This is a genomic window from Micromonospora sp. BQ32, from assembly GCF_059358895.1.
Genome location: NZ_JCADBI010000020.1, coordinates 1 through 55758, shown reverse-complemented (window position 1 = coordinate 55758; position 55758 = coordinate 1). Strand labels below are relative to the sequence as shown.

The 55758-nt window shown below is 68.6% G+C and carries 57 protein-coding genes and 5 pseudogenes (1 of these 62 only partly in view); 28 read left to right on the top strand and 34 right to left on the bottom strand.

Features of this window, described 5'->3' with window-relative positions; translation table 11 throughout:
- A protein-coding gene (locus tag AC5L30_RS28735; protein ID WP_494871046.1) for an MMPL family transporter crosses the window boundary here: on the top strand, positions 1 to 469 show its final stretch. The gene continues 1757 nt to the left of window position 1, outside the view; the window shows 469 of its 2226 coding nt (coding positions 1758-2226); its start codon lies off the left edge, out of view; its stop codon occupies positions 467 to 469.
- A 469-nt stretch (positions 470 to 938) separates the two neighbouring features.
- On the opposite strand, the gene AC5L30_RS28730 is transcribed toward AC5L30_RS28735, so the two are convergent.
- Together AC5L30_RS28730 and AC5L30_RS28725 are read right to left on the bottom strand one after the other, a co-directional pair.
- On the bottom strand, positions 939 to 1475 hold the full coding sequence (locus tag AC5L30_RS28730) for a hypothetical protein (protein WP_494871045.1): 537 nt from the start codon (positions 1473 to 1475) through the stop codon (positions 939 to 941).
- Between the two features lie 467 nt (positions 1476 to 1942).
- Entirely contained in the window at positions 1943 to 2656 is a 714-nt protein-coding gene (locus AC5L30_RS28725) for a hypothetical protein (protein ID WP_494871044.1), read from the bottom strand.
- 36 nt (positions 2657 to 2692) lie between these two features.
- Between AC5L30_RS28725 and AC5L30_RS28720 the strand changes: the two genes are divergently transcribed.
- Positions 2693 to 3013 (top strand): hypothetical protein, encoded by a 321-nt coding sequence (locus AC5L30_RS28720; RefSeq protein WP_494871043.1) that lies wholly within the window; start codon positions 2693 to 2695, stop codon positions 3011 to 3013.
- 307 nt (positions 3014 to 3320) lie between these two features.
- The gene (locus AC5L30_RS28715) at positions 3321 to 3494 is read left to right on the top strand and encodes a hypothetical protein (RefSeq protein WP_167457586.1); all 174 of its coding nucleotides are present in this window, start codon (positions 3321 to 3323) and stop codon (positions 3492 to 3494) included.
- A 769-nt stretch (positions 3495 to 4263) separates the two neighbouring features.
- On the opposite strand, the gene AC5L30_RS28710 is transcribed toward AC5L30_RS28715, so the two are convergent.
- A complete protein-coding gene (locus AC5L30_RS28710; RefSeq protein ID WP_494871042.1) occupies positions 4264 to 4758 on the bottom strand; it encodes an SMI1/KNR4 family protein in 495 nt (164 codons plus the stop codon).
- Between the two features lie 306 nt (positions 4759 to 5064).
- Between AC5L30_RS28710 and AC5L30_RS28705 the strand changes: the two genes are divergently transcribed.
- Positions 5065 to 5595 (top strand): hypothetical protein, encoded by a 531-nt coding sequence (locus tag AC5L30_RS28705; RefSeq protein WP_494871041.1) that lies wholly within the window; start codon positions 5065 to 5067, stop codon positions 5593 to 5595.
- A gap of 365 nt (positions 5596 to 5960) precedes the next feature.
- Here the strand turns inward: AC5L30_RS28705 and AC5L30_RS28700 are convergent, their stop codons facing one another.
- Positions 5961 to 6476 carry a hypothetical protein gene (locus AC5L30_RS28700; RefSeq protein WP_494871040.1) on the bottom strand — a complete coding sequence of 172 codons (516 nt, stop codon included), beginning with the start codon at positions 6474 to 6476 and terminating at the stop codon, positions 5961 to 5963.
- A 287-nt stretch (positions 6477 to 6763) separates the two neighbouring features.
- On the opposite strand from AC5L30_RS28700, the gene AC5L30_RS28695 reads away from it, so the two are divergent.
- Positions 6764 to 7225: a hypothetical protein gene (locus tag AC5L30_RS28695; RefSeq protein WP_494871039.1), complete on the top strand. Its 462-nt coding sequence runs from the start codon at positions 6764 to 6766 to the stop codon at positions 7223 to 7225.
- A gap of 298 nt (positions 7226 to 7523) precedes the next feature.
- Here the strand turns inward: AC5L30_RS28695 and AC5L30_RS28690 are convergent.
- A pseudogene (locus tag AC5L30_RS28690) lies at positions 7524 to 7814 on the bottom strand (tyrosine-type recombinase/integrase); the annotation flags it as partial.
- Positions 7724 to 7915 (bottom strand): annotated as a pseudogene (locus tag AC5L30_RS28685) (replication initiator); the annotation flags it as partial. The pseudogenes AC5L30_RS28685 and AC5L30_RS28690, both read right to left, overlap by 91 nt.
- Positions 7916 to 8110: 195 nt before the next feature.
- Here AC5L30_RS28685 and AC5L30_RS28680 point away from each other — a divergent pair.
- A complete protein-coding gene (locus AC5L30_RS28680; RefSeq protein ID WP_494871037.1) occupies positions 8111 to 8728 on the top strand; it encodes a TMEM175 family protein in 618 nt (205 codons plus the stop codon).
- Positions 8729 to 8823: 95 nt separating this feature from the next.
- Here the strand turns inward: AC5L30_RS28680 and AC5L30_RS28675 are convergent, their stop codons facing one another.
- From AC5L30_RS28675 to AC5L30_RS28665, 3 genes and pseudogenes are all read right to left on the bottom strand, one after another.
- Positions 8824 to 9138: an endonuclease VII domain-containing protein gene (locus AC5L30_RS28675; protein ID WP_494871122.1), complete on the bottom strand. Its 315-nt coding sequence runs from the start codon at positions 9136 to 9138 to the stop codon at positions 8824 to 8826.
- Between the two features lie 1728 nt (positions 9139 to 10866).
- A pseudogene (locus AC5L30_RS28670) lies at positions 10867 to 11004 on the bottom strand (GntR family transcriptional regulator); the annotation flags it as partial.
- A gap of 176 nt (positions 11005 to 11180) precedes the next feature.
- Positions 11181 to 11360, bottom strand: a pseudogene (locus tag AC5L30_RS28665) (HD domain-containing protein); the annotation flags it as partial.
- 164 nt (positions 11361 to 11524) lie between these two features.
- On the opposite strand from AC5L30_RS28665, the gene AC5L30_RS28660 reads away from it, so the two are divergent.
- The 3 genes from AC5L30_RS28660 to AC5L30_RS28650 all read left to right on the top strand — a co-directional run bounded on the left by AC5L30_RS28660 (position 11525) and on the right by AC5L30_RS28650 (position 14128).
- Positions 11525 to 11698, top strand: a complete 174-nt coding sequence (locus tag AC5L30_RS28660; protein WP_167362340.1) for a hypothetical protein — start codon at positions 11525 to 11527, stop codon at positions 11696 to 11698.
- Positions 11699 to 12017: 319 nt separating this feature from the next.
- The gene (locus tag AC5L30_RS28655) at positions 12018 to 12356 is read left to right on the top strand and encodes a hypothetical protein (RefSeq protein ID WP_494871035.1); all 339 of its coding nucleotides are present in this window, start codon (positions 12018 to 12020) and stop codon (positions 12354 to 12356) included.
- A 782-nt stretch (positions 12357 to 13138) separates the two neighbouring features.
- On the top strand, positions 13139 to 14128 hold the full coding sequence (locus AC5L30_RS28650; protein WP_494871034.1) for a carboxypeptidase-like regulatory domain-containing protein: 990 nt from the start codon (positions 13139 to 13141) through the stop codon (positions 14126 to 14128).
- Between the two features lie 15 nt (positions 14129 to 14143).
- Here the strand turns inward: AC5L30_RS28650 and AC5L30_RS28645 are convergent, their stop codons facing one another.
- On the bottom strand, positions 14144 to 15130 hold the full coding sequence (locus AC5L30_RS28645; RefSeq protein WP_494871032.1) for an NAD(P)-dependent alcohol dehydrogenase: 987 nt from the start codon (positions 15128 to 15130) through the stop codon (positions 14144 to 14146).
- Between AC5L30_RS28645 and AC5L30_RS28640 the strand changes: the two genes are divergently transcribed.
- Entirely contained in the window at positions 15129 to 15293 is a 165-nt protein-coding gene (locus AC5L30_RS28640) for a hypothetical protein (protein WP_494871031.1), read from the top strand. The two genes, AC5L30_RS28645 and AC5L30_RS28640, sit on opposite strands and share 2 nt — an antisense overlap.
- A gap of 26 nt (positions 15294 to 15319) precedes the next feature.
- On the opposite strand, the gene AC5L30_RS28635 is transcribed toward AC5L30_RS28640, so the two are convergent.
- Together AC5L30_RS28635 and AC5L30_RS28630 are read right to left on the bottom strand one after the other, a co-directional pair.
- Positions 15320 to 15544, bottom strand: coding sequence for a helix-turn-helix transcriptional regulator (locus AC5L30_RS28635; protein ID WP_494871029.1), 225 nt, complete (start codon positions 15542 to 15544; stop codon positions 15320 to 15322).
- Positions 15545 to 15546: 2 nt separating this feature from the next.
- Positions 15547 to 15966, bottom strand: coding sequence for a hypothetical protein (locus tag AC5L30_RS28630; protein WP_494871027.1), 420 nt, complete (start codon positions 15964 to 15966; stop codon positions 15547 to 15549).
- 101 nt (positions 15967 to 16067) lie between these two features.
- Here AC5L30_RS28630 and AC5L30_RS28625 point away from each other — a divergent pair, with 101 nt between their 5' ends.
- Positions 16068 to 16823: a hypothetical protein gene (locus AC5L30_RS28625; RefSeq protein ID WP_494871025.1), complete on the top strand. Its 756-nt coding sequence runs from the start codon at positions 16068 to 16070 to the stop codon at positions 16821 to 16823.
- Between the two features lie 127 nt (positions 16824 to 16950).
- Here AC5L30_RS28625 and AC5L30_RS28620 read toward each other — a convergent pair whose 3' ends face one another.
- Positions 16951 to 17778 carry an SAM-dependent methyltransferase gene (locus tag AC5L30_RS28620; protein WP_494871024.1) on the bottom strand — a complete coding sequence of 276 codons (828 nt, stop codon included), beginning with the start codon at positions 17776 to 17778 and terminating at the stop codon, positions 16951 to 16953.
- Between the two features lie 183 nt (positions 17779 to 17961).
- Between AC5L30_RS28620 and AC5L30_RS28615 the strand changes: the two genes are divergently transcribed.
- Complete coding sequence (locus AC5L30_RS28615) at positions 17962 to 19146, top strand: cellulose binding domain-containing protein (protein WP_494871023.1); 1185 nt, start codon at positions 17962 to 17964, stop codon at positions 19144 to 19146.
- Positions 19147 to 19214: 68 nt separating this feature from the next.
- Complete coding sequence (locus AC5L30_RS28610) at positions 19215 to 20294, top strand: glycoside hydrolase family 53 protein (protein ID WP_494871120.1); 1080 nt, start codon at positions 19215 to 19217, stop codon at positions 20292 to 20294.
- 162 nt (positions 20295 to 20456) lie between these two features.
- Here AC5L30_RS28610 and AC5L30_RS28605 read toward each other — a convergent pair whose 3' ends face one another.
- The 3 genes from AC5L30_RS28605 to AC5L30_RS28595 form a co-directional block, all read right to left on the bottom strand.
- On the bottom strand, positions 20457 to 20843 hold the full coding sequence (locus AC5L30_RS28605) for a hypothetical protein (RefSeq protein WP_494871021.1): 387 nt from the start codon (positions 20841 to 20843) through the stop codon (positions 20457 to 20459).
- Between the two features lie 497 nt (positions 20844 to 21340).
- Positions 21341 to 22636 carry a GAF domain-containing protein gene (locus tag AC5L30_RS28600; protein WP_494871020.1) on the bottom strand — a complete coding sequence of 432 codons (1296 nt, stop codon included), beginning with the start codon at positions 22634 to 22636 and terminating at the stop codon, positions 21341 to 21343.
- A 217-nt stretch (positions 22637 to 22853) separates the two neighbouring features.
- Entirely contained in the window at positions 22854 to 23315 is a 462-nt protein-coding gene (locus AC5L30_RS28595; RefSeq protein ID WP_494871019.1) for a MerR family transcriptional regulator, read from the bottom strand.
- A 37-nt stretch (positions 23316 to 23352) separates the two neighbouring features.
- Here AC5L30_RS28595 and AC5L30_RS28590 point away from each other — a divergent pair, with 37 nt between their 5' ends.
- Positions 23353 to 24276 (top strand): oxidoreductase, encoded by a 924-nt coding sequence (locus AC5L30_RS28590; protein WP_494871018.1) that lies wholly within the window; start codon positions 23353 to 23355, stop codon positions 24274 to 24276.
- A 115-nt stretch (positions 24277 to 24391) separates the two neighbouring features.
- On the opposite strand, the gene AC5L30_RS28585 is transcribed toward AC5L30_RS28590, so the two are convergent.
- From AC5L30_RS28585 to AC5L30_RS28575, 3 genes are read right to left on the bottom strand one after another with little or no spacing between them, the layout of a single operon-like run.
- Complete coding sequence (locus tag AC5L30_RS28585; protein ID WP_494871016.1) at positions 24392 to 25255, bottom strand: TIGR03620 family F420-dependent LLM class oxidoreductase; 864 nt, start codon at positions 25253 to 25255, stop codon at positions 24392 to 24394.
- Positions 25256 to 25291: 36 nt separating this feature from the next.
- Complete coding sequence (locus AC5L30_RS28580; RefSeq protein WP_494871014.1) at positions 25292 to 25939, bottom strand: response regulator; 648 nt, start codon at positions 25937 to 25939, stop codon at positions 25292 to 25294.
- Positions 25936 to 27105 carry a sensor histidine kinase gene (locus AC5L30_RS28575; protein ID WP_494871012.1) on the bottom strand — a complete coding sequence of 390 codons (1170 nt, stop codon included), beginning with the start codon at positions 27103 to 27105 and terminating at the stop codon, positions 25936 to 25938. The genes AC5L30_RS28580 and AC5L30_RS28575 overlap by 4 nt, the downstream gene beginning before the upstream one ends.
- Positions 27106 to 27180: 75 nt before the next feature.
- Here AC5L30_RS28575 and AC5L30_RS28570 point away from each other — a divergent pair, with 75 nt between their 5' ends.
- Entirely contained in the window at positions 27181 to 27774 is a 594-nt protein-coding gene (locus tag AC5L30_RS28570; RefSeq protein ID WP_494871010.1) for a CDP-alcohol phosphatidyltransferase family protein, read from the top strand.
- Positions 27771 to 28241, top strand: a complete 471-nt coding sequence (locus AC5L30_RS28565) for a hypothetical protein (RefSeq protein ID WP_494871008.1) — start codon at positions 27771 to 27773, stop codon at positions 28239 to 28241. Before AC5L30_RS28570 ends, AC5L30_RS28565 begins: the two co-directional genes overlap by 4 nt.
- 14 nt (positions 28242 to 28255) lie before the next feature.
- On the opposite strand, the gene AC5L30_RS28560 is transcribed toward AC5L30_RS28565, so the two are convergent.
- Together AC5L30_RS28560 and AC5L30_RS28555 are read right to left on the bottom strand one after the other, a co-directional pair.
- On the bottom strand, positions 28256 to 28918 hold the full coding sequence (locus AC5L30_RS28560; protein ID WP_494871006.1) for a response regulator: 663 nt from the start codon (positions 28916 to 28918) through the stop codon (positions 28256 to 28258).
- Entirely contained in the window at positions 28906 to 30066 is a 1161-nt protein-coding gene (locus AC5L30_RS28555) for a sensor histidine kinase (protein WP_494871004.1), read from the bottom strand. Before AC5L30_RS28555 ends, AC5L30_RS28560 begins: the two co-directional genes overlap by 13 nt.
- 131 nt (positions 30067 to 30197) lie before the next feature.
- Between AC5L30_RS28555 and AC5L30_RS28550 the strand changes: the two genes are divergently transcribed.
- Positions 30198 to 30599, top strand: a complete 402-nt coding sequence (locus AC5L30_RS28550) for a DUF6069 family protein (RefSeq protein ID WP_494871002.1) — start codon at positions 30198 to 30200, stop codon at positions 30597 to 30599.
- A gap of 179 nt (positions 30600 to 30778) precedes the next feature.
- Here the strand turns inward: AC5L30_RS28550 and AC5L30_RS28545 are convergent, their stop codons facing one another.
- The 5 genes from AC5L30_RS28545 to AC5L30_RS28525 all read right to left on the bottom strand — a co-directional run bounded on the left by AC5L30_RS28545 (position 30779) and on the right by AC5L30_RS28525 (position 34650).
- The gene (locus AC5L30_RS28545; RefSeq protein ID WP_494871000.1) at positions 30779 to 32029 is read right to left on the bottom strand and encodes an MFS transporter; all 1251 of its coding nucleotides are present in this window, start codon (positions 32027 to 32029) and stop codon (positions 30779 to 30781) included.
- 164 nt (positions 32030 to 32193) lie between these two features.
- Positions 32194 to 33063 (bottom strand): fructosamine kinase family protein, encoded by an 870-nt coding sequence (locus AC5L30_RS28540; RefSeq protein WP_494870998.1) that lies wholly within the window; start codon positions 33061 to 33063, stop codon positions 32194 to 32196.
- Between the two features lie 124 nt (positions 33064 to 33187).
- Positions 33188 to 33406, bottom strand: coding sequence for a hypothetical protein (locus tag AC5L30_RS28535; protein ID WP_494870996.1), 219 nt, complete (start codon positions 33404 to 33406; stop codon positions 33188 to 33190).
- Between the two features lie 12 nt (positions 33407 to 33418).
- Positions 33419 to 34042 (bottom strand): hypothetical protein, encoded by a 624-nt coding sequence (locus AC5L30_RS28530; RefSeq protein ID WP_494870994.1) that lies wholly within the window; start codon positions 34040 to 34042, stop codon positions 33419 to 33421.
- Positions 34043 to 34059: 17 nt separating this feature from the next.
- On the bottom strand, positions 34060 to 34650 hold the full coding sequence (locus AC5L30_RS28525) for a DinB family protein (protein WP_494870992.1): 591 nt from the start codon (positions 34648 to 34650) through the stop codon (positions 34060 to 34062).
- Between the two features lie 96 nt (positions 34651 to 34746).
- On the opposite strand from AC5L30_RS28525, the gene AC5L30_RS28520 reads away from it, so the two are divergent.
- The 3 genes from AC5L30_RS28520 (at position 34747) to AC5L30_RS28510 (ending at position 36277) form a co-directional block, all read left to right on the top strand.
- The gene (locus tag AC5L30_RS28520) at positions 34747 to 35244 is read left to right on the top strand and encodes a YcxB family protein (RefSeq protein WP_494870990.1); all 498 of its coding nucleotides are present in this window, start codon (positions 34747 to 34749) and stop codon (positions 35242 to 35244) included.
- Between the two features lie 133 nt (positions 35245 to 35377).
- A complete protein-coding gene (locus AC5L30_RS28515) occupies positions 35378 to 35749 on the top strand; it encodes a cupin domain-containing protein (RefSeq protein ID WP_494870989.1) in 372 nt (123 codons plus the stop codon).
- Between the two features lie 108 nt (positions 35750 to 35857).
- Positions 35858 to 36277 (top strand): VOC family protein, encoded by a 420-nt coding sequence (locus AC5L30_RS28510; RefSeq protein WP_494870988.1) that lies wholly within the window; start codon positions 35858 to 35860, stop codon positions 36275 to 36277.
- A gap of 67 nt (positions 36278 to 36344) precedes the next feature.
- On the opposite strand, the gene AC5L30_RS28505 is transcribed toward AC5L30_RS28510, so the two are convergent.
- Entirely contained in the window at positions 36345 to 37799 is a 1455-nt protein-coding gene (locus AC5L30_RS28505) for an alkaline phosphatase PhoX (protein ID WP_494870987.1), read from the bottom strand.
- Positions 37800 to 37979: 180 nt separating this feature from the next.
- Between AC5L30_RS28505 and AC5L30_RS28500 the strand changes: the two are divergent.
- From AC5L30_RS28500 to AC5L30_RS28490, 3 genes and pseudogenes are all read left to right on the top strand, one after another.
- Positions 37980 to 38776 (top strand): annotated as a pseudogene (locus AC5L30_RS28500) (ABC transporter ATP-binding protein).
- Positions 38773 to 39534, top strand: a complete 762-nt coding sequence (locus AC5L30_RS28495) for an ABC transporter permease (protein ID WP_494870985.1) — start codon at positions 38773 to 38775, stop codon at positions 39532 to 39534. The pseudogene AC5L30_RS28500 and the gene AC5L30_RS28495 overlap by 4 nt, the downstream one beginning before the upstream one ends.
- Before the next feature lie 45 nt (positions 39535 to 39579).
- Entirely contained in the window at positions 39580 to 40368 is a 789-nt protein-coding gene (locus AC5L30_RS28490) for a MerR family transcriptional regulator (protein ID WP_494870984.1), read from the top strand.
- A 36-nt stretch (positions 40369 to 40404) separates the two neighbouring features.
- Here AC5L30_RS28490 and AC5L30_RS28485 read toward each other — a convergent pair whose 3' ends face one another.
- Together AC5L30_RS28485 and AC5L30_RS28480 are read right to left on the bottom strand one after the other, a co-directional pair.
- On the bottom strand, positions 40405 to 40803 hold the full coding sequence (locus AC5L30_RS28485; protein ID WP_494870983.1) for a VanZ family protein: 399 nt from the start codon (positions 40801 to 40803) through the stop codon (positions 40405 to 40407).
- A 230-nt stretch (positions 40804 to 41033) separates the two neighbouring features.
- Complete coding sequence (locus AC5L30_RS28480) at positions 41034 to 42509, bottom strand: arabinofuranosidase catalytic domain-containing protein (protein WP_494870981.1); 1476 nt, start codon at positions 42507 to 42509, stop codon at positions 41034 to 41036.
- 205 nt (positions 42510 to 42714) lie between these two features.
- Between AC5L30_RS28480 and AC5L30_RS28475 the strand changes: the two genes are divergently transcribed.
- Positions 42715 to 43728, top strand: coding sequence for a LacI family DNA-binding transcriptional regulator (locus tag AC5L30_RS28475; protein WP_238658243.1), 1014 nt, complete (start codon positions 42715 to 42717; stop codon positions 43726 to 43728).
- Between the two features lie 10 nt (positions 43729 to 43738).
- Here AC5L30_RS28475 and AC5L30_RS28470 read toward each other — a convergent pair whose 3' ends face one another.
- From AC5L30_RS28470 to AC5L30_RS28455, 4 genes are read right to left on the bottom strand one after another with little or no spacing between them, the layout of a single operon-like run.
- Positions 43739 to 45451, bottom strand: coding sequence for an amylo-alpha-1,6-glucosidase (locus AC5L30_RS28470; RefSeq protein ID WP_494870979.1), 1713 nt, complete (start codon positions 45449 to 45451; stop codon positions 43739 to 43741).
- 56 nt (positions 45452 to 45507) lie between these two features.
- Positions 45508 to 46332 carry a carbohydrate ABC transporter permease gene (locus AC5L30_RS28465; RefSeq protein WP_494870977.1) on the bottom strand — a complete coding sequence of 275 codons (825 nt, stop codon included), beginning with the start codon at positions 46330 to 46332 and terminating at the stop codon, positions 45508 to 45510.
- On the bottom strand, positions 46329 to 47297 hold the full coding sequence (locus tag AC5L30_RS28460; protein WP_494870975.1) for a carbohydrate ABC transporter permease: 969 nt from the start codon (positions 47295 to 47297) through the stop codon (positions 46329 to 46331). Before AC5L30_RS28460 ends, AC5L30_RS28465 begins: the two co-directional genes overlap by 4 nt.
- Positions 47298 to 47315: 18 nt before the next feature.
- On the bottom strand, positions 47316 to 48551 hold the full coding sequence (locus tag AC5L30_RS28455; protein WP_494870973.1) for a sugar ABC transporter substrate-binding protein: 1236 nt from the start codon (positions 48549 to 48551) through the stop codon (positions 47316 to 47318).
- 338 nt (positions 48552 to 48889) lie between these two features.
- On the opposite strand from AC5L30_RS28455, the gene AC5L30_RS28450 reads away from it, so the two are divergent.
- Both AC5L30_RS28450 and AC5L30_RS28445 read left to right on the top strand, forming a co-directional pair.
- Positions 48890 to 50686, top strand: a complete 1797-nt coding sequence (locus AC5L30_RS28450; RefSeq protein WP_494870972.1) for an RICIN domain-containing protein — start codon at positions 48890 to 48892, stop codon at positions 50684 to 50686.
- Between the two features lie 185 nt (positions 50687 to 50871).
- On the top strand, positions 50872 to 52446 hold the full coding sequence (locus AC5L30_RS28445) for an arabinofuranosidase catalytic domain-containing protein (RefSeq protein ID WP_494870970.1): 1575 nt from the start codon (positions 50872 to 50874) through the stop codon (positions 52444 to 52446).
- 79 nt (positions 52447 to 52525) lie between these two features.
- On the opposite strand, the gene AC5L30_RS28440 is transcribed toward AC5L30_RS28445, so the two are convergent.
- Positions 52526 to 53875 carry an extracellular catalytic domain type 1 short-chain-length polyhydroxyalkanoate depolymerase gene (locus AC5L30_RS28440; protein ID WP_494870968.1) on the bottom strand — a complete coding sequence of 450 codons (1350 nt, stop codon included), beginning with the start codon at positions 53873 to 53875 and terminating at the stop codon, positions 52526 to 52528.
- A 248-nt stretch (positions 53876 to 54123) separates the two neighbouring features.
- Here AC5L30_RS28440 and AC5L30_RS28435 point away from each other — a divergent pair, with 248 nt between their 5' ends.
- Both AC5L30_RS28435 and AC5L30_RS28430 read left to right on the top strand, forming a co-directional pair.
- Positions 54124 to 55095, top strand: a complete 972-nt coding sequence (locus tag AC5L30_RS28435; RefSeq protein WP_494870966.1) for a PaaX family transcriptional regulator — start codon at positions 54124 to 54126, stop codon at positions 55093 to 55095.
- A gap of 469 nt (positions 55096 to 55564) precedes the next feature.
- Positions 55565 to 55758: endo-1,4-beta-xylanase (locus AC5L30_RS28430; protein ID WP_494871118.1), on the top strand; the 194-nt coding region annotated here is incomplete at its 3' end.

The following is a 55758-nucleotide window of genomic DNA, read 5'->3' as shown; positions in this document are numbered from 1 at the left end:
GCTCGGCTTCACGCCGATCGGCACTCTCGACCCCGCCTTCCCGATCCTGATGTTCTGCGTCGCCTACGGACTATCCATGGACTACGAGGTGTTCATGCTCTCCCGGATCAAGGAACGGTACGAGGCCACCGGCGACAACACCCGAGCGGTGCTGGAGGGGTTGCAGCGTAGTGCTCCCCTGATCACCTCTGCCGCCGTCATCCTGGCCGTGTCGTTCTCCCTCTACGCCACCGGCAGGGTCATGTACCTCCAAATGATCGGCATCGGCATCGCGATCGCGATCCTGATCGACGCGACCATCATCCGCGCCATCCTGGTGCCGGCATTCATGCGCCTCGCCGGGCGAGCCAACTGGTGGGCCCCCGCCCCGCTGCGACGACTCCAACGCCGGCTCGACCCGCACGCCCCTATCCCACCAGCCACTGTCGTGGATCACCGGTCGGAACGGACCTCCGCGACCACCGGGTGACTCCGGTTCTTGTCCGGATGCAACCGACCGACCGCTGAGAAACCACAACGGCCACTGGCCGGGGCTCCGACGTTCGGCGCCCCGGCCAGCAGAAGATCGGTCGGTCAGCGGCGCCAGAAGATGCCGCTGGAACCGATGGTCCGGGGGTCTATTCTTCTACAGCCAGGTCTGGCGGGGCACCTATGGCAGCTGGTGCGGATGTGGGCCCTGATCACCCTCTCCGTCTAGCTGACCCGGGCTTGTAGGCGAGGCCGGCGCTGGCTTGCTGAGCCGGTGCCGGCCTCCACGCCAACATTTGGAGATGCCGCGTATGACCACTCCTGAGACAGGTGGCGTCCGGGCCCAGCTATGGCGGATCACCATCCCTGTGATCGCCTCCGCCAGCGAGGTCGATGCCCTGACTGACCGTCTGGTCGAGACGCTCTGTCCGGACACCGCCCACGAGGGCCCCTGCCCAACTCCGTGGGCGCTACACGTCACCGACGGCAATTCGCTGAGCAAGGCCGAGCAGCGCCGTGTCGGACAGCTCGCCGCATTGCTGACCGGTGACGGCGACCAACACGGGATGCAGCACGCTAGGAACCCCACGTTCAATCAGGTACCGCTTGCCCTCGCGCCCGGCGGGCCGGAACTGCGGGCGGTCCTCCTGCAGATTCAGCAGGTCGGCCAAGGGTGCCAGGAACGACGCCAGCTGATCCGGTACACCGAGCCCCGCCAGAAACAGGTGGAGCGACCCAGGATCTGCCACGACGAGTTCGTTACGGAACCGCGACCGCTCCCAGCTGACCGAGCCGTGGCCATGCAAACCAGCGCTGGCGAGCACCGCGCCCGCCACATCGCGGAGCACGATCGTCGGCCCGCCGTGACAACGACAGACGTCACCGATGAAGCGACCCGTCGTGGCCAACACGCGCGCCGCGTCAACCGACCCGGCATCTGGGAGCTCGGCCAGAATTTCACGACCGGCAAGAGGACCGCTGTCCTCACCACCTTCGACAATCTGCACGGCGTGTGCCCGAGACCAGACATCGTCGAGCCACTCGATCAGGGGACATACTGCGCCACGCAACGGTCATCGCAGCCGCGCTCACGCCGACCACCCACACTCAGGACACAACGCACTTTCATGCCGCTGGTCGAGGGTTCCGGGTGAGCTTGCTGGAGTCCGCCGCAGTTCCGTCATCTGAGACACCGATCCCACTCGCGACGCCGTGGCCAGCGCATCCTCTGTGGTGACCCCTTCGGCGAACCCGAAGAGGTCAGCCATGGGTGCTCCCGGTCGACAGTTGGGCGGCGTCCGCTCATGCCCGATGTCAGTGCATTCGATCTTCGCGTGCTAGACGCGGCCATGATTAACGCCAGGACCCGGCGGCCCGTCATCCGAGTCGAACCAGTACAAGACCGACAAGAGGACGACCGGCGACAGGCTGGCGGGAGACCGTGCACGCTTCCCGCCAGCCTCCCCTCCGGGCGCTACTTGTCGTTGAGGGTGAACGCTCGAAGCCCAAGGCATGGTGCCAGCGCTCCGGCTAGCCAGGTAACACGGTGATCATCGGCGGCCAGCCCAGCGCGAGCGACCGTGCACCAGTCGTCGCGATCGAGCAGGGAGAGATAGCCGCCCAGAACGCGCTCTCGTCCGCCCTTGGGCCAAGCTATTCGTTCCGACGCTGAACGTCGCAAGTGCTCAGCCAATTGCGCGGCGATGACGAAACGCTCTACCGATGGCTCTAGACGGCCGGCATGTTCGCAGTGGGCCTCTAGGACGGCGGAGGCGGGCGGATAGTGCTCGAGCGTGATGCCCGTGCCGCTGCTGTCGGCCATGATGGTCAGCAGCAGGCCGGTGTGATCGACCAACTCGCTGTCAGGATTCGCAGCGGTGATCGCCTCATGCAGGTGCGCCGCAGTGGCGACCCTTCCGGCGAAGTATCGGTTGAGGTAGTCGCCATCGCAGGCACGCCGCAGCATCCACGGCCGCGCCGCGGTGCTGCCGACCGTGCACAAGGACTCCACGACATAGACCCTTCCCCAGCCCGTCACCCGCTCGGCCAGCCACAGCAATGCGTCCGAGCCGCCACACCACAACCGCCGTTCCAGCGCGCGGGCGGCCAGCGGGCCGAAGCGGTTCGACAACAAGCCGATCGTCTTGATCAACTCGATGTCGTCGTCATCCCATACGGTGGTCAGCAACGCCAGACCAACAGTCGCAGCGCAGCGATCGGTCGCGTGCTGGACAAGCCAGCGACCGGTCGCTCGGACACGTTCGGCGTCCACGCGACAGGCAGCAGCCGCGATGTGTTCATTGGGATGGATCGGAACATAGAGGTCATGGAACGCTTCGGCAAGATCGCCTGGAACGGCGGACGGATCAGCGAAATGCGTATCCAAAACGGCGGCGACATCAGCACCGCTGCGGCGCCGATCCTCCGGCTCTCGAGGACGGGACTTCCGACCTCGGTGCTGTTCCTCATCCGGATATGGCTCACCGTCACGGAGAAGAGGCTCGTCGGGATCCTCGCGATGCATTCGCAACGCATGATCAAATAACGACAGCTGAGGTCCGAGCAGCCCAGGCTCGGGTGTCACGCTCACCGGCGGACAGAGGACTCGATTCTTTCGATCATGTCCGGATCATGCCAGGCACTTCAGCCGACGAGCAACCCCGCGCCGGATTGGTTGACCTCCGGGGCACGTGGCCATCGGGGCGAGTGGGCTCTGGCCGACGCCGATGAGCACCGCCCGAGGTGACAGGCAGCCGACGGATCAGTGCCGGCAGTCGCCTAAGGCGAGGGGAAGGCCGTCCGGCTCGCGGGCCCGACGAGCGGCAGTCCGGAAGACGACGGATACTCGCCTGATGACTGGACCGGATCTCGACCCCGAACAGTATCCGCCTATCGACCCGCGTGAACCGGTGCCCGACGACGCGGGCGTCCTTCTGCCTGGCGCGCCGGACGAACTGCCCGAAGCCCCGGCTGAGCCGATGCCGGACGATGGTGGCAACGCCGGCGGCGTGCGCGAGCCGGCATAGATCCGTCCGCGATCGAGCGCGACACCAGCCCGACCGCCGATGCCGGCGCTCAAGACGTGGGGGCGCCGCCCAGCGGATCCGCATACGCCGCCGGCTACTGCGAGCCCGGTTTGGGGAGCAGGTTGGGAGCAACGGGGTGCCCTGAACAGCATTGAACTGCGCCCAACGGCATGGAACGTTCCTCAACTGCACCCACCCCTGCCTGCGGCTCCACGTTTACCCAGGTCAGAGCGGGTGCGGCGTCCTGTTTCCCGCGGAGTGCTCTACGGTTCTGCACAGCGGTCGACAAGATTTTATGTGGCCTGGCAGGGGAGTGTGCGCAGGTCAAGGCGGTAAGGAGCTGTTGGTGGGCCTGGCCTTGCAACAGGGAGCAGATTGGGTGCAGGTTGGCGAAGTGGTTTCCGCGCCCGAAGTGCTCACCGACGCCGGAGAGAGACGATGGCTGTGACCTGTAGTGATGCAGTGCAGCGGTGCGGCGTGACCTCCCAGTAGAGGTCGAAGTGGTCAGGCGTTGGGCTCCCGGGATGGCTGGCGCCGGTCGGCGTCTGGGTTCGCCTGAGGCCACGTCTGCAGGCGTGTTGCAGATTGATGTGGAGCGTTGCGGGTGAGCTTGCTGGAGTCCTCCGCAGTTCCGTCATCCGAGACACCGATCCCATGGGGAGCGCCTTGACCAGGCCCTTCAGGCTCAGGACCTCTTCGGCGACCGAAGGCGTCAGTGACGGGTCAGACTCTGCACTCAGGATCGCTGGGGTAGGTGCCGACCGGGCGATCAATCGTCCCCATCAAAGTCGGTTTCGTCGACGAGGCCGACCAGGAACGTCTCGAAGTCGGGGGCGAGGACGGTGATCTGGTAATTCCATTCCTGGTCGACGTGCACGACCGTCGGTGTGCTTGAGGATCGGTAGTCGAGGGCGATCATGTCGTGGCCCGCTGAGGGGCAGTCGGCGATGTAGATGCCGATGTCCGGGTAGCCCCACTCCGCTATCCAGAACGCGTTCCCGAGCTCGCCGCACAGGCTGAAGGGAGCGGTCCGTCCGATCGCCGCCAGTGTGTACGCCGCTACGTGGCTTGGGGACCAGGAGGTTCGGCTGGGCGAGGGGTGGGCGTTACGAGCCAACAGTCCGCCGTTGTGTCGCCGGGCTAGGTCGACGTACGCGGCGGGTAGTTTGCGCCCGAGTTGCGCTTCCACCTCCCGTAGAACCTCGTCGGTGAGCGGGCTCTCCAGAGGACCGGAGGTGTCGAAGATGATCGTGGGATCGAGCACGCGCTGACGGTAGTCGCTCAACGTCAGTTGCAGGAACAACCCGAGCTCCGCTGTCGGAACGTTGTTCTTCGTGGCGCTTCCGATTGTCTGCCCCGGGGTTGGCTGGCGTCCGCTGAGGGCTGCGTCCACCGATCGCCAGCCCGGTCGGTGTGCTCGGCCCCGACCTGCCGAGGCCGGAACCTGCCTGGAACCATCAGAGCCGTGGCGACCTTCCGCCTGCTGCGGCCAGCCGAGAGCACGTCGCGCTTTCTGCAGTAGCCGATGACAGCGCGCAAGCGGCCGATGGGTGCCGATAGGGTCCTCGGCGTGGACGCGAACGAGATCACGCCGCATCTGTTTCCCAATCGCTTCGCGGATGCGGTCGGACCCAATGCGGGCGGTCCGGCCCGCGACCACTGCCGCTGCGTCGGCCACTCGGTCGCGACCCGGCCGAACAGCGTCGTCTTCCACGGGGACCGTCAGGACACCGAGGCGGCGGGCTGGCGGCATCTGCTGGCGCTGATCGACGAGGCCGCAGCGGATGGGCGGACGGTGTTCAAGCCGTTCGTGGAGCTGACTGCTCCTGAGCGGCGGCAAATCGTCACGCTACCGGCGACGATCGCGAAGCTGACCGCCGTCAAACGTCTGGTGCTCTACGGCACGAATCTGGTTCGCATCCCGCCCAAGATTGGGTCAATGACCAGCCTCGAGGTCTTCGATCCGTACACCTCCCACCGGCTGCATTGGTACCCGTATGAGCTGACCAGGTGCACGAAGCTAGCCGACAGCACGGTGAGACGCGCGTCCTCTATGGCAACTTCAAGTTCCGTCCGCCGTTTCCGCGGCTGCGGGCAGTGACCCGTGCGGTAGAGGCGGACTTCGCCGCGCTCGACCCAGACGTGTGGGGCTGCGACGCGGTGCGAACCTGCAGCGTCTGCGATGGGCCGGTTGACGGTGAGCTTCGCCAAGTCCCGATCTCTGGCCTGGTCGCCGCCGACGTCTTGCCGTTGCTGGTAAACGCATGCTCCGCGGCCTGCGCGGCGGCACTGCCGCAGCCGTACCCCGGCTACCTCCCGACGCCGCACACCGGCGGCCCGGACACTGTCCAGCCGGCCGCCAGGCGATGAGGCTGCCACCACGAGACCACCCGCAACTGTCGATTACCGTGCACTCGAGCAATGCGCGGGTCACCGGAGCCGGATGCGGCTGGGGCGTTTGGGTGATTAGTCTGCGCGGTCCAGCGTGACGGCGCTGCGCAAGGGGGTGCTCGCCCAAAGTGCTTGCAATATCGGGTGGTGCTGCACCTCCCACTCCGCTTCACCAATCGCATGGTCTCGCTCCGGACCGGGTGGACTGAAGTCGAACCCGGTGTTCTGGACGTTGAGCCGGTCTAGGTCGGCGAGCGCGGGTGCGTCTGGGAAGACCAACTCCAGGCTCACCTGCCAGATCTCTGGTTGGTACCAGTCGGTCTCGGTCCAGGTTCCCCGCACATCGACGGCGAACTGCCGGGTGAAGCTCAGGCTGGGAAGCCGGTCGTGCCAGCTGTACCGGCCCCACTGAACAATGAAGCCATCGGCGTCGCTGTCCGGCCCTGGCTCCAAGCCGTCGACCGGCCGGGCAAGAAAGTCGCGGAACGCTTTCCACGCCGCCTCGACGTTGTCCACCCGGTCCGGAGTCAGGTTCTGACGGCGTAGCAGCCCGACCAGCGCTTCCGGCGACTCGCGCCACGCGATACCCACGGTCCAGCCCCTTCCCACCCGGAACCCATCCACCCGCCCGATCAGCTGGACATGCACGCGCGCGTTCAGGCCGCCGAATCTGTGCTGGCCGCGTCGATCACAAGATCCGCGAGGTTCACGTCGAACACGATAACTGTGCGTTTGGCCGCGGTCGCCCTTGGGGCCCTGGGACATCGTCACCTGCCCCGCACCACGGCAGCGCCGCCATTGCACCGCTGGACCTGCATCCTGACGTACCCCCGGATGTGGGGCCTCCGCTGTCGTAGCCCTGTGGTGAAGTGCGTGCCATGGGTGTGCTGTACGACTACCTCCGGGCCAAGGACGACGCTGCGGCTGTCGGGTTGATGAAGGATTTCGAGGGCGGGCCGTTCGCTGTCAGCCCCAGCGGCGTAGCTGTGGATGCGGTTGATCTGAAGGGCATCGAGCCGACCGTGTCCCTCGGCAAGCTGGTGAGCTTCGTTCGAGAGGTCGACTGGGATGTGAGCCTGGTCGACCTTGAGTTGTTGTGGAGCGGGGACGAGCAGGACGGACCGTGGCTGATGTCGCTGGACCGGGCCGCGCGGGACATCCTCGCCTCTATCAGCAACGCCCAGGTGCTGGAGTTGTCGGGGCAATGGGGGCGGATCGAGGAGCTGGCGTGTGGGCCACTGTCTGACGACGAGATGCTGCCTGTGATCGAGAAGATTGCCGCCCTTGCTCAGCGCGCGCGAGACGCGGGCGATGATCTGTATTGCTGGTGCTGCCCGTGACTTACAAGGGGGGCACCCGGATAGGGGGAGCAGACTGGGAGCAGCAGGGTGCCCTGAACGGCCTTGAACTGCGTCCAACGGTGCCGAACGGCGCACAACTGCACCCGCCCCTACCTGCGGCTCTACGTTTCCGCAGGTCAGAGTCGGTGCGGCGTCCTGTTTCACACCGAAGAGGTCGCTGGTTCGATACCAGCATCGCCCACTCTCAGTTCCGCAAGTCAGAGGCCGCTTCCCGGATTCGGGAGGTGGCCTTTCTGCTTGCGTGGAGTAGCCGCGATCGATGTGTCTGTGTGGCGTGGCCGGGAGAATCGCCAAGGCGCTTGAGCGCATCTCTGGTCGCCTTGTTGGATACCTGCGTGTAGATCTCCATCGTCACGGAGAGACGGGCGTGCCTCAGCACCTGCATGGCGACTCTCGGGTGGACGTCGAGGTCGGCGAGCAGCGTGGCGCAGGTGCGGCGGGCGTCGTGGACGGTGATCGGCGTGACGTTGGTCTTCTCGCACCTCGCCTGCCACGACCGCTGGAAGTTGCGTGGCTCGATGGGTGTGCCGTAGCGGGTGGTGAACACGAGTCCGGTCTCGTGCCACAGCCGGTGACGACCTGGACGTATGGGATGCGGCGTCGGCGGCAGAGGGCGGCGAGGTGACGGTCGATGGCCTGTTTGGTACGCCGCCACAGTTCGCCGGAGAAGTAGGCCGTGTGAGCAGGTGCCGAGCCTGTTCCCGCTGGTGAGCCGATCACGGGCCGCAGTTCCGCTTCAACGTCTGACACGCAGTGCGGAGGATGCTGGGCTCAGCCCGGGGTGGGTTGCGACGGCCGAGCCCGGCGGTAGCTGACCGGGCCAAAGCCCCCTGGCAGGTCGCGGTGTTGCGGTAGAACTGTGGAGTGAGCCGAACTCGGCTGGAGGTATTCAGCGATGCCGTTTTCGCGGTCGCGATCACGCTACTCGCGTTGAACCTGGCGGTGGCCGGCCCGGGTCATGGCCCGCTCCTGCATCAAGTCGCCGACCACTGGCCTGCATTTGTCGCCTACCTGATCAGCTTCGCCACGATCGGGCTCATCTGGATCAACCATCACGCCCTCGTCAAGAACGTCGCCGTCGTCGACCGGACCCTGGCCCTCCTCAACCTCGTCCTGCTGCTGTTCGTCGTCCTCATCCCGGTAGATACGGCGACGGTGGCCAAGTACCTCGCACTGGGCGGGCAGGACGCCCGGGTAGCGGTGCTTCTGTATGCGGCTGCCTTCATGGGGATGGGGCTCAGCTTCGCCGGGATCTTCGAATGGACCTTGCGTTCCGGGCGGCTCAAGCAGCCGTTGCCGCGGCGGGCCCGTTGGAAGGCGCGGCTGCGGTTCGGGGCAGCGTCGGTCCTGTACCTGGCCGCGATCGCCGTCGCGTTCGTCAGCCCGCCGGTGGCACTGGCCATCATCGGCGCTGTCCCCGTCTACTACATCTTCGAACGCCTCGAGGTGGTCGGCTCTCCTGTAGGCGACCGGCAGCAATGAGCCGCTGCCGAGCGAGGATCCAGCCCGGATTCCGCGTCTGTCGTGGTGGCTTGGCCGTCGAGGAGAGAGATACCCGGCGGCCGACCGGAAGCCGGTCATCTCGTCGCGTCCCGCTCGTAGCGACGTAGATAGCTGGTAGCCCTCGCAAGGATCTGGATGCTGTCGCGAAACTGGCCGATGCCGAGGTTGCAACGCCAGCACAGTAGGCCGCGGATGCACTCTCCGCAGGTCTTGTCACGACTTGGGCAGCACCGATGGTCGTGGTCGACGTAGAGCGGCTTGCCGTCACCGGCGCGCCCCTCGCAGACGGCGCACTGGCCCTGCTGGGCCACGAACATCTGCTTGTACAACTCGGGGGATATGCCGTACTTCCGCAGCCTGTTTCGGTGAGACCAACACTCCCGGCACATGCGATTTAGGCCATCGGGGCAACTGCGATTGGCGGAGAAGGACTCCTCTGGTTTCCAGGTGTCGCAGACAGCGCAGAACTTCCGGCCTTCTGGATCCCGTTCGAGAGTGGCTAGGGCTTCACGATGCTGGCGGAGCTGGCCGAACTCACCCCTCAGGCGCTGATGATGCCGGTGACCGGCGCACAGCCCCGCTGACACCGAAGCATTCGTGCAGCCTTCAATTCGACACGGACGCCGGGCTGCTCGCTGACAGCGCACATCGCAGTAGATGCGGTTCGCCGGGATTTGAGCCTGGCAGTGCCGGCACGGGTGCTTGGCCTTGCGGCGGCGCGCACGCTTCGTCTCCTCGTCGACTCGCTCTCCGGCCCAGAAGGGGTCCCCCCAGCGTCGGTAGCGCGCGTAGTGCATCCCGCAGAGCCCGAAGGACTCTTCAGGGGAATCACAGTCGTCCAGTCGGCATGGCTCTGCCGGAGGACCAACTCGCCGACCTGGGCGTCCCACGTGCAGCGGATCGCCGTGGCGTCGCTGACGCTCGTAGTGCGTGCGACACAGGCTGCGCGCCAACTGCTTCCTCGTGCATCCGTCAAGCGCGCAGACGCGCTCGGTCACGTCGGCTCCCATCAGTCAACTGCCCCAAGGTGCCCTGTACTGCCGGCTTCCCGCGACCGATCGTAGGGTTGCGGTCCGACGGGGTTCGGCTCTCCGGCCGCACACTGGCACGTTGCCCTACCGGTTTCCTTGACGCTTCCGGAGCTAGGGGAGGCGCTTGAGAGCCACGGGCATGGCTGCCGATACCGACGGCGTTCCGCCGAGGGCAGAGCGTGAGGTACGGGGCGCATGCAGCGCAGGAGCAGGGTCCCGTCGAGCAGCCAAGCCAGCGAGTACGAGCGGACGGTTGCGGACGGAGACACCCTGCTCGGCACGAGGACCAGGCGTGAACCAGCGCCGGGGGACTGACTTGTAATGCGTAGATCGTGATGACAGCGGCCGAGCAACGACCACGGGCAGAAGCCGGGACGCTGGGGCGGGTTGGCGCGAGCACGGTCACCGCTCCCGCTGTGCCTCTAATACTCTGCGGAAGCGCCGGAGGCGAAAGAGCTTCGCGCTGGCGGTGATGAAATCCTCGGCAGCCGTCTTCGCTCTTTCGTAGCGGGCATCCAGTTCGTCGGCGTCAATATTTCCCCGCCTCCAGTATGCTCCGAGAGCCTTGCCGGACGAGTTCAGCTCGTCTAGAGCCTGGAGTACATGCTGGTCACCGCACAAGATGCGTAGGCGTGCTGCGGCTAGCCGGGACGCTCCGAGATCCCAGCCCTCCACGCGTCCGGAAAGTCCTAGTTCTCGTTCCTCCCACAGCCGATGCCGAAAGTCCTCGGACATTGACACGAGCTGAGAACACTGCTCGAGAAGGATTTCGGTCAAGCGAGCGTTGCTTTCGCTTCGCTTAGTTATGTATTGCCCGAAGATCGCAATCCCAGCACCAGCAACGGCCGCGAACAGAGTGACCCACGCATCCACGTCCTCAGTCTCGCCGAGGGCGTCAACTTCTTGCCCGACGCAGCAGAAAGGCAGCGAACTCGCTGATACGGCGAAGCAACGAATGGAACAGGACCGCCAGCGACCTGCACCAAGGCGCACGACCGCGACAGACGGCAACGGTTGTCAGGCCGTCACGGTGTTCACACCGAAGCGTTTGCTGGTGGCACTGCCCTGATCCAGGCCGCTATGCAACTACTCGGCGACGAAGACGCCTACGCCTGGCAGCGCCTCGGTCATGCCCTCGATCCGTAGCACCTGCATGGCACGGTCGATGACCGGCTCTGTAACGCAGTAGTGCTCGATCAACTCTCGCCGGCTGGGCACTGAGGCATACCGCCGTTGACGGTGGCTGCGACTGCGGCTGCGCGACGACCAACCTGTCCGTTGACCGATCGCTAGCGACGCCTGCCCCGGTCATCTCAGCGGCGCCTGTCTCGGCGGATATCAGCGATGGCGACATCTACGCCGTGTCGTCCTTGATCAATACAACGCCAAGCGTTGGACGCCTACTCCTGCGGCGGGGGAGTGAGCCAGGCCAGGGGTTGTCCGCTGAGGGCGGCGTCGGCAAGGCGGTGGGCGCTGGCGGTCTTCAAAGCGGCTCGTGAGCTGTCGATCCAGCGCTGCACGTTGTCGACGCCTTGGTGGCGGTACTCGACGGCTTGGACGAGGCATTCCAGGGAGTCAGTGATGCGGGACAGAACACCACCATGGCGACGAGTGACCTACGACCAGTATCTGACGCTCCGGTCTCCCTGGCTCTCTATCTAGGTGCCCAGCTGGCGCGGGCCTCCGAGGACCTGACCTGGGTGCCGGCGGGGGTGCTGCACAGACGCTTCCTCGGCTGGCTCCGGTGAGCATCCTGCGGCCGGGCGACGAGAAGTTCCACTACAGCGACGGTTCGCACAAGTGGATCCCACCGGACCCGGACTACGACCAGGAGGTCTGGGACGAACAGGTCCGCCAACACAAGCATGGACATCTGAGAAACGAGCGCCCGAAGGTCCGGATCCAGCGCCTCGTGTGACGCCAGCAGTACAGCAGCGAAGTACAGCAACCGTGCCAGCCGGACCGAGCCGAGAGGCGCGCCAGTAGGCCGTCTGACCTCCCATCAAGCCCGACCCAACCTGATCGCCGAGAGTTCACACCGAAGAGGTCGCTGGTTCGATACCAGCGCCCACTCTCAGCTCCGCAAGTCAGAGGCCGCTTCCCGGGCTCGGGAGGTGGCCTTTCTGCTGTCGTACAGCATCCGCGGTCGAGGTGTCTGTGTGGCGTGGCCAGGAGGATCGCCAAGACGCTTGAGGGCGTCTCATGTGGATGTTGCGAGAGTCGGTGATGATCGGCAGGTGATTGACAAGGAGTTCAGCACGCGCGGGGGCGTTGCCTACGTTGACTCTGATGTGCGGTCGTGGGGACTGGGGTACAGAAGCAACAAGTACGCCACGTGGCCGTTCGCTCGGCTCCGCGTGGGAACGAGCTACCTCACAGTTTCGTCCCTGTTCGGGGAGTTCCGTGTCACGCGCGCGAACCTGGTATCGATCTCCCGATTCGGTCGTGTCCCTGTGCTGGCCGACGGCGTCAGGCTTGTGCGAAAGGGCCACAACGGGGCGGTCATCTTCTGGGCGCTTCGTGCTGGCAAAGTGGTTGACGAGTTGCAACGTCGAGGCTGGCCAGTGGCGGACTAACGTGAGTCGGAGCCACGTGCTGAGTGACCAACTGGGTGACGATGGAGGTAACCACGACCGGACGCCCGCAGACGCTGGTGGATCCGAGCCGCAGCTTCCGGCCTGCTTGCACAGCTCAACGACGGCCGATCATTCCTTCGGGACGAAGCGGTCGGCCCTCCTGTCGACTTTGGGGGATTTGCGCTACCACTTCCCGCCCCACCACACCGCTAGCATCGCCACGGCCCCTACATAGACGACGCATCCAAGCCCAGCGCAGCCGTTGGCCAGGTCAGGGTGCCATCCGTGGTGCAGATCTGCCTGATTCCCAAGCTGAGGTTCGGCACCTCCAAACTGATGGTCCAAGCCGGCTGCCTCGTCGGTCCGGCCCCGACCTGCTGGCGTCAGCCGGGCCATGCCCGGATCAGGGGGACCGGTACTGCCACAGATTCTTCCTGGCCATCCCAAGCCAGCCAGAGCCCGGTCGGAGCCGGACTTCCCATGCTTCCCGTGATCAGAAACGAGACTGAGCCGCTTGGAGGGATGAGCTCTTCCGTCTTTTTGCCCACACTGGAATGACCCTGCCGGTCAGCCCGCAGAACCCGGTCCTGGGCGTGGTTGGACTTCCGGCCAGACGTCGGAGGTGGGGCGTGCAACCCATCCCCGACAGGGCATAGTGGCCTGCGGCACCATCGACCGGTGATGCCTGCTCTTGGTGAGGGTGGTTGGAAGTGACGACGCGCTTACGTGTCCGATGGACCCGAGCGGCCGCATTGATCGCGCTGACCGGGGGGACTCTCGCGGTGCCGGCGGCACCAGCGACGGCCGCCCCGCAGACCGTTCGCATCCTGAGCGTGTCGTCGGAGAACGTGAAGCCCGGCGAGACGGTACGGCTGCGGTTCAGCGTCACCAACAACGGAAGCCGGGCCGAAACGGCCATCGTGGTGGTCGGCGGCGGCTTGCGATGCACCTCCGGATGCCGGGTAGAGCCAAACCTCGGACCAGGCCGGAGCCAGACCTTCGACACGAAGCTCGTCGCCCCCGAGGCTCGCCCGGGTGAGATCACCGGCCTCAACATCTCGGTCGGCGTGCGGCTTGCCGGGCAGAACACCTATGACCACAAGATGGTCTACGTCCACGGCTCGGGTGCATCGCCGTCCGGCGGGGACAAGCCGGCGGCCGGGGTGAGCGGGGTCTCCGGCCGGGTCCGCGACGCCGGCGGAAAGGCGATCGGCGGCGTGGAGCTGACCATCCGGGACAGCGCCGGGCACGAATATCGGACGACCAGCAGCCGTAGTGGCCAGTTCTCGATCACGTCGAGCGCCGGCAAGACGATCGTCGAGGGGCCCATCACGGTCCGCGCGGCCATGGACGGCTACCGCACCGCTCGCACGACCGTACGGGGCACCGCCGGTGACGTGGCGACCGTCGGGCTGACCCTCTCCGCGGTGGCAGCGCCCACCAAGGCGTCGCCGTCGTCTGCCGCTGAGGCAAGCCCTCTCGCCGCGGCGGTCGACGGCACCCCCGAGGCTGCGCCGCCCACCCTCAGGGCCGTCAGTGACGAGGGGAGCAGTTCGTCGCTGTTCCTTCTGGGCGGCCTGCTGGTCGCCGCGGGCTTGGGCGCGCTCGCACTGGTGGTGATGCGCCGGAGGAACGCACCGGACGCGGTGGCGGAGGCGGGGGTTCCCTCGACGCCCCAGCTGTTGGCGCCGCCCGGTGGGAGCATGGCCGACGCTCCGACCGCGGTACTGCGCATTGGGCCGGTGGGCGGCGGGTTGCCCCCGCAGGGGTAACCAGGTCTCGGTGGGTCAGAGGGTGATGGCGACCTTGCCGGCGGGTTGGCCGGTTTTGAGGTAGTCGATGGCGTCGGAGGTTTGGGCGAGGGGGTAGGTGCGGTCGAGGACCGGGGTGAGGGCACCGGAGTCGATGAGTGAGGCCAGGGTGTGCAGGTCGGCGGCGGGTTCGGTGGACATGAGGCCGGTCAGACGCTGGCCGACGAAGGGTGACAGCAGCATCGCCCGGATTTGGCGATCGGCGCCTTGGAGCAGGCGTCCGCCTCCGGGCCCGCCGACGATGACGAGCGTGCCGCGGGGGCCGAGGGCGCGGCGGAGCTGGGTTAGGGGACGGTTGCCGGCGGTGTCGAGGATGAGGTCGTACCGGTCGGTGCCCGTGGTGAAGTCCGCGCGGGTGTGGTCGATGACGTGGTCGGCGCCGAGGGAGCGGACCAGGTCGGTCTTCGCGGTGCGGCACACGCCGGTGACTTCGGCGTCGTATGCCTTGGCGAGCTGGATGGCGAAGGTGCCCACACCGCCGCCAGCGCCGGTGACGAGGACCTTCTGCCCGGCGGTGAGCTGGCCGACGTCCCGCAGTCCGTGGAGGGCGGCGCAGGCGGAGATGGGCACGGTGGCGGCCTGGGCGAAGGTGAGGGTGGTCGGTTTGGGGGCGAGTTTGTCTTGGTGGGCGCGGGCGTACTCGGCGTACGCACCGTCGCAGGTGCCGTAGACCTCGTCACCGGGACGGAACCGAGTGACGTTGGCGCCGATGGCCGCGACGCGGCCGGCGACGTCCATGCCCGGGACGGGGTTCTTGGGCCGGCGCAGCCCGAAACCGGCGGCGCGCACCAGGTAGGGCAGACCGGTGATGACGTGCCACACACCCTGGTCGACGCCGGCGGCCTCGACGCGGACGAGAACGTCCTCGGCGCCGATGGTCGGGACGGCCATGTCGCGCAGCTGGAGTTGGGCCGGCGTGCAGTAGGTGTCGCGGGCGATCGCGATCATCGTTGTCTTCGTCATGGTCGTCTCGATCCTGGTCGCGGTGGTCATACACATGGGCGGGTTGCGCGACGGCGGCGGGACAATCGCGCTGCGAGGGCTTGACGCCTGGTGCGTCGGATATCTACGCGTCGACGACGTTCGTGTAGGCGGCGTCGATCACGTGCAGCGCCTGGAACTGTGAGCCAGGTTGAGGGCGGTCGTGGCTGGTTAGTCTTCGGAGTCTGGGTATTGGAAGACGTTGCCGAGCGGCACGTTGAAGACGCGGGCAATCTGGAAGGCCATCTCCAGCGACGGCGAGTAGCGGCCCTGCTCGATGGCGATGATGGTCTGCCGGGTTACCCCGATGCGGTCGGCCAACTCTGCCTGCGTCATCTCGCCGTTCGCGAACCGCAGTGCTCGGATCGAGTTCGTGACCTTCGTGGGTTTGACCATGGTCAGAAGCCCCGGCGGTACAGGACGATTTTCGCGGTTGACGAGGCGAGCGCGGCCAGGACGAACGCCAGGTACAGCGCGTTGGCGATCCAGAAGTGGGCGGCCTCCGCCATGGCCAGGGCGAGCGGGACGGTCGCGGCGATGCTCATCACGTAGAACCCGACGTGCTCACCCATCCGGCGGATCTGCCGGTCGCGCTCGTCGGTCCTGCCGGCTTCCTTCGGCGAGGCGATGGCGGCGGCGATGTTGGCGACGATGCCCAGGCCGATCCCGGCACCGATGGCAATGAGCATCGGTCGCACGTAGGCGATCCGCGCGACGTCCGCGCCCGCCACCTTGGACAGGACGGTGGTGAAGTAGACCGCGGCGACGCCGAAGCCGACCACGACGTAGATCCACGAACGTTTTTCTTCGGAGGACATCTCCCACCTCCATGTATAGAAACTTTGACATTCTCAAAGTAAAGCAGCGCGGACATCATGTCAATTATCTTTTACTCGACTGCCCTGGCTAGCGAAGGGCGTTGACCGAGATCAACTTGCTGGCTACGGTGAGCCCGCCATGCCGTTCTGATGATGCGGGGGCTGGAATGTTGGTCGGATCAACCTTGGGTACGCGTACCCGTCTCACTCGCCGTGGTGTTGCCGCACTGGCCGCGTCGCTGGCGCTGGCCGCCGGTGCGATGCTCGTGGCGTCGCCTGCGTCGGCGGCCGTCCGGGGACCGTCCGCGACGAAGGCGCCTCTTCAACCGACAATCAGCTTCCCGGCCGGGGACAGCGTCGCCGAAGGTGGCCAGATCGCCATCAGGTTCGACGCGAACGGCGACATCCGGGTGGCCAAGTTCCGGTACAGCGTCGGCGACACGAACCTGAGCAGCGAGGTCCACGCGGCTTCGGACGGTACGGCCACCGTGACGATCGACGCGGGCAGTGTGACGGGTCAGCGTCCGGTGTACGTGGTCGCGGTCGACCGCCGCGGCCGGCTCAGCCCGATGGCGCAGGGAAGCTTCACCGTGTCCGCCACCTGGAACCTGGAGGGTCAGGCGCTCGACATGACCACCTGGCTGCCGTTGGAGGGGGCGACAATTCGACTGGAGCCAGCTGGGGTCGAGGTCGTGACTGGCCCCGATGGTGCCTTCCGGTTCGCTGTCGACCCGGGCCTGTACAACCTCATCGGCACCTACGCTGGCCCGCCCAGCCTCTACGGCAGGCAGCAGGTGGAGCTTGACCACCAGACGGTGCACGTCGACCTGTACCTGTTCCCGGACTCCGGGAGCTGATGACCAGCCTTGCGATGATGGATTGGGATGGCCCTGGCGCTGAGCGCCAGGGCCATCTTCCTACCGCTAGGCATGAGATGGCGGCCGAAGCGGACGGCCGCCGACGGGCCTCACCGGAAGGCGGAGCCTACGGTTTGCGGGCGAGGAGCCCGACGAAGGTGTGATAGGTGTCGGTCTGCACCGTAGCCGGTGCGTCCGGCTCAGGACGCCACTCGGCCAGCGGCACCAGCCCCGGCTCCAGCACTTCCAGCCCATCGGCGAACGAGAGGATCTCCTCGTCGGTACGCCAGCGGCCGGTACCCAACGACTCGTTGAAGACCCGCTCGACCTCGCGGGCCTTGCGGGAGCCCTCCGGGTCTCGCTCGCCCGGGTCGCGGAAGTGCGAGATCGCCACGTAGCTGCCGGAGGGCAGCGCATCGATCAACGCCGCCGCCACCGCCCGCGGATCCTCGTCGTCGCCGAGGTGGTGCAGGATCGCGAAGAGCAGCAACCCGATCGGCCGGTCGAAGTCGAGGAACCGACGTACGTCCGGATGGTTGAGGATCTCCTGCGGCTCCCGGATGTCCGCCTGGATCACCGTCGCGGTGCCCTCCGAGGCGAGCAGGGCCCGCCCGTGCGTCAGGACGATCGGGTCATTGTCCACGTAGATCACCTGAGCCTTCGGGTTCTGCTCGGTGGCGACCTCGTGCACGTTGCCCTGGGTGGGCAGCCCCGATCCGATGTCGAGGAACTGGTCGACGCCCGCCTCGCTGACGAGGAAGCGAATCACTCGACGCAGAAAGGCCCGGTTGGCCTGGCCGGCTGCCGGCCCGTCCGGTGTGATCCGCAGGGCGTGCTCGGCGACCTTCCGGTCGACCTCGAAGTTGTCCTTGCCGCCCAGGAAGAAGTCATAGACCCGGGCCACGCTGGGAACGTTGGGGTCGATGCCGGGGGGTGCCGCCTTGTCGCGGGTCACAGGCGTCTCCTATCGATGGGGATTGGCGCAGGCTGAGGGCTGCGGCGGTGCCGGCGTTTCGGCGAGTGTAACGATCGGGAGAGTGGAATTTTGCCCCACTGGTATCGCTCCCAGCGAATCGCTCGACCGGCCGAGGCGTGAGATAGGTTGGCGATCATCGATGCGTTGCTCCATCGTCGACGCATGACAGGCGTTTCCTCGTCCCCGCTGTTCCGCCCCCTGCGGTCGGGTCTGCTGGCCGCCGTCGTGCTCTCCGCGGCGTTGCTCGGCACCGCTCTGAACGCCGCGCCGACAGCCGACGCCGGCACCGCTGCGCCCGCCGCGCATCCGGGGGTGGCCCCGGCACCCCGTGCGGCCGCGGTTCCCCTCGCAACGCCGACTCAGAGCGCGTCGCCGACGGCAACCAGTACGCCGAGCACCTCGCCCGTCCCGCCGAGTGCGCCCACGAACCTGACCGCCAGCGAGGTCCGGACCGGGTCGATCACTCTCACCTGGACGGCCGGCACGTCCGGCTGCTGCGCCATCACCGGCTACGACATCACGTACTACCAGGAGTTTGGCGATGTCGTGCTCAGCGCCAGCGCCGGCGCGGTCACCACCACCACGATCACCGCCCACGTTGGGCCGGGCATGCAGTTCTCGTTCCGAATGATCGCCCGGGACAGCCTCGGGCAACGCTCAAACTGGTCGGACATGCTGACCGTGGTGACACCGGTGACGGACACCGGCCCGGACACCACCCCGCCGAGCGCGCCGCAGAACCTGACCGTCGGCGAGGTGACCGCCTCGACCGGCACGCTGTCCTGGTCGCCGTCGACGGACAACGTCGGCGTGTTCGGGTACAACGTCTACCGGTTCGACGGCTGGTTCACCTCGCAACTGATCGCCACCGTGCCGGGTACGACGTACACGACGTCGCTACCTGCGTCGACGCCACTGCGGAACCTGTACTACGTGCGGGCCCGGGACGCGGTGGGCAACGTGTCGATCGCGTCCAACACGGTCACTCTGCCCACGTCGACGTCCACTCCGACGCCCCCGCCGCCGCCGACCTGCCAGGTGACCTATCGGAACCAGTCCGAGTGGCGGGGCGGTTTCGTGGCCACGGCGACGGTCCACAACACCGGGGCGGCACCGGTCGACGGCTGGGTCGTCACCTTCAGCTTCCCAGGGGACCAGCAGGTCACCTCGGGGTGGAACGCCACGATCGGCCAGACCGGCGCCACCGTGACCGCTCGTAACGTCGACTGGAACCGCGTCCTCGCGCCAGACGGCTCTGCGACCTTCGGCGTCCAGGGGCGGTGGAGTGTCAGCGACGCGCCGCCGACCGGCTTCTCCCTGAACGGCGCTCCCTGCACGGTGGGCTGAAGGAGAGCCTCGTGAGCACACATTCGGTGACCACCCACCGCCGCCGCAGGGCTCTGATCGGGGCTGTCATGGCCGGCATCCTCGTCGTCACCACGCTCGGTGGCGCGCCCGCGCCCGTCGCCGCCGCGAACACACTCACCATGCGGGGCGCCGACGTCTCCTCGTTGCAGCGCAGCCTGGATCTGGGCGCCAAGTACTACGACGCCGGCGGGGTCGCCCGCGACCCACTGGACATCCTGAAGTCCGTCGGCGTCAACTACGTCCGACTGCGCGTCTGGAACAACCCGATCAGCGGCTACAACAACAAGAGCGCGGTGTTGACCCAGGCGAGGGCGGCCAGGGCGAAGGGCCTCAAGGTGCTCATCGACTTTCACTACTCCGACACCTGGGCCGACCCTGGCAAGCAGTACAAGCCGGCCGCCTGGGTCGGCCACAGTCTGAGCCAACTGCGTAGCGACGTGTACACCTTCACCTACGACGTGTGCTCCAGCCTCCGGGGGCAGGGCACCCCACCGGACAGCGTGCAGATCGGCAACGAGATCAACGTCGGAATGCTGTGGAACGAGGGCAAGGTCGTCAACAACGACTTCGCCCCGCTGGCCGGCCTGCTGAAGCAGGGCTACAACGCGACCAAGGCGTGCGGCAGCGGCATCCCGGTGATGATCCATACCGCCAACGCCGACAGCAACGCCAACGCCCGATGGTTCTACGACGGCATCCGCGCCCAGGGTGTGCAGTGGGACATCACCGCCCAGTCGTACTACTGCATGTGGCACGGCACCCTGGCGAACCTCTACAACAACATCGTCGACCTGCGCGGGCGCTACGGCAAGCCGGTGGTGATCGTGGAGACCGCGTACCCCTTCACCCGGAACAACGCGGACAGCGAGCCGAACGCCATCGGCGACGCGACCTGTGACGGCATCAGCGCGACCTGGGCCGGGCAGGCCCAGGAGTTCGACTGGGTCCAGAACACCGCCCGTAACGCGGGCGCCATCGGCGTCTTCTACTGGGAACCGACCTGGTACGCCGTCCGCGGCAACGGCTGGGACCCGGCCAACATCAACGGCACCGGAAACCAGTGGGACAACATGGCCGTCTTCGACTGGTCCGGGCGGGTGAACCCGGGCGTGCGGTGGGCGCCCTGACGCCCTCTGCGTGCTACAGCAGCTGACCGCAACAACGCTCAGCAAGCGGCTGGCTTCCCGACGAGGGGGTGTCCGCCCGTGCTGTTACTTTGCCGGCCGTGAATGATCAGCAGACGTGGATCGACCGAATCATCGAGGTGACCGGATGATGGCGGGCGAGGATCAGCAGGTGCGCGGCTGCCAACTCACCTTCGTCACGAACATGGGCACATACAGGTCCCCGCCGCCGGGGCGAGCGCAGATCGCGCCGGAAAGCTGCGTCCCGAGGTAGTTGTAGGACCAGGTGATCTCGGCGTTGCGGGAGGTGCGGTTGTAGAAATTGAAGGCCGGGACGTTGCCGGACCAGTCGGTAGTGGTCACCAGAGACGGAGTCGCGGTCGGACCCTCTGCCGGGTGATCCCAGTTGGGCCAGATGCAGAACGTGCCCTGCGGACAGTTCCCGGGTAGCCAGGCTTCGTTTGATGCTTGGGAGCTTGCCGCCGAGGCGGCGGGCGCGGTGGCCAGCACGCCGGCGATGGACGCGGCGAGGGCGAGGGATTTCAACAGCACGGTTCACCTACTTAAATAGACATCCATGAATGGACATCAAAAGGCTACCGGTGGAAATTTGAAGGGTCAAGCACTTGGTGTGATCTACTGAGTCGTGCTCGTGGCCTCGATGGCTGTGGGTGAGAATCGACAGGTGGAAGATCTCCTGAGATTCCTTCACCACCGGTACGAGGTCCGGCTGCCACGCGTACACCGACGTGTTTCACCGCTTTCGCTGGTCTCGCGTACGCGCGCCGAGTGCTCGTGCCGCCAGCCAAGCGGCGAATCGGTCGTCTTCGGGTGCGGGAACGTCTCTCGAAGCGGCGAGGGTCCACCGGTCAGGCAGCGGCGTGAGCAGCCACTGGCCTTGGTCGTCATACGCAGCGGTGACCGCATCACGCCAGTTGGCGGGAGTGGGACGGCTGAGGTTCAGCGCGGCCGCGACGGCATCGACGTCCCGGTCACGTATGGCGAGCCACTCAAGCTGCACCCGAAGCCGAGCGCGGCATCGGGAGCGATCAGCGGTTGAGGTAGGCGGTCAGGCCGCCGAGTTCCTCGCTGGCGATGAACACCGACCGCACGTTGAGGATGGCCTCCTCGACGTGGTCAGGGCAGCCCCACGCCGCGTCGCCCCATGAATCGGCGATCTTGACCTCGGCTGGCGCGGTGCACCCGGCGGCGCCGCCGAGCTGGCAGTACTCGGGGTGCGGCGTGGCGGCCTGCGCGGCCGCGGCGGCACGCATCTGGGTGGCGAGTTCCGCGGCGGCGGCGGCGCGCTGCTCAGCCTCGGCGCGCAGTTCCCGCTCCACGTCCAGCACCTTGGCCAGCTCGTCATTGGCCGACTTGGCGCGTGCCTCGGCGGCGAGTTTCGCCTCCTCGATGTGGTGGCGTTCGATGGCCAGGGCTGCGGTGCCGGCGAAGAGGCGGGTGAGGGCGAGGTCGGTGTCCTGAGGGACGCGCGGGGTGCGGTGATACATCGCGAAGGTGCCCAACAGGCCGCCGTCGCGAGCCAGGATCGGCGTGGACCAGCAGGCCGCCAATCCAGCTTGGCCGGCCAGGTCCCGGAAGTCGTCCCAGAACGGATCGGTGGCGATGTCGGTGACGATGACTGGTTCCCGCCGGTGGGCGGCGGTGCCGCACGAGCCGACACCTTCGCCGGTCGCGATGCCGTCGATGGCCTGGTTGTAGAAGTGGGGCAGGCTCGGCGCGGCGCCGTGGCGCAGGTGCCGGGCGTCGGGATCGGCGAGCAGGACGGAGACGAGCACCTCCTGCGGTGCGAGGTTCTCGATACAGCGGGCCATCCCGTCGAGCACCTCGGCCAGGGGTGCCTGACGGGCGATCTGCTCCAGCAGGGCACGGTGTTCGGCCATCAGCCGTTGGGCATGCTTGACCTGCGTGGTCTCCACGCCGAGCACACGGATCCCGGTCACGGTGCCGTCGGCGTCCCGACGCGGCTCGTAGGTGAAGTCGAAGAATGCCTCCCGCGCCTGCGGGCCGCTGCCTAGCACCACCCGGACGTCACGGCCGGTATGGGGCTCACCCGTGCGGAAGACCTGGTCCAGGAGCGCGATGAATCCCTGACCGGCCAGTTCGGGCATCAGCTCGGCGATCGCTACCCCGACCCTGGCTCGCCCTTCGCCGATGGTGGCGAAGAACGCCGGGTTCGCCGTCTCCACCAGGTGCGATGGCCCCGCCAGAGACGCGAAGACGGCGATGGACTGCCCGAACAACGCCCGCAGGTCCTCCTCCGCTGCTTGCTCGGCCGCCGCCGAACCCGCAGCAGCAGTAGACCGTTGGCCTGGTACTGCGGTCATGGTGTGGGTTCGCCTCTCGTCTGCGGATACGGGCAACGACCGACGGTGCCACCCGTCGGTGCGGGTGGCCGCGGTGCGGCGGGAGTTGGTTGAGGCCACCGCCGATGCAGCGTACCCATGCGTCCGACATTCAGGTCCTACCCACCAACCAGGCACCGCAACCCGACGCCCGAACGGTTATGAGCGCCAGTGATCCCAGTCCGGCCGGCGGTGTTCGTCAGCCCAGCTGATGGGTGTGCTCTGTCGGGGCGGGCTGCGGTTGCTGTTGCCAGGGATCACCGGAGGCACCGGCGGCCAGGTGCTTTTCGTAGCTGGCCACTTTGACGTTGATGAGTTCGAGGCAGTCGTGCAGCTGCGTGAGCTGATCGGTGATGTGGCGCTGGTGTTCGCGGAGCAACGTGAGCCGCTCGGCCTCGTTGCCGCTGCCCTCGCGAACGAGCTGGGCCAGGCGGCTGATCGTGGTGAGTGGCATCCCAGAGGCACGAAACTTCACGCAGTTCGCCAGCCACTCGATGTCCCAGGCGCTGTAGACGCGCCTGCCGGACCCGTCGCGCCGCACCTCGCTGGCTAACAAGCCCTCACGCTCGTAGAGCCGTAGGGTGTGCACGCTCAACCCGGTGCGCTGCGCCACCTGCCCGATGCTCAGGCCGCCGTCCGCCATGGCGTCGACGGTAGTCATTGACCTAGACCTCGGTCTAGCACCTAGCGTCCGCGGCATGACCAGCGACACGACCCACACCAGGTTCGGTGCCCACAGTACGGCCGGAGACGTCCTCGCCGGGATCGACCTCACCGGAAAGACCGCCCTCGTCACGGGCGGTTACTCCGGCCTCGGTCTCGCCACGACCCGCGCGCTCACCCGAGCTGGGGCTCGGGTGGTCGTCCCAGCTTTCCGGCCGGACGCAGCCCAGCAGGCACTCGCCGAAGTACCCGGGGTCGAGGTCGACCAGCTCGATCTCGCCGACCTTGCCTCCGTCCGCGCCTTCGCCGTACGGTTCCTCCGCAGCCATCCCACCCTCGACATCCTGATCGCGAGCGCCGGCATCATGGCCTGCCCGGAAACCCGAGTTGGACCCGGCTGGGAAGGGCACTTCGCGACCAACCACCTCGGCCACTACGCGCTGGCGAACCTGCTGTGGCCCGCGCTCACCGCCCCCGACACGGCTCGTGTCGTCTCGGTGGCCTCCGGTCGCAACCCGGCGTGGCGTATCCGATGGGACGACGTGCAGTTCGAGCGCGGGTACGACAAGTGGGAGGCATACACCCAGTCGAAGCTCGCGAACATCCTGTTCGCCCGCCACCTCGACCTGCTCGGCAGGCCGCACCGCGTCCGCGCCTTCTCCGTCAACCCCGGCTGGATCCTCACTCCCCTGCAACGGCACCTCGCAGTCGAGGAGATGGTCGCCGCCGGCTGGATCGACGCCGACGGCACTCCCGCGCCGGGCCTGTTCAAGACCGTCGAGCAAGGCTCAGCGACCCAGGTCTGGGCCGCCACGTCACCCCACCTCGACGCGAACGGCGGCGACTACTGCGTGGACTGCCACATCACCGACGACAGCCCGCTGGACAGCAGCGAGGCAGCCCGCCTCTGGGCGCTGTCGGCGGACCTGACCGGCCTCGATCTCATCGGGCGAGCCTGAGCGGTGTCGCGGCCACCAATCTCAACCCTGAAGCGCCGCAGTCAGCAGTTCGCCCCCGCCTGAGCCAGACGCGGCCCCGCCGCACCGTGAATCGCGGTGCTGCGGGTTTCGGACGTCAGATCAGGGCTGCGGCGAGGGCGCGGAACGCGTCGGCGGGGAACGTCGTGTCGTCGCCGCCGTTGAGTACCTGGATCGCCACCTCGTCCGCGCCGGCCTGGTAGTGCCTCTCCAACCCGGCCACCACCTTCTCGACGCTGCCCCACGGGATCAGGGCGTCGACGAGGCGGTCACTGCCGCCGCCGGCGAAGTCCTCGTCGGTCCAGCCGAATCGCCGCAGGTTGTTGGTGTAGTTCGGCAGTGCGAGGTACCCGCTCGTGTACTGGCGGGCGGTGGCGCGCGCGGTGGTGGCATCTGCGTCGAGGACCACCGCGACCTCGGGGGCGAGCAGCCGGTCGGGTCCGATTGCCGCCCGGGCTTCGGCGGTGTGCTCGGCAGGGACGAAGTACGGGTGGGCCCCGGTTGAGCGGTCGCGGGAGAGTTCGAGCATCCGCGGGCCCAGTGCCGCCAGGATGCGTCGCTCGGGCGGAAGCCCGGCCGCGTCGAGGCCGTCGAGGTACTGCACCATCCGTGAGTACGGCTTGCGATAGTCGGTGCCGCTGCTTTCCACCACCACCGCGTGGCTGGCGCCGAGACCGAGCAGGAACCGGCCGGGATGGGTCTGCTCCGCGTCCTGGGCGAACGCCGCAGCCTCGGGTGGCGACGAGTGCCAGATGCTCAGGATTCCGGTCGCGACCCCGATGCGCGTGGTCCCGTCCAGGATCTCCCGGAAGCGGGGGGCGACGTTCTCACCGAAACCACCGGAGAACCAGATTCGTGAGTAGCCGAGGTCCTCCAACTCTGTCGCGGCGTCGATGGCCGCGCCCTGACTCTCGCTAGCGAGGAAGAACGGTTGCCATACGCTGACGAGTCGTTGTGCCATACCGGAACCCTACGACCCTCGGCGCCGATTCTTCACTCATGGCGCGAGACCGGCCTGGATCGCCAGGATGGCGGCTCGTACGCGATCGCGGCTGCCGGTCTTGGCGAGCACGTTGGTCACGTGGGTCTTGACGGTGCTCATGGACAGGTAGAGGCGTTCGGCGATCTCGTTGTTGTTGAGCCCGGCGCCGATCAGGGCGAGCACGTCGGTCTCCCGGGCGGTCAGCTGGTAGGCCGCCAACTCCACGCGGCTGGCCGGCCCGGTCGTCCGCACCCGGTCGAGGACGGCGCCGGTGACCTCGGCGGAGAGGACCGCCTCGCCGGCCGCGACGGTGCGCACCGCGGCGATCAGGTCACGGGCGCTGGACCGCTTGAGCAGAAACCCTCGTGCGCCGGCGGCGATGGCGTCCAGGACGTAGGCGTCGTCGTCGAAGGTGGTGACGACGATGACGGCCGGGGCGTGCGGGATGGTGGCCAGTTCGCGGGTGGCTTGCAGGCCGTCCAGTGTCGGCATGCGGATGTCGACGAGGGCGACGTCGATGCGGGGGTCTCGACGTACGGCGTCGAGGAACTGCCGGCCGTCGGCTGCCTCGGCCGCGACCTGGATGTCGGGTTGGGACCGCAGGATCAGGCTGAAGCCGTCCCGGACCAGCTCCTGGTCGTCGGCGATCGCTACGCGGATCACTTGTCCGCCACCGGCAGGTTGGCCTGCACCACGGTGCCGCCGCCGGGGCGCTGGCTCAGCTCCCAGCTGCCACCGCGCGCGGAGACGCGCTCCCCGATGCCGAGCAGGCCCGAGCCGCTCGTGGGTGCCCGGGGCGGCCCGACGCCGTCGTCGCTGATCCGTAGGCGAACGTGGTCGCCGACGCGGACCAGTTCGACCCAGGCCGCCGTGGCTTTCGCGTGGCGGGCGATGTTGGTGAGGGCCTCCTGGGCGATGCGGTAGGCGGTCAACACACCGATCTCGTCCAGGCCCGGCTCGGGGTCCAGCTGGACCCGGACGGTCACACCCTGCTGGCGCAGCGGCTGGGCGAGCAGCTCGTCGATGTCGGACAGGCGCGGCGGCGCGCTCACCGCGATCGACGCGTTCGGGTCGCGCAGGTGCACGACGAGCGTGTCCAGCTCGCTCAGCGCGGTGCGGCCGCTGCCCGCGATCGCCCGCAGCGCCGCCCCCGGGTCGGCACTGAGCTGGCCCGCCTCGGCCTGCACCACCATCGCGGTGACGTGGTGGCCGACCACGTCATGCAGCTCACGGGCCAGGTTGGTGCGCTGTTCGAGCCAGGCGGCCTGGCCGCGCAGGTCGGCTGTCTCCCGGGTGAGGGCGTAACCGCGTGACCACGAGCGCAACAGGGTCGCCAGGAGGTAGCCGGCCGTCACGAAGAAGAACGGCTGCTCGTAGAGCCCTCGCCCGTTGAGCAGCGCGGTGGCGAGGGCACCGGCCGCGCCGATCAAGCCACCCGCCCACCCCAGCCACGGGTGTCGGGCCGGGTCCTCGCAGACCGAGAGGAACACCAGGCCGGCGGCCGCGAGGCCCAACTGCACCGACTCCCCGGTGCTGACGATCGCCACGAACCCCGCGCAGGCGGCGAAGACCAGGGTTCGGTAACGGGGGCGTAGCGCCGTGGCCCCGAGGCCGACCGGCAGCACCAGCCACGCCCAGCCCGCCGGCACGGACACGCCGTCCTCGACGGTGGTGACCACGGCGGCGATGATCAGGCCAACCGCGCCGTACGCGAGCCGGCGCACTCGCTCGGGGTCGCGCCACCGTTCGCGGATTCCAGTCATCACCCGCACAGTCTCCGCGACCAGCCGGAAGACCGGCCAGTACCCGGGTACCGGATCGGTCGGCACCCCGGTACCGCCCTCCCGACCAGATCGGCACCGCGGCACGTTCCGTGAGAACGCGCACCGGACGACCCTGCAGGGGTGACTCTCGTCGACTCCCGCGCCGCCATCACCGTCGGCCCGCTTCGCACGGTTCCCAACTACATCACCGCCATTCGCACGGTCGCCGCTGTCACCGTCGGTGTCGTCGCCCTCGTCTCCGGGTCGGTGGCATTGATGGCGGTATCGTATGGTATCTACTGGATCGGCGACGTGCTCGACGGCTGGGCCGCCCGCCGGCTCGGACAGGAGACCCGAGCCGGGGCCGTCTTCGACATCGTGAGCGACCGCGCGTGCACCGCCGTACTCTGCGTGGGTCTGGTCTCCCTGATGCCGGACATCGCGGTCGTGGCCCTGGTCTTCCTGCTCTCGTTCCTGGTGCTGGACACCATGCTGTCGCTGGCGTTCCTGTGCTGGCCGGTGCTCAGCCCCAACTACTTCCACCTGGTCGACCGGCGGGTGTGGGCGTTGAACTGGTCGCCCCTGGCCAAGGTGGCCAACACCGCCGGGGTCATCGGCGCCATCGCCCTCGGGCAGTACCCGCTCGCGCTGGGCGTCGCCGTCGCCGTCGTCGCGGTCAAGCTGTGGTCGGTCGCAGCGGTGGTCCGGCTGCTCGAACGGGACGGCCGGGCGTGAGCAGCCTCGCCGAGGCCGTAGTGGCGCTCGGCTACGGTCTCGCCTCGGCGCTCGTCCCGGTCGTCAACGCCGAGGCGTACGCCGTGGTTGCCGGGCAGCGTGGCGGCCACGTTCTCGTCGCCGTGGTCGCCCTGGCGCTCGGGCAGACCGCCGGCAAGCTGCTGCTGTTCGAGTCGGCGCGTCGCGGATCGGGGCGGCTGGCCCGCAAGATCGCGCAACGGAGAAGGCCAGCTCGCGCGGCGGCCCGGGCGGCACGGTGGACCGAACCGATCCGACGCTGGCTCGCCCGCCGCCGCACCGCCCTACCGACCGTGCTGACTTCTGCCGCGGTCGGGGTGCCACCGCTGGCCGTCGTCAGCCTCGCCGCCGGCACCGCGGGCCTTCGACGCTGGGAGTTCGCCGTCGCGTGCCTTTCCGGGCGAGTGATCCGTTTCGCCCTCCTCATCCTGCCGGCGGCGCTGGCCTGACCGCTGGCTCCCGGTCAGAGGAGTCGGCCGTCGTGGGCCAGCAGGGCGATCTGGGTGCGGTTGTCCAGGTCCAGTTTGGTCAGGATGTGCGACACGTGGGCCTTCACCGTCGTCACGCTCATCAGCAGCTCGCTGGCGATCTCGGCGTTGGCGCGCCCCCGCGCGATGGCCAGCACGACGTCACGTTCCCGGGGCGTGAGCAGGGCCAACCGCTCGTGCGCCTGCTCGTAGGACTCGGCCCCCGACGCGACCCGCTGCATGAGGCGGCGCGTCACTCCCGGAGACAGCATCGGGTTGCCGGCCGCCACCGCGCGGACCGCCTGGCTGAGCTGCTCGGGCGGAGTGTCCTTGAGCAGGAAGCCGCTCGCGCCGGCGCGGAGGGCTCGCAGCACGTGCTCGTCGGTGTCGAACGTGGTCAGCACGATGATCTCGGGTGGCCGGTGGCGGCGGCGCAGGCGCTCGGTGGCGGTGATGCCGTTGACGCCGGGCATCCTGATGTCCATCAGCACCACGTCGGGCAGGTGCCGGTCCACCGCCGTGATCGCCGTGGCGCCGTCGGCGGCCTCGCCCACGACGACGATCCCGTCGGTGCCGTCGAGCATCAGCGTGAGCATTCCCCGGACCAGGGGATCGTCGTCGACGATGACGACCCGGATCGGGTTTGTCACGTCGGCCATGGCAGCCACGCGGTGAGGTGGAACCGACCCGCGGCGTCCACGTGGTGGGCGACGTGACCGCCGGTGAGCGCGGCCCGTTCGGCGAGGCCGATCAGGCCGGTACCGGCGCTGCCGGTGGCACCGCTGTCGGGCGTGGTCGGGTTGCTCACCGCGATGCTCAGGCCGGCGCCGGGCGCGCCGCCGAGCACCAGCCGGACCGGTTGGCCGGCGGCGTGCTTGCGGGCGTTGGTCAGAGCCTCCTGCGCGATCCGGTACGCGGTGCGGCCAACCGTCGGGGAAATCTCGACCGGCGGGCGCAGCGGGTCGTCGACCTCGATCTGTTGCCCGGCGGCCCGCGCCTCGTCGACCAGGCGCGGCAGGTCGGCGAGGGTCTGCCCGGGTGGTGCGTCCGTCGGCGACTCGGCGTCGTCGCTGCGCAGCAGCGTGATGACCTCGCGCAGCTCGTTGAGGGCGTGATGGGCGCTGGCCCGGATCACCCCGGCGGCGGCGCTGAGCCGCTCGGGCGGCGCGTCCGGCCGGTACTCCATCGCGCCGGCCGCCGCCGCCAGCAGTGACAGCCGGTGGGCCAGCACATCGTGCATCTCCCGCGCGATCCGGTTGCGCTCCGCCGCCCGCGCCTCGCCGACGCGTCGTTCCTGCTCCTGCTCGGCCTGCCGGGCCCGGTCCCGCAGCGCCGTCAGCAGGGCGTTGCGGGCCTGCGCCCAGGTGCCCCAGCCGAGCAGGGCCGCGTAGGCGATCGTTATCAGTACCAGCCGCCACCCGTACGGCAGGCTGGGCACCGGCCGCCAGAACGCCTGCACCGCCTCGCCCGCCACGCCGACCACCGTCACCGCCGCTGCTTGCCGAAACGGCCGGTTGCGGGCGATGAACAGCACCGCGAAGCTGGCCGCCGGCGTGGCCACCGGAGACAGCGCGACGAGCAGGCCGGCCAGCACGCCACCGATCTGCGGGCGGCGGAGGACCACCGGTACGAGGGCCAGGGCGGCCACCGCCAGCGCGACGTCGACGCGGACCAGGCCGGCGGAGCTGGACCGGGTGGTGGACCACAGCATGATCGCGACGAGGACGCCGATCGCCACGGTCGTCACCGCCACCGGGACGGACCGCCATGCCGGCGGCGGCTTGACCTCGCACGTCGCCGCATCCACATCGCGCACGCTACTGGGCTCGCGGCGGGCCGGACCACCTCCTTTGGTAGTACGCCCGGCCGCCAGCGGACGTACCCGCCGTGGCGTCTGGACCGACGCGTCCGGCCCGGCCCGGTCCACAGACTCAGGCCATGACGAACAACCTTCTCCTGGGCCGGGCCGCGGTGGCGGCCGGCGCGATCGTGCTGGCGGTGGCCGAGTTCGCGCTCCTGCACTCGGCGGCGGGCGTCGACCTGGCGGTCAGGTCCGCAAGCTCGGCCCGGCAGATCACGGTGGCCGCGGTCATCGTGGCCACCGCGGTCGCGGCACTGGCCGGCTGGGCGCTGCTCGCGGTGCTGGAACGCCTTACCAACCGCCCGCGCGTCTGGTGGACCTCGATCGCGGTCGTCGTCCTGCTGCTGTCGCTCGTGGTCGGCCCACCGAGTGGCGTCGGCGGGGGAGCGAAGGCGACCCTCGCGCTGCTGCACCTGAGCGCCGGCGTCATCCTCATCCTCGGCCTGCCCCGGCCCCGCCCGGAAGGGGCGAACCGGTGACCGCGCTGACCGTACGCAAACAGGACGTGCCTTCGTCCTCGACGAGGGCGTGTGCTCAGACGATGCGACGGAGCACCGTCTCCACGGCGTCGATCAGCGGATCACCCTCGGTGCGTGGGTGCCGGGCGAGACCGAACTCGATGTCCGGCAGGACGGCAGGGCATCCGTGTCGCGGCAAATCATGACCGGTTCGAGGTTCGCGGGCATGAGCGCTGCGACGCCGAGCCCGGCCCGACCGCAGGCGAGTCAGACCGGCGTGTAACTGGGGGAATGGTGGAGGGACGAGCGGCAGTCGGCTCCGGCCCGACGGCGCGGCCGCGACGCGAGTCCACGGCGAGCAGCGTGAGAGCGGCCAGCGTCAGCAGCCCGCCGGCGAGCGCCAGCGGGCGTGCCCCCGAGGTGGGCAGGAGAGCGCCGCCGAGCAGTGATCCGCCGGCAATACCGGCGTTGAAGGCGGTGCTGACCCCGGCCGACGCGATGTCGGTGCTGCCGGGGGCCAGGTGCAGCATCCGGTTCTGCACGGCGGAGCCAAACCCCGCGTACGCGAGGCCGATCCCGGCCAGCAGCGCGACCACACCCGGCTTGAGCGTGCCGAGCGTGTACAGCCCGAGCAGCGAGGCCGCGCCGATGCTCAACGGTGTCAGCAGTGAGGCGATCGGTCGGGTGTCCAGGGTCCGGGCCGCGACCAGGGTGCCGACGACGCCGGCCGCGCCGGAGACGAACAGCAGCGGCGCCAGCACCGCGTCGGCGAAGCCGCTGACGTCGAGCAGGAACGGTGTCACATAGGTCTGCAGGGTCATGAAACCGCCGATGCCGAGGGCGGTGGCGATCAGCAGGACGGCGAAGCGCCGCCCGTCCGGTGCGGTGCCCCGGGCGGCGCCGCCGGCGGCCGGGGGATAGGAGGGGAGGAGGAGCAGCACCGCGGCGGCGATCGCCACACCGATTCCGGCCAGCACCGCGAACGCCGCGCGCCAGCCGGCTTGCTGCCCGAGCCAGGTGCCGAGGGGTACGCCGAGCACCGGGGCGAGCGTCGCCCCGGTCGCGAACAGCGCCACCGCCCGGCCGCGCACCGCGACCGGGAACGGCCCGATCACGGTCGCCGTGGCGACGGACCAGAACAGCGCCTGGGCGAGTGCGGTCACCAGGCGGGAGCCGGCCAGCACGGCGTACGTCGGCGCGAGCGCGGCGGCGGCGTTCGCGGCGGCGAACAGGAGCATCGTGACGCCAAGCAGGTGCCGCCGGGGAATCCGCTGGGTCAGCCGGGTCAGCGGCACCGATGCCAGCACGACCACCACGGCGTATCCACTGACCAGCAGACCCACCTGTGAGCGGGACCGGTCCAGATCGGGGGCGATGCGGGTCAGCAGACCGACGGGCAACAGCTCGGTCGTGATGAACGCGAACGCGGCGAGGGAGAGCGTGACGAGCACGGCCCTGGCCCTTCGCGGTGACACCTCCGGCGCCATGACCCACCCCCATTCCCGGGTCACCGTAATGGAGGGCCTGATCCCCGCTGCGCTCGCAGGCCCCGGCGGCCGTCGACCGCGTCGCGGGGCTGCCCAGGCTGGTCCGCCGTCGGCGGTCGGGCCTCCGGTCAGGATCGCGTCCGGAACGGGGCCAGGACGGCGCGGATCTGATCGGCTGCGCCCCAGTCGTCGTCGAACTGGGCCAGCACGGCGAGGTGCTGCCGCAGTTGGATGACCGGCATCCGGGTCTCCCAGCCGCTGTCGAGCGAGGTCAGCTCCGCGTAGACCGCGAACATTCGTCGTGCCTCGGGCGGGGGTGAGGTGGACCACACGTGGGCGAGGTCGACCTCGGCCCACAGGTACGACACGGCCGGGTCGATCAGCGCCGGCTCGCCGTCCGCCGTGGCCAGAATGTTCTGTGCCCACAGGTCGCCGTGCGTCAGACACGCTGGCCGCTTCGGCAGCAGCTCGGGCAACCGGTCACAGAGCCGTTCCAGCGCCGCCCGGTCCTCCGCGTCGAGCGCCGCCTCGACGCGGGGCTCGTCGAGCCAGCGAAGCAGCCGATGCTGGGCGAAGAAGGCGAAGCCGTCGTCGTTCCACGTGTTGACCTGGCGGCGACGGCCCAGCCAGTTGTCGTGGTGCCAACCGAAGCGAGGATGGGTGGTGCTCAGGTGCAGCCGGGCGAGCAGGTGTGCGAACCGCTCCCAGAAAACCTCGCTCCGCGGCCTCGGGCGCAACACCGACAACACCAGGACGTCCCGGTCCGCCAGGATCACCTCGGGTGTCGTCACTCCGCCGAGCTGACGCAGGGCGGCCAGCCCTTCGGCCTCGGCGACGAAGACGTCGTCGGCCGGCGGGTCGGTGAAGGCCTTGACGAACACCGGCGGGGCATCCCGACGGGTGGCGATGCCCGCGAGAGCCGCGAGCCCGCCGGTCACCGGCTGCACCGTGACGACCTCGGGCATACCGGCCAGGTGCAGACGCTCCAGCAGGGTCACGGGACGCTCCTCGGCTCCGGCGTACGCGATCGCCCGATCCTAGGTGGCCTGTCGTGGCCCGCCCTGCCGGTGGCGCCCCATCGGTTGACGAGAAATGGTCAGGTGGGGCGGCGTTGCCGGCCGGTCAGGGCCGGTTGTGGACGAACCACGCGTCACCGGCCGGTAGGGCGACGGCGACCTCCCACCGGCTCAGTTCGAGGTTTGGAGCGAGCGCCTTGAGCTGACCGGCGGCAGCCCACGCCTCGTCACCCGGCGTCGGGCGACGACCCACCTGAAACTGCAGCATGGTGCCCCACGAGGCGACCAGGCGAGCGTCCCACCGGTGCCGCCACTGCGCGAGCACCTCGGCGAGTCGCTACCGATCCTCCTTGGTGAGCGCACCGTAGAAGTCCGCCCAGTACGCCGAGCTGCGCACGTCGCTGGTGGGCAGCAACATGAGCAGGACGCTGTCCGGCGTGTACCAGTAGTCGGTCTGCGTCACGAGCCGCACGTTGCCAAGCACCTGGGCGTGCAGGTCGATGTCGGTGAGCAGCCGGTCGTACAGCGCCTGCTCCAGCACCGGTAGCGGCGTCGGCAGCGCCACATCCGACACCAGGTCGATCAGGTCGACGCGGGTCGTGCCACGCGCGTAGAACTCGATCTCGTCCTCGTCGACCTGTTGGTCCTCGCCGTAGTGGCGGAGGGTCAGCCAGGGTTCGGACGATGCCGCCGCCTCAACGAACGCGCGAAGCTCCGACTCCGACGGACCCTGCTCGGGCTCGGACCGGATCGTCAGCGCGTCGTCGAAGTCGTCGGTGACCATGACGGGCCGGCGTCCGGTGACCGGCACCAGCGCCTCGGCGGCCTGCCAGACCTCGTGCAGACGGTCGGGGTCGACGTCGGTGACGAGGATGGTGCCCGACGGGCCGTGCCCGATCGGCAGGCCGGCCAGTGGCGTGCCCAGGAAGGCCGCTTCGATCTGGTCGAGGTCGTCTCGCACGCCAGCAGCTTCCCCGATCATCCGAACTGGTCGGCCAGCTTCGTCAGCTTGCTGACGTACGCCGGCCAGTCGTACTCGTCGGGGATGATGGTGTTGTTGCGCCGGAGGCCGATCGCCGTGTCGTGCTGTTCACGCATGATGTCGGCGTGCCCGGCGTGCCGGGCGAGATCGCAGGTCACGTGGATGATGATCCGCTGTAGCGTCACGTCCTGCCGACCTGGCCGCCACCACGGCACCTGCCCCGGCGCGTCGAGCGGTAGCTGGTCGATCGTCTGGTCGGCGAACGCGCCGACCCGGCGGTACAGGTCGATCAGCCCGTCCTTCGTCTCGTCCTCGCGGGCGTACCAGTCTGCCTGCGGGTCCTCGTCGAACGCGGCCAGGGGAACCAGCTCGTGCGGCGTCGGGAACTCGCGGCCGAAGGTGGGCCCGAAGTAGCCGGCTTCGACGTTGAGGCAGTGCTTGAGCACGCCCAGCAGGTTGTTGCCGGTCGCCGTGCGGGGCAGCCTGACCTCGCGTTCGCTGAGACCGTCGAGCTTCCAGATCAGGTCTTCGCGGTTCTCCCGGAGGTAATGGTGCAGCGCGGCCTTCGCATCGCTCAGATCAGCCATGCCCGCCAGTCTTCCCCATCCGCCGGGCCGTCCTGCAACCACGGTGGGGCGGGGCAAGGCGCCTTCAGGGGCGGGTGGAGGCACTATCGTTCTGGCGTGCACATCCGTTTCGACGTCCCCGCCGATCCCGCCTACCCGGGCCGGGTGGCCGCTGCGCTCGGCAACGTTCGGCTACGCAGATTCGGCTACATCGGCGCGGTCCTGACGGCGGTCGGGGTCATCGGTCTCGTCGTCTCGCGGGGGTTCGGGTGGGGCGAGCGGAGTTCGCCGCTGTGGACCGCGCTGGTCGTGGCTGGCGTGCTGTCGATGCTGTACCGGCCGTGGGTGCTGGCGCGTGCCCGACGCCGTTCCGGTAGCTACGCCGTCGAGGGCGCCTACGACATCACCGATGACAACATCATGATGCGCAGCGGCTCGGAATCCGGCGGCATCGCCTGGGACGGGGTCGCCCAGGTGCGGGACGCCGGAGAGTTCTGGGTCGTGTACGTCGGCCGAATGCCGGCGACCGTGATCCCGCGCTGGCTGATGTCCGCCGAGGATACCGAGACGCTGCGCGCCTTCATGACCGAACGAGAGTTGCTGCCCCGTCGCTGAACTCAGCTGCCGCAGGCCGCTGGGGGTCGGGCTGCGGCATCCGCGCCCCTGATCGTCTGCGGCTACCTATCCTCGACGGGGATGCACCAATCCCGGTAACGGCCGTCCGCCCGACGGCTCACAGGAGGCCGTCATGAGCACGGATCGACCCGAGGGGATCAGCCCAACAGCGGTGGAGTCCGCACCAGGGCTGTGGCGGATCGATCTGCAACGCCACGACCTCAGCATCCCCGGGCGGGAGGTCATTCAGACTCGGGTGGAGTTCACCCCGGATTCGCCACCGTTCAAGCATTTCCACCCCGGCGAGGAAATCATCTGCGTTCTGCAGGGAACGCTCGAATATCGGCTGGAAGGGCAGCCACCCATGGTGTGCAATCCCGGCGACGCGCTCACAGTCCCATACGGTGTGCACCACCAGGCTCGCAATGTCGGCGAGGATATCGCGGTCGAACTGGCCACGTACGTCGTCGAAAAGGGAAAACCGCTCCTCACCAAGGTGGAGTGAGATCTCCACGGTCCGTGGTCAGACGGTCGCGGAGTCGCAGGTCGACGAGCCTCCTAGCGCACGGGATACGGGGACAGCGGCGGCAGCGCGACCTCATAAGGTGAACGGATGTCAGTGAAGCAGGTTCAAGTGACGTTCGACTGCGCCGATCCTGTGCGCGTCGGTCGTTTCTGGTGCGAGGTGTTGGGGTACGTTCCGCCGCCGCCCCCGGAGGGGTTCGCCACCTGGGACGATGTCAGTTCCGAGGAGCAGGGTTCGTGGTTCGCGTGCAGTGACCCTTCGGGGGTGGGCCCGCGGCTGTACTTCCAGCGGGTGCCCGAGGGCAAGGTCGTCAAGAACCGGGTGCACCTCGACGTGCGGGTCGGCACCGGGCTGGTGGGCGAAGAGCGCCTCGCCGCCCTTGAGGCGGAATGCGCGCGACTGGTCCCGCTCGGCGCGGTACGCGGGCAACTGTTGCTCGCCGACGGCGAGAACGAGTCGTGCCTCAACATGCAGGACGTCGAGGGCAACGAGTTCTGTCTCGACTAGGTGGCCGGGCACCTGCCGGGCGGCGGCGGGGGCCAGGCGGTCGCCTGGCCCCCACGTTTTGGCTCGGTCAGCCCAGGTACTTCTCCCACGGACCGGTGATGGCCAGGGTGAGGCCCGGGTCCTGCATGTTGACGAAGAGCACCTTGCCGTCGGCGCTGAAGGTCGGCCCGCAGAACTCCGAGTCGTTGAGCTGGTTGCGGGCGATCGCGTACGTGGGCCCACCCGGGATCGTGCTGAGCACGTGTGAGGCGCCCGAGCCGTCCTCGGCGAGCACGAGGCTTCCCCACGGGGTGACGGTCACGTTGTCCGGGCCGTCGAAGGTGAGGTCGGTGTACTTGACCGCCGTACCCTCCTCGGAGGCGGTCTGGTGCGGGAAGTACGTCACCAGCTGGATGGTCTGGTCCTTGTAGTTGTAGAACCACACCATCCCGTCGTGCGGCGCCGCGTCCGCCGGCAGGTCACCCTCGTCCCAGGCGTAGGAGTTGACCACGTACACGCCCTCGTCGGTGGCCCACACGCCCTCGAACTTGCGCCCACGGGTGACCTGGCCGTCGGCGAACTGCTCGCGCACCGACGTGGTGCGCGCGTCGCGGTCCGGCACCTCGATCCACCGGACCGGGAAGGGGCGGCCCAGCTGGGCGGAGGTCAGGTAGGCGACGTCCGGCAGCACCGAACCGTCATCCATGATGATCTGCATCGCGGCGAGGACGCCGGCGTTCGGTGCGAGGCGGGTGAGCACGCCGGGGCCCAGCTTGACGCCGTGTGGCGCCGTCCAGCGGTAGAAGAGGCCGTTGGGCTCGTCGGCGTCCTCGGAGAGGTAGATCCGGCCGCGGTCCTTGTCGACGGCCAGGGCCTCGTGGGAGTAGCGGCCCAGGCACTTGATCGGCTTCGGGTCCGCGCTGCCGTCTGCCCACACCTCGAAGACGTAGCCGTGGTCCTTCTGGTAGACGCCGGACCGGCTGCCCTCTTCCCACTTGTCGCCGGCCCGGTCCTCGGTCTCCTCACAGGTGAGCCAGGTGCCCCAGGGGGTCGGCCCGCCCGCGCAGTTGGAGATGGTGCCGGAGAGCGCCACGAACTCGCCCAGGTTGCGGCCCGCGCGGTCGGTCTTGATCACGGTGCAGCCACCGGCGTCGATGGCTCCCGCGTCGTAGACCGTTCCCTTGACGTGCGGCACGCCGAACTCGGCGCCCGGGTCGATCTCGTGGTTCTGGATCAGGGTGTACCGGCCGTGGCCGGCGTCGTAGACGGCCATGCCGTCGTGGTCCGACGGGGTGGTGCCCTGGCCGCGGTCGAGCCGGGTGACGCCGGTCCGGGTGATCACGGTGTAGCTGAAGCCCTTGGGCAGGGCCAGGACTCCCTTGGGGTCGTCCACGAGCGGCGGGAAGGGCACGTTACCGGGCTTCACCGGCGGGTGCGGCCGGGCCGGGCTGGCCTGGGCCAGGGACGGCAGGCCGCCCGCGACGGCAAGGCCGACGCCGGCTGCGGCGCCGCTGGCGAGGAAGGTACGACGAGAGGAAGGCACGTGGGTCAACTCCTGGTCAAGACAAGTGCGACGACTGGCAGCCAACTCCTGCGGACAGACAGCGACACGTCACCAATGGGATCGGGCGGTGACATCGGAGTTAAGAATCAGGGTCGCGCACGCGTCGCCGAGCCCGGTGGGCTTGACCTTGACGCTGCGTCAACCCTCCATGCTGCCGCCATGAGCAATTCGCAAACAACAGCTCAGGCCGAGCAGGCCGCGATCCAGGTGCACGGCCTGGAGAAGTCGTTCAAGCAGTTGACGGTGTTGCGCGGCGTCGACATCGAGGTGGCGCGGGGCAGCATCTTCGCCCTGCTCGGCTCGAACGGGGCCGGAAAGACCACCGTGGTGAAGATCCTGGCCACGCTCCTGAAGGCCGACGGCGGGACGGCCCGAGTCGTCGGCTTCGACGTGGCGAGCCAGGCCGCCGAGGTACGGCAGTCGATCAGTCTGACCGGGCAGTTCGCGGGGTCGACGAGATCCTCACCGGGCGGGAGAACCTGGTCCTGGTCGCCCGGCTGCGGCACCTCAAGGGGCCCGGTGCGATCGCCGACGACCTGCTGAGGCGCTTCTCGCTGACCGAGGCGGGCGCCCGGAGGGTGCGCACGTACTCCGGCGGCATGCGTCGCCGTCTGGACATCGCGATGAGCCTGATCGGGAACCCGCCGGTCATCTTCCTCGACGAGCCGACGACCGGGCTGGACCCGGAGGCGCGCATCGAGGTGTGGCAGGCAGTCAAGGAGCTCGCCCGCGGCGGCACGACGGTGCTGCTCACCACCCAGTACCTCGACGAGGCGGAACAGCTCGCCGACCGGATCGCGATCCTGCATGAGGGACGGATCATCGTGAACGGCACCCTCAACGAGCTCAAGCAGCTCCTGCCACCCGCCGAGGTCGAGTACGTCGAGAAGCAGCCGACCCTCGAGGACGTCTTCCTCACCCTCGTTGGCGCCAAGACGGAGAAGGAACAGCGATGAACAAGCACTTCCTGGGCGACACCACCGTCCTTCTGGGACGCTCGCTGCGCCACATCGCGCGCAGCCCGGACACCATCATCACGACCGCGGTCATGCCGATCGCCTTCATGCTGCTGTTCGTCTACGTCTTCGGCGGCGCGATCGAAACCGGCTCCGACTCGTACGTGAACTATCTGCTCCCCGGCATCCTGCTCATCACGATCGCCTCGGGCATCTCGTACACCGCCTTCCGGCTCTTCCTGGACATGCAGGGCGGCATCTTCGAACGGTTCCAGTCCATGCCGATCGCACGGTCCTCGGTGCTCTGGGCGCACGTGCTGACCTCGCTGGTCGCCAACCTGATCTCGCTGGTCGTCGTCGTCCTCGTCGCCCTGCTCATGGGCTTCCGTACCGGCACGAGCCTGCTGGGCTGGCTCGCCGTGGCCGGCATCCTGGTGCTGTTCACCCTGGCGCTGACCTGGATCGCCATCATTCCCGGCCTCACCGCGAAGTCCGTGGACGGTGCGAGCGCGTTCTCGTACCCGTTGGTCTTCCTGCCGTTCGTCAGCTCGGCCTTCGTGCCCACCGCGTCGATGCCCGGCCCGGTGCGCGCCTTCGCCGAGCACCAGCCGGTGACCGCCATCGTCAACGCGATCCGAGACCTCTTCGCGCAGCAGCCGGTCGGGTCGGGCATCTGGACCGCCCTCGCCTGGTGCGTCGGCATCCTCGTGGTGGCCTACCTGCTCGCCAACCTGACCTTCCGCCGCAAGATCTCCTGACCCGGTTTGGGCCAGGGCTGAGGAAGGTGGGGGCAGGATCAGAGCATGCTGACGATCAGTCAACTCGCGGCGTACGCCGGCGTCACGGTGCGGGCGGTGCGCCACTATCACCAGATCGGCCTGCTGCCGGAGCCCGAGCGGGACGCCTCGGGCTACCGGCGGTACAGCGCGGGGGCGGTGGTGGCCCTCATCAGGATCCGGATTCTCGCCAACGCGGGCGTGCCGCTGTCCCAGATCGGTCAGCTGCTGGAGGCCGACGCGTCGACCTTCGTGGCCGCGGTTGAGGAGATCGACAGGCAGTTGGCCGACGAGATCGTACGACTGGAGGCCAGCCGTCAGCAGATCGCGCAACTCGCCGCCGGGGATCGTCTGGCGCTCGCACCAGAGGTGATCACCTACCTCGACCGGCTCCGGGACATTGGCGTCTCCGAGCGGGTGGTGGCGGGTGAGCGGGACAGTTGGATCCTGATGTCGGCTCGCTGGCCCGATCGCGTCCGCGAATGGATGCCCAGCAAGACCGCGCAGCTCGACGATCCGCAGCTCGTTCGGCTCTATCGGATCCTGTCGGAGATCTTCGAGAGCGACACCAGCGACGACGAGCGTCTGGTGGAGGCGGCCGACATCTTGGCCAGCCTCGCCGAGCAGGCGTACCGCTCCGGCGAGATCGACCTCGGTGAGGTGGCGCAGGACGACCTACCGTTCGACCTGCTGGACGCGCTGGCCGTCGAGGCGGACCCGCGGGTAGAGCGACTACTGAATATGATGCGCGAGCGCGGCTGGGCTGGTCTGGCCCGGCTGGAGCGGCTGGAGCGGCTGGCAAAGCCGTCCACCTGATCGAAGGTCAGCTCTGTTGGTGGCTCACCGCAACGTTCAGCGTCCCGCTGCCGAGGCCGGTTGATTTCGGCGATCAGTCAACGTATCGGGCTTGGTGGACCACCATCGGCGTGACGCCAGCGCCGCCAGCCCGGCGCCGGCGGCGTTGAGCAGGACGTCGTCCACCGACGACACCCGGTCCAGCCGCAAAACGTACTGCGCGGTCTCGACCAGGACCGAGCAGCCGGCTGCCAGGACCAGGATCCGCGGCACCGACGCCAGCGCCGGGAATCGCAGCGGCGCGAAGAACCCCAGGGCTGCGAAGACCAGCAGGTTGCGACGACCTGGACCGTCGCCGTCAGCGGCCCCCCGTCGGAGAAGATCGTGAGCAGGTCGCGCAGCGATGAGGACGACGCCGTTGAACGTACCGAGCCAGCCGTGCCAACCCCTGACCATGCGACCCCGCCATTCGCCCGGCCCCGAACCTACCCGGCGTCGGTCGCGGGCGGTCGCCCGTCTGTGGCACCCGCACGTCAGGCACACACGCCGGTGACCGTCGGTCATCTTCCTCGGCAGATCGGCAGGGCGGGCCAGCCGAGCGCACGGTGCAGGCCGGCCAGGTAACTCAAGGTCGTGCCGCCCCCGGCGCCGCGGCGGGCGGCACGACCGATCAGTCGCGCGGTGGGTCAGCTGCGGGTGGACCACTGCTGGTTGGTGCCCCCGTTGCAGGCCCAGAGGATGAGTTTGGTGCCGTTGGCGGTGGCGGCACCGTTGGCGTCGAGGCAGAGCCCGGACTGGACGCCGGTGATGGTGCCGTTGGAGTTGAGGTTCCACTGTTGGTTGGTGCCGCCGTGGCAATCCCAGATGATGGCCTGGGTGCCGTTGGCGGTGCCTTGGCCGTTGGCGTCGAGGCACTTGTTGCCGTACACCTGGAGTTGTTTGCCGGCGGTGTAGGTCCAGCGCTGCGCGGTGTTGCCGGTGCAGTCCCAGAGTTGGACCTGGGTGCCGTTGGTGGTGCTGCCGTTCGGTACGTCGATGCAGCGGCCGGACTGGCCGCCGACGACCTGGACGTTCTGTTGCGGGTTGCCGCCGCCGGCCGGCGCGTAGGCGGCGGCGTTGATGTTCGCCTGGACGGCGTTCTCGGTGGCCGCGGTCGGGTAGCCGGAGGTCAGTACGCCCTCGAAGAAGGTGCCGCGGCCGGTGATGCTGTTGTCACCGCCGATGCCGAGCAGGATGGCCCCCTCCTTCTTCATCGGGTGGTAGCCGTTGGGGCGTGGCCCGTCGAAGTAGGTCGTCAGGTTGCCTGACTGCGCGTTCCCGCCCCGGATCGCCCAGTGGTTCGGCTCGCCCTTGACCATGGCGGTGACGAAGCGGTGGTTGATGGACGCGATGTTGTTGTAACCCGCGTTGACCCCGGAGAAGAGCCCCCACTCCAGGTCGGCCATGATCCAGGGGCCGGCTCCCGCCCCGTAGCCCCACTGCTTGTTGGCGCCGAAGTAGACGGTCTCCATGATGGCGCGTTCGTCGGCGAGGTTGTTGGTCTGCGCGTTGCCGTAGTCGAAGCAGCACCACTGGTTGTAGTGCGTGCCGTCGACGACCGCGTAGATGCCCTCGGGCTGGTCGCCGGTCGCGACACCGTTGGTGTTGTTGTTGCGGTAGCCGGTGCCGGGGGCGATGTAGACGCCGTACGCCTTCTGGCCGCCCACGGTGACCGGTGCCGCCTTCGCGTCGGCGAGGTTGTCCCATCCGCCGGGAGCGGGGCCGACGAAGTAGCCCGGCGGCGCCTGGGTGAGGCGGTTGTTGCGGCCGGACTGGTCGTAGATGATCGTGATGACGCAGTTGGTGTTGGCGCAGAACGTGTCCTGGGTGGCGGCGTTGGCGTAGCCGCCTTCGCTGAGCACACCGACGTCGCGGGTGGTGTTGTCCGACGAGCGGCGGACCTGGTAGAGCGGGCCGTTGTACGCGCCGTACAGCGCACGGGTGGTGCTGTGCGCGGCCACGCACGGCGTGCCGCCGGAGGCGTAGATGTCACACGGACCCGTGCCGGCGGCGTGGGCGACGCCCGGCGCGTCCGAGACCACATAGACGCCAGCGCCGACGACGAGGACCAGCAGCGTCCCGGCGGCGGCCATCAGGCGACCCAGCTTTCTCTTCACATTCATCGGATCCTTTCCCGTGGGTGGTGGGAGTGCGGCGTGGCGGTGGAATTGACGTCACACGTCATACCTGTGACATTAATGGCCATCCATCTATTAGCGCTAGTTGGCACACGTTGGTCATCGATCGATGAGCCTGAGGACGGATATGCTGGTCAGCGGAGCAAGGTGCGTCCCCGTGTCGGGGCAGAAATCGATTCGAGGGCGATTGGTGAACATCGGGGAGATCGCTCGTCGGGCGGGGGTGTCCCGCAGCACCGTTTCCTACGTGCTCAGCGGAAAACGCAGCGTGTCGGAGGCGACCCGGCAACGGATCCAGTCGGTCATCGACGAGTTGGACTACCGGCCGAACGCCAGCGCCCGTGCTCTCAAGGAGGGGCGCACCCGAACCCTCGGGCTTGTCATTCCGCCGGCGAGCCAGCGGTTGACCGACATGCAGCTGGGCTTCGTCGCCAGCGTCGTCGAGGCCGCCGCCCGCCACGACCTCGATGTGCTGCTGTCCCCCTCCGGTGGCGACCATGACCGGTCGTTCGAACGGATCGTCACTGGGCGTCGGGTGGACGGCGTGGTCCTGATGGAGATCCGGTTGGCGGACGACCGGGTGACCCGACTGACCAAGGCCGGGCTGCCGTTCGTCACGATCGGCCGGACCGCCGAGCCGCACGGGATGAGCTGGATCGACATCGACTACGCCGGGCTGATCGCCCGGTGCGTGCAGCACCTGGCCGATCTGGGGCACCGGCACGTGGCACTCGTGAACCGCTCCGCCGAGTTGGTGGCCGCCGGATACGGCCCCAGCCATCGCGCGCTGACCGGCTTTCGTGCGGCGGCGGTGGAGCGGGGGTTGACCGGCGTGGAGGTCTGCAGCGGCGACGACACGGCCTCCGGTGAGGCGTGTATGGAGCAGTTGCTCGCGACGCACCCGGAGGTCACGGCGGTGGCCACCATCAACGAGGCCGCACTGCCCGGAATGCAGCGCGCGTTGACCGGCGCCGGGCTGTCCGTGCCCCGCGATTTCTCCGTCACCGGGGTCGCCGCGCAGCACTGGGCGGAGGACTTCCGCCCGCCGCTGACCGCCGCCGATGTGCCGATGGTCGAGATGGGCGCCGAGGCGGTGTCGCTGCTGCTGGAGATCATCGCGGCTCCCGGCGCCGTGCCACGACACCGCCTCTACAGCCCGCCCATCTCGTTGCGGTCCAGCACCGGCCCGGTCCGGGCCCGCTGATCCGATCCGGCTACCCGCCCCTGACCCGCCGTTCCTCCTGAGCGGCGGCGAGGATGAGATAGCTGCTGGCGGTCCAGGTGTACGCGCGGTCCCGGAGTCCGGTGCCGGTTTCGGCGTCGAAGTTCTCCGCGAAGCCGGACTTCTCGCACAGCGCGAGAAATCGCCGACTGATGTCATCGGCGATCCTGATCTGCCCGGCCCGGCGCAGGCCGTCCTCGACCAGGACGGTGGAGGGTGCCCAGATCGGGCCACGCCAGTAGCCGTCGGCGAGGTAGTGGGCCGAGTCCGTCGGCTCGGTGGCCAACCCGTGCGTGGTCAGGTGGGTTTCGACGCCTCGGGCCAGTGCGGCGGCGACCGGGGCCGGCAGGTCGGCCCCGAGCGCGACGGGCATCAGGTCGAGCAGGCTGCGGCTGCTTCGCCGGTGCCCGGTGTGGGGGTCCCGGGCGTAGAAGCGCTCGCCGTCCCACAGGTCGCGCAGCATGGCACCGTGGATCCGGTCGGCCTCCCGGGACCAGCGGGTGGCGGGCTCGCCCAGCTCGGTGGCGAGGTCGGCGAGGCAGCGAAGCTGCGAGACCAGGAACGCGGCGAGGTCGGCCGTTTCGAGGACCCGGTTGTCGCCGAAGGTGGTGGCGTTGTCCCAACCGCTGTCGTTGCCGTGCTGGTAGTGCGGCAGGTCGTGGCCGGGGGCGCGCCGTGCGTCGAGCCAGAACCCGGTCCAGCGGGCGAGCCGGTCGTACGTCTGCGTCAGCGCCGCCCGGTCCGGTGGCTGGGGAAGGCGTCGGCGCAGGTGACGGAGGGCCCAGCCGTGGATGGGGGGCTTGACGTAGTTGTGCAGGACCTCGGAGTGGGTGACCGAGTCGGGCAGGGCGCCGGCCTCGTCCTGGTGGTCGAAGGGCAGCTGGAACTGGTGCCAGGCCAGCTCCGGTTCGCCGGCCGCCAGGGCGATCGCGTTGAAGCAGTGGTCCCAGCTCCACACCTTGTCCATCCAGTGCTTGGACATCAGGACGGCCGGCCGGGTGACGAAACCCGCCGGGGCGACCGTGGCCGACCACAGGACGTACGCGGCCAGCTCGGCGGCCGGCGTCTCCGCACCCCGCCAGGGCGCGATCGCGTCGACGAACGCGGTGAACTCCGCGAACCGGTCGCGGCACAACTGCTCGAAGGTGACGGATCGGGCGTACGGGCGGCGTGCCGTGGCGTACTCCTCGATCGCGATCTCCCAGGGTTGGTCGTCGGGAAGGTCCAGGGACCGGTCGGCGGTGCCGAGCGCCTGCGCGCCGTCGGTCCGCAGCAGAGCGCCGGAGAGCACCGTGACCCGGTAGCGGCGACCGGTCTCGTACGAGGTGAACACGTGCGATCCGTCGACCGGGTCGTTGTACAGGTAGGTGCCGCTGAACGGGGTGAGGGTGTGCGCGGCGGCGGCCACCCGCAGGCCGAGCCGGTGGCCCCGGATCCGCAGGGTGTCCGGCCCGTCGTAGACGGCCTCGATCCGGTCGGCCCCGTTGCGCCAGGTCAGCAGCGCTGGTGTGGCGACGACGGTGGTGCCTGCGACCGTGGGGGCCAGACGCAGTACGGGATGCAGCCCGGTCTGGTGGGAGACCAGGTGCAGATCGTCGGCGTACGTCTTCTCGGCTACCACCGGGGAGATGTTGAACCAGGATCCGCGGTAGCTGAACGGGATGTCCTGGATTCCGAACTCCGGACCGGACGGGGCGACGGTCATGGGTGGCGGGTGCCTTTCTGTGGTGCGGTTGGTCAGTCCTCGACCGCCGCGGATGGTCAGTCCTTGACGGCGCCGGCGGTCACGCCCATCGAGACGTACCGCTGGGCCAGGATCAGCAGCACGGCGGCGGGGATCGAGGCGACGACGGCGGTGGCCATGATGGCGTTCCACTGCTGGTTGTTGTTGCCGATGTAGTGGTAGATGCCGAGGGTGATCGGCTGGTAATCGCCGCCGCCGGCCAGGGTCGAGGCGAAGATGAAGTCCGACCAGGACCACAGGAACGCGAAGAGCGACACCGTGACGATCGAGTTGCGGCTGACCGGCAGCACGACCGACCAGAAGGTCCGCAGTCGACCGGCGCCGTCGACCACGGCGGCCTGGAGCAGCTCGTCCGGGATGCCGGACATGAAGGCCGTGAAGATCAGGACAGCGAACGGCACCGCGTGCGTGGTGTCGGCCAGGATCAGGCCGGGCAGCGTGTTGAGGACGCCGAGGGTGAGGTAGATGGCGTAGAAGCCCATCGCCATGATGATCCCCGGGATCATCTGCGCGATCAGCAGCACGAAACTCAGCGCCGGACCGCCGGGTGGCCGGAGCTTCGCCAGCGCGTAGCCGGCGGGAGCGGCCAGCGCCACGGTCAGCGCCACCGTGCCGAGACCGACCACGAAGCTGGTGCCGAGGTACGGCAGTTGCTGGTCGAGTACCGCCCGGTAGCCGTCCAGGGTGCCATTGGTGGGGAACAGGTGCGGGGGAGTGGCCCGCATGTCCTGGTCCCGGGTGAAGGACACGTTGATCATCCAGTAGACGGGGAAGAGCATCAGCCCGGTCAGCACCAGGCCGACGCCGGTCTTCCACCAGGCCCGAGGCGTTGAGGTGGTCATCGCAGCTGCTGCCTCCGCTCGATCCGGATGTAGACGAGGCCGGCGATCAGGGCCAGCACGATGAGCAGGTTTCCGATGGCAGCGCCCGGGCCGAACTCGGGCAGCAGGTTGCCGAAGCCGAGCCGGTACGACCAGGTGGCGAGCGTGGCGGAGGAGCCGGTCGGGCCGCCCTTCGTCATGATCCAGATGATGTCGAAGACCTTCAGCGTGTAGATCAGCCCCAGCAACAACGTGATCAGGGAGACGGGACGCAGCAGCGGGAACGTGATCCCCCAGAACCGTTGCCACCCCGTCGCGCCGTCGAGCGCGGACGCCTCGTACATCTCCGTCGGGATCGCCTGCAGGCCGCTGTAGAGCACCACCAGGTTGAACGGGATGCCGATCCAGACGTTGGCGATGATCACCGAGGTGAGCGACCAGCCTGGCGAGGTGAGCCAGTTGACCGGGTCGATCCCGACCACGCCGAGCGCCGCGTTGACCAGCCCCGAGTCGCTGTTGAGCAGCCACGACCAGGTCGACGCCGAGACGATCAGTGGTAGCAGCCACGGTACGAGGATCAGCGCCCGCAACGTGCGCGACAGCGGGAAGTGCTGGTGGAAGAAGAGGGCCAGGGCCATGCCGATGGTGAACTGGAAGGCCAGCGAGGCCGCGGTGAAGACCACTGTGTGCGTCAGCGTCGGCCCGAAGGCCGGGTCGGTCAGGACGGTCCGGTAGTTGTCCAGGCCGGCGAAGGGCGCCCCGCCCTGCACGAACGAGCGGACGGTGTACTCCCGCAGGCTCAACTCCACGTTGCGGTAGAGCGGGTAGGCGTAGAAGGCCGCCAGGTAGACGGTCACGGGCGCCAGGAAGCCCCACGCCCACCATCGGCTGGGCCGGCGGGCACGGGACGGGGGAGGCCCGGGTGGGGCGGCGGTCGCCCCACCCTGGTCCCGTACGGCGGTGGAGGTCTCTGTCGTGGAGGGCATGGTCTCTGTTCGGGTCGCTTACCTGGTCGTGGCGGCGGTCTGCGCGGCGGTCAGCGCCTCCTGTGGCGACTTCCCGCCGCTGAGGGCCGACTGCACCGCGGTCCACAGCGATTCGGAGATCTTCGGGTACTTCGTGCCGAGGTTGTCGCCGGTGCGGCCCTTGGCTGCCCGGACCGCCTCCACCCAGACCTTGAGCTTGGGGTCCGCGGTCGCCTGCCGCTCCTGCACGGCGGCGACGGGTGCCACGTAGGAGAGCGTGGTGTCCGTGGTGAGGAGGTTGTCGGCGTTGGTCAGACAGGCCACAAGCTTCTGCGACGTCTCGTACCGGCCGGTGTTCTTCTGCACCGGGATGGAGACGAACTCACCGCCGGTGGGCGCCGGGGCCGGGCCGCCCGCGCTGGCCGGGATCGGGATCGTGCCGTACGAGAAGCCGAGCTTCTCCGCGTTGGCCAGTTGCCAGGTGCCGTTCTCGGCGAACGCGTAGTCGCCGGTGGCGAACTCCTGCCAGCTCGTGGTCTGGGTGTTGTTGATGACGGAGTTCGGGGCGTGGCCCTGCTTGAGCCAGTCGGTCCAGAGCGTCAGCGCGGACACCGCCTGTGGCGAGTCCAGGCTGGTCAGTTGAGCACCCGATCCCCAGAACCAGGGCAGGAACTGGAAGCTGCCCTCCTCGGTGCCGATCGCGGAGAAGGTGATGCCCTTCTTCCCCTTGGCCTTGACCTTGGTCAGTGCCGCGGTCAGTGACGTCCAGTCCTTGACGGCGGCGGGATCGACGCCGGCGGCGGTGAGCAGATCCTTGTTGTAGTAGAGGGCGAGGGTGTTCGCTCCGATCGGCACCCCGTAGGTCTTGCCGTCGCTCTGGCCAGCGCCGAGCAAGTTCTTCTCCATGGCCGAGACGTCCAGCTTGTTGTCGTCGGTGGTGGTGAGCGCACCGGCCTCGGCCAGAGTCGAGATGACCGGGTTGTCCACGATCAGCACGTCCGGTGAGTTTCCCTGCTGGGCGGCGAGCAGCGCCTTGTTGGTCAGGTCGGTGGTGTCGTAGCCGGTTCGCTCGACCGTCACCCCCGCCGAGGTGCCGCACTTCTTGAGCAGCGCGACCCACTCGGAGTCGTCGGCGAACTGCGGATACGGGTCCCAGACAAGGTAGGCCCCACCGTCGGCGGGGCCGTCGGACGACGAGCAGGCACTGCCTGTCACTGCGGCGAGAGCTATCACGGCGACGGCGGCCAGGCGCCGCCGACGACTGAGTCCGGTCATGTGTTGCCTCACTTCAAATCGATCGTCAGGTGGGGTGTGTGGGTTGATCGGTGCGGGTTGGGCCAGTCCAACCATGAGGCGAATCGATTCGACGAATCGGTTCGCCCGAAGATAGGTCTGGCCATGCCCGGTGGTCAAGAGACAGTTGACCGCGCGGGGAGGAGCGCTGGGCAACGCGGCCGTTACCGCGCTGTCACTTCATTGACATGGTTCAGTCCCTGGTCCTACGATCCGTGCGAATCGATTCGCAAGCGCTGCCCTCCGGAGAGCGTCCCCCGCGCCCCACCAAGGAGCCGCCCGTGAAAACCCCGTCCCGCAGCAGGTCAGGACGAGCCCGTGTGTTCGTGGCCCGACTCGTCGTCGGCCTGCTCGCCGCCGCTGCCGCCGTCACCGTCGTCTCGTCCCCCGCCCAGGCCGCCGACGAGTCGATCAGCGTCAACTTCGCCACCACCAGCGGTGCGCCGACCTACCGCGCCTCCGGCTGGATCTACGGCATGACCGAGAACGCCAGCGGTCCCGCTGACCACTTCTACCGGGACGTCAAGTTCCAGTACATGCGCGCCGGTGGCGCGCAGCTTCCGGGAAGTGGCTGGGTCGGCGGAACCTACGACCGTCGCTGGAACTCCACCCTCGCCCAGGCGCGCCGGACCACTGCCCTCGGCGGGAAGTTCATCATCCTGCCGCACGATCTCTGGGGTGCCGATGGCGCCGGGATCTCCCGCTTCCCCGGCGACAACGGCAACTGGACCGACTACGACAACTTCCTGACCCGTCTGATCAACGACGTCCGGGCGTCCGGACTGTCGGTGCAGTGGGACATCTGGAACGAACCCAACATCACCATCTTCTGGAACCGGCCGATCCCCCAGTACCTCGAACTGTGGCGTCGGACCTACCAGCGCATCCGGGCGGAGTTCCCCAGCCAGCTCATCGTCGGGCCGAGCTGTGCCTGCGTACCGTCGACCACGCACGCCTTCTGGAACCAGTACCTGGACTTCGTCCGCTCGACCAACACGGTGCCGGACATCATCAGCTGGCACTCGCTGCCCGGTGACCCGGTCGCGAACGTCGCCGCCGCCAACGCCACCCTCGACCCGCGCGGCATCGCCCACCCGCGGCCGTACCAGATCAACGAGTACGGCGCGCCCGACGAGCAGAACCCGGCCGACGGCGCCTGGTACATCGCGCGTCTGGAGCGGGCCCGGGCCGACGGCCTGCGGGCGAACTGGGCCAGCGGCGGCAGCCTGCACAACGACCTCGGCAACCTGTTGATCCGTAACTCGGCCGGCCAGCACCAGCCCAAGGGGGAGTGGTGGAACTACCGCTACTACGCCTCCCAGGTCGGGGAGAACGTCGCGGTGACCCCCAGTCAGTCGTACGACGCGTACGCCACGAAGACGGCTGGGGTGGCGAAGGTCCTGGTCGGCGGTGGTCGTACCACCGGGAACCTGACCGTCAACCTGCAACGCCTGGACACCACCAGCGGCATCGTGCAGAACAACCAGGTCCGGGTGCTCACCCAACGCATCCCGCACAACGGTGGCGGCGCAGTGGCGGGGCCGGTCACGGTCTCCAACAGTGTGGTGGGGGTGTCCAACAACAACGCCACGGTGACCCTGCCGTACACCAACCAGACCGACACCTACACCGTCACGCTGCTGCCCCCCTCGGAAGGTGGCTTCCAGTCGGTGGCGGTGGCCCAACACTCCCAGCAGTGCCTGAACAACGCCGGCCTGAGCACCGCCGACGGCAACGTCCAGCAGCAGAACTACTGCGACGGTGGTGACCAGCAGCTCTGGAACTTCCAGCCGGTCGCCGGCGTGGCCAACACGTACACGGTGGTCAACCAGCAGAGCGGTAAGTGCCTCGACGTCAGCGGCGTCTCCACCGCCGACGGCGCGGCCGTGCACCAGTGGACCTGTCTGAACAGCCTCAACCAGCAGTTCACGCTGCGCAAGGTGACCTACTCGGGCAACGACTCGCACGACTACCAACTCGTCGCCCGGCACAGTGGCAAGTGCGTCGATGTCAACGCGGTCTCCACGGCGACCGGCGCGCTGGTCCACCAGTGGACCTGCAGGGCGGTCAACCAGGGCAGCCCGTTGAACCAGACGTGGCGGCTCCTGGGGCGGTAGGCGTCCCGGGGGAGGTGGCGCGCTGGCCGTCCGCCCAACGGCCAGCGCGCCACCCCGCAATCACATTCATTGACATGAATTGCACAAAGGTCATACGATTCGCTTCGAATCGATTCGCCACCGCCACCACCCCCGTGGCGTGTCGACACCCCCACCGCGCTTCCACGACTCCGAGGAGCCACCTCGTGCGAACCCCGTCCCCCATCGGGCCCGGAAAAGCCCGTGAACTCATCCCGAGACGTCAGCGCGCCCGACGTCTGACCGCCCTGGCGGGCGCGCTGGTCGGCGTTCTCGTCGGCATCGGCGCCACCCCCGGTGCCCCGTCGCCGATCGCCGAGGCCGCCGCCGCCCCGATGGCGGCCGCCATCGAGCCCGGGCAGAGCACCCCGATCGTCGGTACGCCGTCCGGCCGCTGCCTCGAAGTGCCCAACTCCAGCACCACCAACGGCACCCAGACGCAACTCTGGGACTGCAACGGCAGCGCCGGCCAGACCTGGACGTGGACGTCGACCAAGCAACTCCAGGCGTACGGCAACAAGTGCCTGGACGCCTCCGGGCGAGGCACCGCCAACGGCACCCAGGTGATCATCTGGGACTGCAACGGCCAGAACAACCAGCAGTGGAACGTCAACAGCAACGGCACCATCACCGGCGTGCAGTCCGGGCTCTGCCTCGACGCCAACGGCGCCGCCACCGCGAACGGCACCAAGATCATCCTCTGGGCCTGCAACGGCGGCGCCAACCAGCAGTGGGCCTCGCCGACCACCACCCCGCCGCCGACCAACCCGCCGACCGGCGCGCGCCCCTGCGACATCTACGCCTCCGGCGGCACCCCGTGCATCGCGGCGCACAGCACCACGCGGGCGCTCTACGAGGCGTACGCCGGCAACCTCTACCAGGTCCGACGCTCGTCGGACAACACGACCCGCAACATCGGGCTCACGGGTGCCGGAGGCACCGCCAACGCGGCGACGCAGGACTCGTTCTGCACCGGCACGACCTGCGTGATCACGGTCGTCTTCGACCAGTCCGGGCGCGGTAACGACCTCTGGTACCAGGGGTCGAGCGTCGTTCCGGGCTCCCCCCAGAGCAAGCCGGCGATCGCGACCTCGGAGTCGCTGACCGTGGGCGGCGCGAAGGCGTACTCGCTCTACATCAACCCCGGCAACAGCTACTGGCGCGACGGGCACCTCACCGGCGTGCCGACCGGCGCGGCGCCCGAGGGCATGTACATGGTGACCAGCGGGACCCACGTCAACAGCGGCTGCTGCTTCGACTACGGCAACAGCGAGACGACCAGGAAGGCCGACGCCGCCGGGGCGATGGACGCCATCAACTTCAGCAAGCAGTGCTGGTTCGGCGGCTGCTCCGGCAGCGGCCCCTGGGTGCAGGCCGACCTCGAATGGGGTCTCTTCCCGGGCGGCAGCAGCTCCTGGAACCCGAACCAACGCGCGTTCACCAGCAAGTTCGTCACCGCGACGCTCAAGAACAACGGCACGACCCGGTTCGCCATCAAGGGCAGCGACGCGCAGGTCGGCAGCCTCTACACGCTGTACGACGGCTCGCTCCCGCCGGGATACAGCCCGATGAAGAAGCAGGGCGCGATCATCCTGGGCAGTGGCGGTGACTGCTGCAAGCCCGACGGCGGCGCGAACCTGAGCGCCGGCACCTTCTACGAGGGGGCGATGGTCGCCGGCTATCCGTCCGATGCGACCGAGAACGCCGTGCAGGCCAGCGTGGTCGCCGCCGGCTACCGCTGACCCTGGCGACGCCCGAACGAGTGCGCCGGTCACCACCTCGTGGTGACCGGCGCACGCGGGTGTGGACGTCGACCCGGTCTCAGGCGACCGTGCAGGACGCGCCGTTGAGGGTGAACGAGGACGGTCGGGCGTTGTTACCGGTGTGGGTGGCCTGGAAGCCGAAGCTCACCGAGCCGTTGGCGGGGATGCCGCCGTTGTAGGCGACGTTGCGCGCCGTGACCTGCCCCGAGTTGGGCGAGTAGGTGGCGTTCCAACCCGAGGTGATGCTCTGCCCGCTGGGCAGGGTAAAGACCAGGGACCAGCCGTTGACGGCGCTGGTGCCGGTGTTCGTGACGGTGATGTTCTCGGTCAGCCCGGTGTTCCAGGCGTTGATGTCGACCGTCACCCGACAGGCGCCGGAGGCCGGCGGCGGGGTGGTCGGCGGCGGGGTGGTCGGCGGTGGCGTGGTCGGCGGTGGCGTGGTCGGCGGTGGCGTGGTCGGGGGCGGCGTGGTGGGGTTGGTCAGTCCGAAGAACGCGATGGCGGACGCGGCCATGCCGCCGGAGGGCAGGCTGTGCCCGGCTCCCTGGATGCTGTAAGCCTCGACCTGGACGGTGCCGCTGCTGTCGGCGTACCGCCGCCGGTTCCAGTTGGCCTGGGGTGTGTCGGTGGAGGTGGGTGTCTGGCTCAGCCCGAACACGTTCGTCCACTGCTCGACCGCCTCCTGCAACAACGAGTACGGCACGAGTGTGTCGTTGGTGCCGTGCCACAGCTGCACCCGCGGGCGGGGCCCGGAGAAGCCGGGGTACGCCTGGCGGACCGCGTCGCCCCACTGCTGCGGGGTCCGGTTCATGTTCCCGCCGGTGCACTGGCTGCTGGTGGGTGGGAAGTCCGCCGCGCTGGCGAAGCAGTTGAACGGCACGCCCATGAACGCGGCGCCGGCCTTGAACAGGTCGGGATAGAGGGCCAGCATGTGGTTGGTCATCATGCCGCCGGACGAGCTGCCGGTGGCGTAGACCCGCTCCGGGTCCGCCGCGTACTGCTGTTGCACGTACCTGATCATCGAAACGATCGACACCGGGTCGCTGCCGCCGCCACGTCGCTTGGCGGCGTCCGACCAGACGTCGAAGCAGTTGCCGAACCCGGCCTGCTGGGTGGCGGACGGGTAGATCACGATGTATCCGTAGCGGTCGGCGAGGCTGGCGAACTCGCTCCCGGAGTAGAACTCGGGGCCGGACCCGCCGCAGCCGTGCATGGCCACCACGACCGCCGGCCGGGCCGGCCGGTTGTCCGGCACGTAGACGTGCATACGCATCCGGCCGGGGTTGTCACCGAAGCTGGTCACCTCGGTCAGTGACGCCGCGTACGCGGGCCCGACCGTGGGGACCACCAGGCCGGTCACCACCAACGACGCGGCCAGGGCGAGTAGCAGTTTCCTTCTGATCTTCAACGGACGACTCCTTCGATTGCCTGTGCAGGCTGGATCGGCCGTGCGGTCCGGTCGCGGGTGTGCCCGACTCCCGCGGTGGTCGCACGATGCCCGTTTCCTGTGGCTCGCCCGGCCCGGCTTCGGATGGCGTCGTGTGGCAATTAGTGTTCCCTCCGGTCCAACAAGTGTCAATCGAGGAACCTCGATCTCTATGGGTCGCGGCGGTCCGTCTACAGTCGTCATACCGTCCCGAGCAGCACGGAGCGCCTGTGGCCAGCCCGTTCGACATCGACGAGATCTATCCGGACGACGGCGACCAGCCACTCCGGCTGCCCCGCCGGCAGGTCGGCAACTCACCCCAGGGTGTCGCGGTGACCCTGTTGGCGGACTACACGCTGCGGACCCGGGTCGCCCTCCCGTCCGCGGCCATCGTCGCGCTGCTCGGGGAGACCGGCGTGACGACGGCCGGAGCGCGGACCGCGATCAGCCGGTTGGCCCGCCGTGGCGTGTTGGAGGGCAGTCGACTGGGGCGGCGCAGCTCCTACCGGCTCAGCCGAGCCGCCGCCGCCAACCTTTCCGCCGGCGGACAGTGGATCCTCGCCGCCACCACCTCGACGGCGCGGTGGGACGGGTGTTGGACGATCGTCGCCTTCTCGCTGCCGCAGGACCGCGGTACGCAGCGCCGGGCCCTGCGGGCGCAACTGCGGTGGCTCGGTTACGCGCCGCTGTACGACGGTTTGTGGGTCTCGCCGCAGGAGCTGACTCCGGCGGCTCGAGCCGAGCTCGACCGGCTCACCCTCGGCGCGGTGACGGTGTTTCGCGGGCGGCAGACCGCGCTCGCCTCGACCATTCACCGTGCGCCGATCGAGGCCTGGGACATCGAGGCGATCGGCCGGAGCTACGACGCGTTCCTCCGGCGTTGGACGCCGCTGTTGCCTGCGGTGCTGTCCGGGCAGGTCGACGGTGCCGCGGCGGTGCGTGCCCGGACCGAGGTGATGGACACCTTCCGGCGCTTTCCCGTCCTCGACCCGCAGTTGCCCGTGGAACTCCTCCCACGGGACTGGCTCAGACGTCCGGCGCGGGAGTTGTTCGAGGCCGTCTACGACGGCCTCGCCGCACCCGCCGAGCGACATGTCCGGGCGATCGTCGAGCGGTTCGCCGACGCCGCGCAGCCCGGCGTCGAGGCCCACACCACCGCCGACCTGGTCGCCGGAGTGCGCGCCGGCGACTGTGAGCGATAACAGGATTGCCGTCCGCCGTGACCCCAGCGGCACGCCGATGCGGCTCGTTCGCTGGTTGGGCGGCTGCTGAGCACGGTTGCCCAGGGCATTTGGCGCCGGGCGAAACGTGGCGTTCCGGGAGATCGCCGTGAACGGCCCGTTACGTCTTGACGAACGGCATGTTATCGCTCACTCTCGATATAGAGGACGATCGCTGTCGTGGTTCACCGGGCGAGCCGCACGGGTCGTACCTCCGATCACGACGTCGGCAAGGGCATGCGGACGTCACCTCGGGGCCCGGCAGGTGCCGGCGACAGCCCTCTCGGACTGTGCGTGCTGATGCCGGGCGGCCAGGATGACCGTCCCGATCAGTCGTCCCGAGCGAAGTGGCACATCACCACCACCGATGCAACCACTGAAAAGGAACGCCATGAAACCCATGAGAACGATGCTGGCGGCGGCGACCATCGCCGTCGCCCTCACCACTGGTATGACGGTGGCGCTGACTCCCGCATCGGGTGCCGGCACGACCTTGAAGGCGGCCGCAGCCGAGAAGGGCCGTTACTTCGGGGCGGCCGTCGCGACGGGCAAGCTGTCCACCAGCGCCTACACGACGATTCTGAACCGTGAGTTCAACAGTGTCGTGGCCGAGAACGAGATGAAGTGGGACGCCACCGAGCCGCA

What these genes read in the sequence shown, in the direction of transcription:
- AC5L30_RS28560 (WP_494871006.1), bottom strand. Translation starts at nt 28,918, where the DNA reads ATGGCCGACGTGACAAACCCGATCCGGGTCGTCATCGTCGACGACGAT.
- AC5L30_RS28640 (WP_494871031.1), top strand. Translation starts at nt 15,129, where the DNA reads ATGGTCGTCTCGATCCTGGTCGCGGTGGTCATACACATGGGCGGGTTG.
- AC5L30_RS28490 (WP_494870984.1), top strand. Translation starts at nt 39,580, where the DNA reads ATGCTGACGATCAGTCAACTCGCGGCGTACGCCGGCGTCACGGTGCGG.
- AC5L30_RS28645 (WP_494871032.1), bottom strand. Translation starts at nt 15,130, where the DNA reads ATGACGAAGACAACGATGATCGCGATCGCCCGCGACACCTACTGCACG.
- AC5L30_RS28595 (WP_494871019.1), bottom strand. Translation starts at nt 23,315, where the DNA reads ATGACTACCGTCGACGCCATGGCGGACGGCGGCCTGAGCATCGGGCAG.
- AC5L30_RS28585 (WP_494871016.1), bottom strand. Translation starts at nt 25,255, where the DNA reads ATGGCACAACGACTCGTCAGCGTATGGCAACCGTTCTTCCTCGCTAGC.
- AC5L30_RS28610 (WP_494871120.1), top strand. Translation starts at nt 19,215, where the DNA reads ATGGCCGGCATCCTCGTCGTCACCACGCTCGGTGGCGCGCCCGCGCCC.
- AC5L30_RS28525 (WP_494870992.1), bottom strand. Translation starts at nt 34,650, where the DNA reads ATGGCTGATCTGAGCGATGCGAAGGCCGCGCTGCACCATTACCTCCGG.
- AC5L30_RS28635 (WP_494871029.1), bottom strand. Translation starts at nt 15,544, where the DNA reads ATGGTCAAACCCACGAAGGTCACGAACTCGATCCGAGCACTGCGGTTC.
- AC5L30_RS28465 (WP_494870977.1), bottom strand. Translation starts at nt 46,332, where the DNA reads ATGACCACCTCAACGCCTCGGGCCTGGTGGAAGACCGGCGTCGGCCTG.
- AC5L30_RS28510 (WP_494870988.1), top strand. Translation starts at nt 35,858, where the DNA reads ATGTCAGTGAAGCAGGTTCAAGTGACGTTCGACTGCGCCGATCCTGTG.
- AC5L30_RS28470 (WP_494870979.1), bottom strand. Translation starts at nt 45,451, where the DNA reads ATGACCGTCGCCCCGTCCGGTCCGGAGTTCGGAATCCAGGACATCCCG.
- AC5L30_RS28630 (WP_494871027.1), bottom strand. Translation starts at nt 15,966, where the DNA reads ATGTCCTCCGAAGAAAAACGTTCGTGGATCTACGTCGTGGTCGGCTTC.
- AC5L30_RS28460 (WP_494870975.1), bottom strand. Translation starts at nt 47,297, where the DNA reads ATGCCCTCCACGACAGAGACCTCCACCGCCGTACGGGACCAGGGTGGG.
- AC5L30_RS28455 (WP_494870973.1), bottom strand. Translation starts at nt 48,551, where the DNA reads ATGACCGGACTCAGTCGTCGGCGGCGCCTGGCCGCCGTCGCCGTGATA.
- AC5L30_RS28480 (WP_494870981.1), bottom strand. Translation starts at nt 42,509, where the DNA reads ATGAATGTGAAGAGAAAGCTGGGTCGCCTGATGGCCGCCGCCGGGACG.
- AC5L30_RS28715 (WP_167457586.1), top strand. Translation starts at nt 3,321, where the DNA reads ATGACTGGACCGGATCTCGACCCCGAACAGTATCCGCCTATCGACCCG.
- AC5L30_RS28485 (WP_494870983.1), bottom strand. Translation starts at nt 40,803, where the DNA reads ATGGTCAGGGGTTGGCACGGCTGGCTCGGTACGTTCAACGGCGTCGTC.
- AC5L30_RS28600 (WP_494871020.1), bottom strand. Translation starts at nt 22,636, where the DNA reads ATGACCGCAGTACCAGGCCAACGGTCTACTGCTGCTGCGGGTTCGGCG.
- AC5L30_RS28590 (WP_494871018.1), top strand. Translation starts at nt 23,353, where the DNA reads ATGACCAGCGACACGACCCACACCAGGTTCGGTGCCCACAGTACGGCC.
- AC5L30_RS28550 (WP_494871002.1), top strand. Translation starts at nt 30,198, where the DNA reads ATGACGAACAACCTTCTCCTGGGCCGGGCCGCGGTGGCGGCCGGCGCG.
- AC5L30_RS28675 (WP_494871122.1), bottom strand. Translation starts at nt 9,138, where the DNA reads ATGTGCCGGGAGTGTTGGTCTCACCGAAACAGGCTGCGGAAGTACGGC.
- AC5L30_RS28495 (WP_494870985.1), top strand. Translation starts at nt 38,773, where the DNA reads ATGAACAAGCACTTCCTGGGCGACACCACCGTCCTTCTGGGACGCTCG.
- AC5L30_RS28695 (WP_494871039.1), top strand. Translation starts at nt 6,764, where the DNA reads ATGGGTGTGCTGTACGACTACCTCCGGGCCAAGGACGACGCTGCGGCT.
- AC5L30_RS28615 (WP_494871023.1), top strand. Translation starts at nt 17,962, where the DNA reads ATGACAGGCGTTTCCTCGTCCCCGCTGTTCCGCCCCCTGCGGTCGGGT.
- AC5L30_RS28515 (WP_494870989.1), top strand. Translation starts at nt 35,378, where the DNA reads ATGAGCACGGATCGACCCGAGGGGATCAGCCCAACAGCGGTGGAGTCC.